The sequence below is a fragment of the Rhodovarius lipocyclicus genome, assembly GCF_009900765.1.
GTDB classification, from domain to species: Bacteria; Pseudomonadota; Alphaproteobacteria; order Acetobacterales; family Acetobacteraceae; genus Rhodovarius; species Rhodovarius lipocyclicus.
Genome location: NZ_JAAABL010000021.1, coordinates 1 through 55343, shown reverse-complemented (window position 1 = coordinate 55343; position 55343 = coordinate 1). Strand labels below are relative to the sequence as shown.

Sequence of the window (55343 nt, the reverse complement as noted above, 5' to 3'; positions counted from 1 at the left end):
CGCCGCCACCCGCGCGCGGCAACTGGCGGCCGTGCGCGGCTATCTGCGCTTCCTGGCGCGGCGGGAGGGGATGGCGGCGCCCACCCTCTCGGGCCTGCGCGGCCCGCGCCTGCCGCGCCCCGTGCCCCGCGCGCTGGAGGCGCAGGAGGCCCGGGCCCTGGCCGCCGAGGTCGGCCTGGTCCATGCCACCCCGAATGCGGAGCGCCCGGATTTCCAGGCCGCGCGGGACGTGGCGCTGTTCACCCTGCTGTATGGCTGCGGCCTGCGCATCAGCGAGGCGCTGGGCCTGGACATCCGCGACGCGCCGCTGCCGGGCGCGGAGCTGCCGCTGCGCATCACCGGCAAGGGCGGCAAGACGCGCATCGTGCCCGTGCTGCCCGCCGTGCGGCAGGCGATGGCGGGCTGGCTGGCCCATCGCCCCGATGCCGCGCCTGACGAGCCGCTGTTCCTGGGCGCGCGCGGCAAGCGGCTGGACCCCGCGATCGCGCAGAAATCCATGCGCAACTACCGCCGGCTGGCCGGGCTGCCGGAACACGCCACACCGCACGCGCTGCGGCACAGCTTCGCCACGCATCTGCTGGGCGGCGGTGGGGACCTGCGCGCGATCCAGGAATTGCTGGGCCATGCCAGCCTGTCCACCACGCAGCGCTACACGGCGGTGGACGCGGCGAAGCTGCTGGAGACGTGGCGCGGGGCGCATCCGCGCGCGGATTAAGGCGTGATCAGGGCCAGCTTCGGGAAGTAGCTGCGATACCGCGCCGCATCGCGCGTCAGCAGCGTATAGCCGGCCACCGCCGCATGCGCGCCGATCAGGAAATCCGGCAGGGGCGAGCGCTTCTCACCGCCCCGGCGCCGGTAGGCCAGGAAGCACTTCCCGGCCAGGAAGGCGGCCTCGTAAGGCAGTGCCTCCCGGTCGAACAGGCTTCTGGGCAGGGCGGCGTCCAGCTCCTCGATGCGGGAATACCGCACCGAGACCTCCGCGTAGATCACCGGGTTGATGACCAGCCGGGCGCCATCGGCCGCCTCCGCCAGCGCGCCGGAGGACCAGGCGAACCAGGCCGGGTCCTCCGTCATCACATCCAGCAGGACATTGCTGTCGACCAGGACGGCCAATCAATCCTCGCGGGTCAGCGCCATGATGGCGTCAGTGCTCATCGCCACGTCGCCACGGCCGCGCAGATGCGCGACCAGCCGCGCGCCCCGGCCCTCGGCCTTGCGGGCGCGGACGGGGCGCAGGCGCACCGCCTTGCCGTCGAATTCGAATTCGACCTCGGTATCGGGCAGCAGCCCGGCCTGTTCGCGGATGGCGGCCGGGATGGTGACCTGGCCCTTGGAGGTGATGCGCATCGGAACCTCTTACTCTTACGGGTAAGAGTAAGAATTCCAGCCGCCCAACACAAGCGCCGATGCCCGCTTGCGCGCCGCCCGCTTCCGCCCCCACCATGCGCCATCACGCCCGGACACAGGGCGACACGTCCAAGGAACCACACCATGACCCTGCCCATCGCGGGGCGCCGCGCCCTGCTGGCCGCGCCATTCCTCGCCCCCTTCGCCTCGGCCCGCGCCCAGACCGCCGAATGGCCCACCCGCAGCATCACCATCGTCGAGGGCTATCCGCCCGGCGGCGTCACCGACACCTCCTCCCGCCTCGTCGCCGAGCGCATGACGCGCGAGCTGGGCCAGGCGGTGCTGGTGGAAAACCGGCCGGGGGCGGCCACCTCGGTCGCCACCACCTCCGTCGTGCGGGCGCGGCCGGATGGCTACACGCTGGGCATGGGCACCACCACCCTGGCCATCAACCCCGCCTTCCAGCCCACCCTGACCCCGCGTGAGCCGCAGCGCGAGCTGGTGCCGGTGGGCATGGTGTTCCGCACGCCCTTCATCCTGCACGTCCATCCCTCCGTGCCCGCCACCAACCTGGCGGAGCTGATCGCCTACGCGAAGTCCAAGCCCGGCGAGATCACCTGGGCCAGCAGCGGCACCGGCGCCGTGAACCACCTGGCGATCGAACTGTTCAAGCGCCAGGCCGGCATCGACGTGCTGCACGTGCCCTATCGCGGCGGCGTGCCCGGCGCGCTGGACCTGGCCCAGGGGCGGGTGCAGGCCATGTTCTCCGCCGTGCTGGAAGCCGTGCCGCACCTGAGCACAGGGGCCACGCGCGGCATCGCCGTCACCCTGGGCCAGCGGCTGCCGAACTTCCCTAACCTGCCGCCGATCTCGGACACGCTGCCGGGCTATGAAGTGACCTTCTGGCAAGGGCTGTTCGCGCCCGCCGGCACGCCGGAACCCATCCTGGCCAAGGCCGGCCGCGCCCTGGGCGCCGCGACCAGCGACCCGGACCTGCGCGCGCGCCTGGCCGAACAAGGGGTGGAACTGGTGACCGGCGACGCGAACCAACTGCGCACCACCCTGGCCAGCGAGACACAGCGGTGGGGGGATCTGATCCGGCAGGCGAATATCAAGCCGGAGTGAGGATACGGGGGCGTTGCCCCCGGGCCCCCAGCCAGGGGCGCTGCCCCTGGCGACCCCGCAAAGGGTTGTAGCAACCCTTTGAACCCATGCGTTTGGCGCCTTACCTTGGCAGGTAAGGCGCCATTTTCATTATTAAAATCAATAAGAAACACCTTGGCACTGTATGGCGCCAAACTGATGGGGTGCAGGGGCCTTTCGGCTCCTGCCGGGGGTCCAGGGGGCGGCGCCCCCTGGGCTACGCCCTCAATACCCCGCGCTGAAATCCACCAGGTTGATCAGTTCCCGCCCATCCTTCAGGCGCTTCAGGTTTTCCACCACCTGCGGTGCGGCGCTGCGCGGGATGGTGATGCTGCTGGCATGCGGCCAGACCAGCACCTTCGGGTGGCCCCAATAGGGGTGGTCGGCCGGCAGGGGTTCCGGCTCGAACACATCCAGCGCGGCGGCGGCCACATGGCCGCTGTCGAGGGCCGCCAGCAGGTCGGCATCCACCACATGCCCGCCGCGGGCGGAGTTGATCACATAGGCCCCGCGCGGCAGCAGGCCGAGCGTGTCCTTGTTGATCACCCCGCGCGTGTCCGGCGTCAGCGGCAGCAGGCAGCACAGAATGTCGGTCTGGCGCAGCATGTCGCGCAGCCCGGCGTCGCCGTGGAAGCACCGGATGCCCTCGACCTGGCGCGGGTTGCGCGTCCAGCCCAGCACCGGGAAGCCCAGGTGGCGGCATAGCTGGGCGGCGTGCGCCCCCAGCTGCCCCAGGCCCAGGAAGCCCACGCGGCGCTCGGCGGTGAAGGGGGCGGGCAGCTCGTTCCAGATGCGGGCTTCCTGCTGGGCGCGGTATTCCAGGTCCTGCCGATGGAAGCGCAGCACGTTCAGCAGCACCCACTCGCCCATGGCGGTGGTCAGCATCTCGTCCTTCAGGCGGGCCACCGGCACGCCCGGCGGCGGGCCCGGGGCGCGCAGCAGGTGGTCCACGCCAGCGCCCATGGAGACGATGAGCTTCAGGTTCGGATAGCGGCGCAGCTCGGCCATGTCATGCGCGGTCCAGCACACGGCGGCCTCGATGTCCTCCGGCTTGCCGGCATCGGGGAACATGCGGATGTCGAGCGTGGGGTCCAGCGCCAGCAGCGCGTCGCGCCAGGCTTCCATGGCGTTCAGTTTGGTGGAGAGGAGGATCGCCATGGCTCAGTTGCTCTCGTTCTCGATGCGGTAGGGATGGGCGGTGTAGGTGCCCAGCACGCGCAGCTCATGGCTGAAGAAGCGCAGCTCCTCCAGCGCGCGGGCCATGGCGGGTTCCTCCGGGTGGCCGTCGGCGTCGCACAGGAACTGCACGGCGGTGAAGCGCCCGCCCAGCATGTAGGATTCGAGCTTGGTCAGGTTCACGCCATTGGTGGCGAAGCCGCCCAGCGCCTTGTACAGCGCGGCCGGAATGCTGCGCACCTGGAAGACGAAGGTGGTCACGCAGCGCGGCGTGCCCACGGCCGGCAGCCGCGCGTCGCGGGACATGACGTAGAAGCGGGTGGTGTTGTCCGCCGCGTCCTCGACATTGCGGCGCAGGATCTCCAACCCATAGGTTTCGGCGGCAAGGGAGCTGGCGATCGCCGCGTCCTCCAGCCCGCCGGCCTCGGCCAGCAGCTTGGCGGCGCCGGCGGTGTCGGCCTCGATCACGGCCTCCAGCTTCAGCTCCTTCAGCACCTTCAGCACCTGGCCCAGCGCCATGGGGTGCGAATGCGCGCGCTTCAGCCCGGCGATGGTGGCACCCTTGTTGGCCAGCAGGCAGTGTTCCACGCGCTCGAAATGCTCGCCCACAACGAACAGGCCGCTGTCGGGCAGCATGCGGTGGATGTCGGGCACGCGGCCGGCCAGGTTGTTCTCACAGGGCAGCATGGCCAGCTCGGCCGCGCCGTCGCGCACCGCCTCGATGGCGGCCTCGAAGCTGGCGCAGGGCATGGTGGTCCAGCCGGGATAGGCGTGGCGGCAGGCCAGGTCGGAATAGGCGCCGGGGACGCCCTGGAAGGCGATGATGGGCATGGTTCAGGCTTTCAGCAGCTCTCGGGCGTGTTCCAGATCCTCGGGCGTGTCCACGCCGAAGGGGCCGTGCGGCACGCGGGCCACGGCGATGCGCATGCCAGCTTCCAGGGCGCGGAGCTGTTCCAGCTTCTCGCGCTTCTCCAGCGGGCTTTCCGGCAGGGTGACGAAGCGTTCCAGCGCCGCCCGGCGATAGGCATAGACACCGATATGGTGCCACAGCGGCCCCTCGCCCCACGGCACGGCCGCGCGGCTGAAATAGGGGGCTGGCGCCACATCCTGGCCCGGCGCGAAGGCGCAGGCGCATTTGACGTAGCTGTCCTTCGCCGCTTCCCGCGCATCGGCGATGGGGGCGACCAGGCTGCCGATCTCCACCCCCGGGTCCGCCAACGGGCGCAGCACGGCCGAGAGCAGCTCCGGCGCCAGCGTCGGCGCGTCGCCCTGCAAATTCACCACCACGTCGTGCCGGCCCTCGGGGTCCAGCACATCCACCGCGCGCTTCACGCGATCCGTGCCGGAGGGCAGATCCTCAGCCACCAGCACGGCGGTGCCGCCGGCCGCCCGCACGGCGGCGACGATCTCGGGCTCACCGGCCGCGACGGCCACGGGGCCGATCCCGGCCTCCAGCGCGCGGCGCAGAACATGCACGATCATGGGCTGGCCATGGATGTCGGCCAGAGGCTTGCCGGGCAGCCGGCTGCTGCCCATGCGTGCCGGTATGACAATGATCGGGTTCACGAAACAGCACCTTTGCGGTTCATCGGGGGAGATTGAAGGCTTCCGAGCAGGCCTATATGGTGCGGCGCGTCTTAGGAAGCCCTCCGCCCCTTGCCAAGCTGGGCTGTGGTGCAGCAATAAGACAAGGATCGCGCGGGCGTTTTCGCGCGGTGGCATGCATGCAGGAAGGTTACGGGTCCCGATGGCGAATCTGGAGCTGAACAAGATCTTCGCCGCGCCGCTGGTGGCCGGTGTGGTTTTCATGGGCGCGGGCTTCCTGGGTGAACTTCTGGTGCACCCGCACAAGCTGGAACACGCGGCCATCACCATTCAGGGCGCGCCCGCCGCCGGTGGCGCCCCCGCCGCCCCGGCCGAGGTGCCGGCCGAACCGCCGATCGTACCGCTGCTGGCCGCGGCGAACGCCGACAACGGCCGCACCATCGCCACCCGCCAGTGCGGCTCCTGCCACACCTTCACCGAAGGCGGCCGCAACGCGGTGGGCCCGAACCTGTACGGTGTGGTCGGCCGCGACCACGCGGCGCATGAAGGCTTCAGCTACTCCAACGCGATGCGCGCCAAGGCGGGCCACCCGTGGGATTATGAGGCGCTGAACAACTTCCTGGCGCATCCGGGCACCACCGTCCCCGGCACGCGCATGGCCTTCGCCGGCATCCGCAACATCGAGCAGCGCGCGGACGTCATCGCCTATCTGCGCAGCCTGGCGGCCAACCCGGTCCCGCTGCCCTGAGCATGACCGTCGCGCCCGGGATCGTCGCGGCGGCCACCGAGGCCGCCGATCTGGCCGGGCGCGTCATCCTGCCCTATTTTCGCCGCCCGCTGGCGGTGGAGGGCAAGGCCGACGAATCGCCCGTCACCGCCGCCGATCGCGGCGCCGAGGTGGCGTTGCGCGAATTCCTCGGCCAGCGCTTCCCTGACCACGGCATCTGGGGCGAGGAATTCGGCCCCGACCGCGCCGACGCCGAATGGGTGTGGCTGCTGGACCCCATCGACGGCACCCGCGCCTTCATCACCGGCCGGCCGCTGTTCACCACCCTGATTTCGCTGCTGCACCGGGGCAAGCCCGTGCTGGGCATCATCGACCAGCCCGCCACGCGTGAGCGCTGGCTGGGCGTGGCCGGGCAGGCCACGGTCTTCACCGGCCCCTTCGGCGGCACCGCCGGCTGCCGCCCCTGCGCCACCCTGGCCGAGGCGGAGCTGAGCTGCACAGCCCCCGACATCTTCACCGCCCACGACCTGCCGCGCTTCGAAACCCTGCGCGCCGCCTGCAAGCGCGCGACCTGGGGCGGGGATGCCTATGGCTACGGCCTGCTGGCGCTGGGCGCGATCGACGTGGTGGCGGAATCGACCCTGAAACCCTGGGATTGGGCCGCCCTGGCACCCGTGATCCAGGGCGCGGGCGGCAGCCTGACGGATTGGCACGGCCGCGCACTGACGCTGGATTCGGCCGGGGATGTGCTGGCGCTGGGGGACCCGGGCCTGATGGCGGAAGCGCTGGCGATACTTGGGGGGTGAAAAGCCAAGGGGCTCCGCCCCCTGGACCCCCGGTCAGGGGCGCTGCCCCCGACACCCCCGCAAAGGGTTGTAGCAACCCTTTGAACCCATGAATTGGCGCCTTACCTTGGCAGGTAGGGCGCCATTTTCATTATAAAATTCAATGGGAAACACCTTGGCAGAATCAGCGCCAAACTGATGGGGTGCAGGGGCCTTTCGGCTCCTGCCGGGGAGCCCGAGGGGCAGCGCCCCTCGGTCTTTGTGCCCTTTGGGGGCAGCGCCCCTCGGCCTTCTACTCCGCCGCGATCTTCTCCGCCTGCAACTCCACCTGCACCGTGTCATACGCCCGCAGATCCGCGTACAGCCGCGGCAGGTCGGCCTCGAACAACCCGCGTGTCACACCCGCCGCCACGCGGGGCGCTGCGATGGACATGGCGTTGATGCTGCTGCCGGCGGGCCCGAAGCTCATGGTCGTGCCGATGCCGAACAGATGGATGTCGCGGATCCAGGGGGTTTCGCCCGGGGCTTTCTCGATGAAGCTGCTGTCCTGCGCCAGGTAGGGGAATTGGCCCAGCCGTTCGTTGGCTTCCTCGGCCGGCGGGGTGTAGCGGTCGTTCCAGGCGGCGATGTTGTGGGCGCAGGCGGCCAGTTCCGGGCACATGGCCGGGTCCATCCGCACGCCGGTGCCAGTGATCAGGAAGTCGGCGGTGAAGTCCCCACGCGGGGTGCCGATGATGACGCGATCATCCTCCACCCGCACGCTGTCCCAGCTGCGGCCGATATGCATCAGGAAGTTCGGGTGCGGCAGCACGCGGTTGTAGTGCTCCTGCGCGAAGCCTTCCCGCAGGCCCAGGATGTAGCTCATGAAGCGCCAGCGCCACTCATCGGGCATCTCGCCCATATGGCGCAGGAAGCCCGCGAAGGTCAGCCAGCGATAGGGCTGCACCACCATGGGCTCCGCGCGGCGGCAGAACAGGTGCACCTCGGCGGCGCCGTTCTCCAGCGCGACGGCCGCGTTGTCGAAGGCGGAGGCCCCGGCGCCCAGCACGGCGACGACCTTGCCGCGCAGGGCACGGAAGTCGATCTCCTGGTTGGTGTGGGCTCGGTAGCGGGGCGGCAGGGCGGCGATATGGGGCGGCATCCACCAGCCGCCCACGCCCTCCTGGCCGGTGGCCAGCACGATCTTGCGGGCGGTCATGGGGCCGGCGCTGGTCTGCACATGCAGGGCCGGCAGGCCGTCATCGGTGGTGGTGGGGGTGATCAGCCCGGCCTCGACGCCGTTGCGCACCGGGATGGCCGTGACGCGGCGGAACCACAGCAGATAGTCGTTCCAGTTCTCCTTCGGGATCCAGGTCATCGCCTCCCAGCTCGGCACGCCATAGCGGGCCTCATGCCAGGCCTGATAGGTCAGGGAGGGGGTCTTCAGGTCCGGGCCGGTCTGGTCCTTCAGGCTGCGCAGGGACCGCATGCGGGCATAGGTGACCCAGGGGCCCTCCCGGCCTTCCGCCGCACGGTCGATGCACAGGATGTTGTCCACGCGGTCGCGCTTCAGCGCGTGGGCCACGGCCAGGCCGCACTGCCCGGCGCCGATCACCAGCGCGTCCAGCACCGGGGCGCCGCCGGCGGTTTTCGGTTGCAGCCAGGGGGCGCGGGGGTGGGCCGTCAGCTCCAGGTCGCGGCGGACATCGGCTTCGAGTTCGGTCAGGTTGCGCGGTGCGGGCATGGGCGGAAGTTACGCCCCCGCCCGCCCCCGCCACAACCGGCCGGGGCGGCTCAGCCGCCCATTTACCCCCCGGGCACGCGGGCGGAGCGCCGCACGATCAGGCGCCCGCGCAACTGCACTGCCTCATCCGGCAGCGACGGGTCGCGGATGCGTGCCATCAGGATATCGAGGCCCCGGTGCACCATGGCCTGCAGCGGCTGGGCGATGGTCGTCAGCCCATAGGGCGGGTGGGAGGCGGCGGAGATATTGTCGAAGCTGACCACCGAGATGTCCTCCGGCACGCGGATGCCGGCGATGCGCAGCGCGTCCATCGCGCCCATGGCCATCACGTCGCTGATGCCGAAGATGGCATCCGGCCGGCGGCTGGGGGGCAGCTTCGCGATCTCCTGCCCGCAGGCGAAGCCGCCATCGTAATTGCCGCCGCCTTCCATGCGCATCAGCGGCTCCAGCCCCAGCTGGTGCAGTTGCTCGACGAAGCCGCGCACGCGCTCCAGGCCCGTGGAGCTGCGGGCCGGGGCCTGCACCATGGCGATGCGGCGGTGGCCGCCGTCGAACAGGAACTGCGCCAGCTCGCGCCCGCCCTCGGCATTGTCGCAGGCGACCGCGGAGGCATGCAGGCGCGGGATGCGGTTGACCATCACCACCGGCACGCCGTTGGCGGCGCAGATGTTGACGGCGTTGGACGACAGCTCGGCCGAGGTGATGATGCAGCCATCGACCTGGTATTGCAGCAGGGCCTCGGCGGTGCGGTCCTCGATGGGCCCGCCGCCGGCGTGCACGATCAGCAGGCGCATGCCGCGGGCGGCCGCCTGGGCCACCGCTTCCTCCAGCAGTTCCGAATAGAACGGGTTCTGCACGGAGCCCAGCACGATGCCGAGCAGGCCGCTGCGCCCGCTGGACAGGGTGCGGGCGAAGGCATTGGGCGTGTAGCCCGCCTTGGTGGCCAGCGCCGCGATGCGGTTGCGCGTCTCCTCGGAGATGCGGGGGTCGTTCTTGAGCGCGCGGGAGACGGTCGAGGCCGACACGCCCGCGAGCTGCGAGAGGGTGACGATGGTGGCCCGGCCCTTGGAGGCGCCTTGCGGCCTGGACCGGGGCGCCGGTGCGCGGACGGGGGATGATGGCATGCATCGGGCATAGCGGGCTTTGCATGGACTGAAAAGCGGGAAAGCAAGAAGCGTGCACGGATCGCGCAAAGACTGCGCAAATCAATGCCTGATTTTGCACACCCGCCTCGCTGCACTGCGGCAGAAAACATGCCTTTTCCACCATGCGAACGCTGGCATGAATCCCCTGGACAGGACCCTCTCCCCTGCCTAGTCTGCGCCCCAAGCGGGCATGCATACGCCGCGCAACACGGAGGAAAACGGGCCAACCCCGCATGCCCCCGCTTGTGCCTGGCGTATGCAACCCTCCCCGCTGTCCGATCCGGCAGGTTTTCCTGCCTCAACAAGCACAGACGTGGCGTTTTCCGCGCAAACGTTGACATGAACGGAGGAACCCATGCCGCAGGGCAAGCCCCGCCAGATCAAGATGGTGGGATTCATGCAGGCGCAGAACTGCTCGATCACCCCGGGTTCCTGGCGCCACCCCGCCAACATGATGGATTTCCTGACGCCGGAGTATTTCCAGCGCATCGGCCGCGTGCTGGAGGAAGGCAAGTTCCACCTGGCCTTCTTCGACGACCGCCTGGCCATGCCCGACATCTTCACCGACGACCATCGGGAAGCGGTGGAGAACGGCATCCGCGTGGTGAAGATGGACCCCATCTCCATCCTCACCGCCATCGGCATGGCCACGAAGCGGCTGGGGCTGGGGGCCACCTACTCCACCACCTATTACGAGCCCTTCCACGTCGCGCGCCTGTTCGCCACGCTGGACCTGATGACCCGGGGCCGCGCCGCCTGGAACGTCGTCACCTCCCTCAACAGCTCCGAGGCCGGGAATTTCGGCCGCACCGAGCACCTGGCCCACGACCAGCGCTATGACCGCGCCGATGAGTTCGTGGAGGTGGTGCTGGGCCATTGGGACAGCTGGGACGACGACGCGCTGATCATGGACAAGGCCACCGGCCGCTTCGCCGATGGCGCGAAGGTGCGCGCGCTGAAGCATGAGGGCCGGTATTTCCGCAGCCGCGGGCCGCTGTCGGTCCCCCGCTCCCCCCAGGGCCAGCCCGTGCTGATCCAGGCCGGGCAGAGCGGGCGCGGGCGCCAGTTCGCAGGCCGCTGGGGGGAGCTGATCTTCGTCGTCTATCCCAACCTCGCCGCCGGCCGGAAGCAGTATGCCGAACTCAAGCAGGCCGTGGCCGAGGCCGGGCGCGACCCCGCCAGCGTCTCCGTCGCGCCCGCCTGCTATGTCTGCGTCGGCGAAACGCGGGAGATCGCGGAGGCCAAGCGCGACTACATCCGCACCCTGGCCAAGCCCATCGACGCGCTGGTGCTGCTGTCGGAGGCGCTGAACTTCGATTTCGGCTCCAAGGACCTCGATTCCGAATTCACCGACGAGGAGTTGCGGCGCATCTCCTGGACCGGTTTCCGCGACCGGGTGGTGATGCTCTCGGGCAAGGCGAACCCGACCGTGCGGGATTTCGTGCATTTCTCCGGGCGCGGCACGATCGGCGAATTCCCCATCTTCTGCGGCACGCCCACGGATGTGGCCGATCAGATGGAGGAATGGTTCACCACGCCGGCCTGCGACGGCTTCGTGCTGGCCGCCACCCACACCCCCGGCGCCTTCGAGGATTTCGTGCGGCTGGTGGTGCCCGAACTGCAGCGGCGCGGCCTGTACCACCAGGATTACGCCGGCGAGACGCTGCGCGAGAATTTGGGCCTGCCCAGGCCCAATGCCGGGGACTGGCGCCGGGTCAAACCCGCTTCCGCCGCCTGAACCCCATCGCCGCGCGGGGCCTGACCGCGCGGCCCATCACAAGAAGCCAACCGGGATAACGTTCATGAACCGTCCGACCCTGACGCGCCGGGCCGCCCTGGCCGCGCTCACCGCCCCCGCCTTGCCCGCAATCGCCTCGGCGCAGGAGAACTGGCCCGCGCGCACCGTGCGCATCGTCGTGCCCTATGCCCCCGGCGGCGGCACCGACGTGACCTGCCGCGCCCTGGCGGAGGCGCTGACCGGCCGCACCGGCCACAGCTTCGTGGTGGAAAACCGCGCCGGCGCCAATGGCGTGGTGGGCACGGAGGCCGTGGCCCGCAGCCAGCCCGATGGCTACACCTTCGGCGCGCAGACCAGCACCCACATCATGGCGCGGCAGTTGGTGAACCTGCCCTATGACCCGGTGACGGATTTCCAGCTGGTCTCGCTGCTGGCGCGCTATCCGCTGGTGATGATGTCCAGCATGCGCGCGCCGTTCAGCGACATCCGCGGCATGCTGGAACACGCCCGCGCCACCCAGGGCGGCATGGCCCAGGGCACTTCCGATGCCCAGTCCTCCTTCGCGGCGCGCCAGTTCGCCAAGCGCGCGAACATCGAGCTGAATGAGGTGCCCTATCGCGGCAGCGGCGCCTATCTGGCGGACCTGACGGCGGGGCACCTGCCCATGGCCTGGGGCAGCCCGGCCACCGCCCGCGCCCTGGTGCAGTCGGGCCAGGTGCGCGTCATCGGCGTCTCCTCGCCCGAGCGGTCGCCCTTCCTGCCCGATGTGCCGACGCTGAAGGAAGCGGGGGTGAGCGGCGCCGACTTCATCGGCTGGTTCGGCCTGCTGGCCCCCGTCCGCACCCCCACCGACATCACCAGCAAGCTGAACCAGGCGCTGAACGAGATCATCGCCACCCCCGCCATGCAGGAACGCTACGCGACGCTGGGCAATGAGGCCGCGCCGATGAACCTGGAGCAGCTGGCCACCCTGATGCGGGAAGACGACGCACGCTGGATCGCCGCCGCCCGCGAAGGCCTGATCACCCGCCAGTAAGGAAAAGACCGTGAAGGAATATCGCCTCCTCTCGACCAGCGGCATCCTCGGCTATGGCTATGCCGAGGAATCGCTGCGCATCGGCATGGCGCGGGAGCCGCATGTGATCGGCGCCGATGCCGGCAGCACCGACCCCGGCCCCTTCTACCTGGGCAATGGCACCAGCTTCACCTCACGCCTCGCGGTGAAGCGCGACCTGCGGCTGATGCTGATCGCGGCGCGGGCCGCGAAAATTCCCTGCATCATCGGCACCTCCGGCGGCGCGGGCGGTGAGCCGCACCTGGCCTGGCAGGCCGAGATCGTGCGCGAGATCGCGCGGGAGGAGAAACTCTCCTTCAAGATGGCGCTGATCCATGCCGAGCCCGACCGTGAGGATCTGGTGGCGCGCGCCGAGGCCGGGCTGACCAAGCCGCTCGCCAACATGCCGGAGCTGGACGCCGACCGCATCCGCCGCGCCAAGCGCATCGTGGCGATGATGGGCCCCGAGCCCTTCATCAAGGCGCTGGACGAGGGTGCGGAAGTGATCCTGGCCGGGCGCAGCAGCGACCCCGCGCAATGGGCGGCGGCGGCCATCCGCGCCGGCATGCAGCCCGCCCCCAGCTGGTACGCCGGCAAGATGCTGGAATGCGGCGCCGAGCCCACCACACCCAAGGAGCCCGACTGCCTGCTGGTCACCATCCGCGACGACTACCTGATCTGCGAGCCGCCCAACCCGATCCGCCGCTGCACCCCGCTGTCGGTGGCGAACTTCGCCCTGCACGAGAATTCCAGCCCCATCCACCATGTGGAGCCGGGCGGGCTGCTCGATACCTCCAATGTGCGCTTCGACATCGAGACCGAGCGCGCCGTGCGCGTCAGTGGCATGAGCTGGACGCCCCGCCCCTACACCGTGAAGCTGGAGGGCGTGGAACTCGCGGGCTATCGCGCCATCACCATCTGCGGCACCCGCGACCCGGTGCTGATCAGCCAGATAGACGACTACCTGGACACCCACCGCGCCAAGGTGCTGGCCAAGGCCGCGGCCTTCGGCGTCTCGCCCGACAGCTACACCATGGTTGTCCGCACCTATGGCAAGGACGGCGTGATGGCGGGCTGGGAACCCATCAAGCAGATCACGAGCCACGAGCTGGGCTTCGTGATCGAGGTGGTGGCCCAGGACCAGGACACCGCCAACGCCGTGATCGCCATGGCCCGCACCAGCATGCTGCACGCCGATTTCCCGGAGCGTTTGTGCAAGGAGGGCAACATGGCCTTCCCCTTCTCGCCGTCCGACATCGAACTCGGCCCCATGTACCAGTTCAGCGTCTTCCACACCCTGGCGCCGAAGGACCCGTGCGAGCTGTTCCCCATCGAATACGAAACCGTCAGGAACTGAGATGCCCAAGATCCGAGACATCGCGCAGATCTGCAAAAGCAAGAACGCCGGGCCCTTCCTGGTGACCATCGACATCCTGTTCGAGGATCCGGCCCGCTACCGCGCCGTGAAGGCGACGGGCGTGATCAACGAGGCCCTGTTCGCCCGCCTGTACGGGGTGAAGGAAAGCGACGTGCTACTGACGCCCTATGACAGCGCCAATGCCTTCAAGGCGACGCTGCCCAGGCTGGTGCCGGCGGGCGGCATCGGGGACACCGATGTGTATGGCGCCCAGCAGCACGCGCCGCTGCTGGATGTGGAAGTGCCGATCAACCTGTGAGAGGGCGGGGGGCACGCCGCCCCCGGCCCCCATGGCCATCACGCCGGGCGCACGCCCCAGAACTTCGTGAAGCCCGGCTGCACGTCCCGCAGGCCGCGCCAGGCCGAGGCCTGCTTGAACTGGCCGAGCGGGTAGTAGGTGCATTCCTCCATGCAGGCCAGCTGGATGTCGCGGCAGATCGCCTGGCGGGTCGCCAAGTCCGGCGCGTCCATCCAGGCGGTGTAGAGCTCCTCCAGCCGCGGATTGTTGTTCCAGCCCGGATAGCCGGCCTCGCCACGGCCGCGGATGCTGATATGCACGGCGGGGCTGACCCAGTCGGTGCCGGTCCAGGTGGTGATGAAGGCGCTCCAGCCGCCGCGATCCACCGGGCCGCGATTGGTGCGCCGCTGCAGCATGCTGCCCCAATCGGTCACCAGGTAGTCCACGTTCATGCCGATGCGCTTCAGCGAATCGGCCACCACGTCGCCCTGCAGCTTCATGGTCAGATAGTCGGAGGCGACCATCATCACCACGCGCTCGCCCTTATAGCCGGCGGCGATCAGCTCCCGCTTCAGCGCCTCGTAGTCGCGCGGGCCCTTCAGGGGTTCCAGGCCCACCTCGCTGGCCATGGGCGTGTTGGGGCAGAAGAAGCCCAGCGGCGTGTGGTACAGGCTGCGGTCGTCGCCCACGATGGCCTGCATGCAGGCGGTCTGGTCGATCGCCTTCATCACCACCTTGCGGATGGCGGGGTTGTCGAAGGGCGGCTGCAGGAAGTTCGGGCGCAGCATGCCCAGCGTGCCCGTCTCATCCTGCACGCGCATGGTGATGCCGCGCGCGCGCCGCACCATCGGCGCCAGATCGTGGGAGACATATTCCCACCAATCCTGCTCATTGTTCAGCAGCGCGCCGGCGGCGGTGGAGGAATCGGGGATGGTGGACCACACCACGCGGTCGAAATGCACCACCTTCGGCCCGGCGGTGCCGATCGCGGGCCCATCGGCGCGCGGCACATAGCGGTCGAACTTCTGATAGACGTTGCGCGCGCCCTGCAGACGCTCACTGGCGACATAGCGGAAGGGGCCGCTGCCGATGATCTCCGTCACCTGGGTGTTGGGGTCGGCGTTGGCCAGGCGCTCCGGCATGATGGCGGGCATCATCGCCACGAACTTGCCCAGCGCGTCCGGCAGCAGGGGGAAGGGGCGCTTCATCGTGAAGCGGATGGTGCGGTCGTCCACGGCGGTGAGTTCATCGGTGCTGCGCATCAGCGCGCCGCCGAAGGCATCGCGCACGGCCCAGCGCTTCAGGCTGGCCACGCAATCCTTCGCGCGCACCGGCTCGCCATCATGGAACCACAGGTTTTCCCGCAGCTTCAGGTCCCACTGCTTGCCGTCGCTGCTGGTGGTGAAACCCTCCAGCATCTGGGGCTTGGCATTGTAGTTCTCATCCAGGCCGAACAGCGTGTCATAGACCATGTAGGCATGGTTGCGGCTGATGTTGGCGGTGGAGAAATGCGGGTCCAGGAAGGTCAGGTCGATCTGCGCGATGAAGCGCAAGGTGCGGCTGCCCTGGGCCAAAGCCGGGGCGGAGGCCGCCCCCAACGTGGCCGCGCCGGCCGCCTTGAACATAGTGCGACGATCCATCGGCGCTACTCCTTCTTCAGTGAATACGGCGAAGGATGACACGCGCGTTAGCCAGGTGGCGATGCGGTATTTGCGCGGGATCGACGAAAGCGGGGCGGGAAATGCCCGCGTTGTAGGCGGGGGGGAGGGCCGAGGGGCGCTGCCTTCCAAGGGCGTAAGAAGGCCGAGGGGCTCTGCCCCTCGGGCTCCCCGCAAAGGGTTGTAGCAACCCTTTGAACCCATTGATTGGCGCCTTACCTTGGGAGGCGGGGCGCCATTTTCATGATTAAAATCAATAAGAAATACGCTTACAGGACCGGCACCAAACTCTTGGGGTCCAGGGGGCGGCGCCCCCTGGCCTGCTTGCTCAGCCCTGGCGTTCCACCATCAGCTGCTTGATCTTGCCGATCGCCTCGGCCGGGTTCAGCCCCTTCGGGCAGGTCCGGGTGCAGTTCATGATGGTGTGGCAGCGGTACAGGCGGAAGGGGTCTTCCAGGTCGTCCAGCCGCTGGCCGGTGTGCTCGTCGCGGCTGTCCGCGATCCAGCGATAGGCGGCCAGCAGCACGGCCGGGCCCAGGTAGCGGTCGCCGTTCCACCAGTAGCTGGGGCAGCTGGTCGAGCAGCAGAAGCACAGGATGCACTCCCACATGCCGTCCAGCTTGGCGCGCTCTTCCTTGGACTGGCGGCGCTCCTCATCCGGCGGCGCGGGGGTGTCGGCCTTCAGCCAGGGCTCGATGGAGCGGTACTGGGCGTAGACCTGGTTCAGGTCGGGCACGAGATCCTTCACCACCGGCATGTGCGGCAGCGGGTTGATCTTCACCTCGCCCTTCACGTCCTCGATCGGCTTGAGGCACGCGAGCGTGTTCAGGCCGTCGATGTTCATGGCGCAGGACCCGCAGATGCCCTCGCGGCAGGAACGCCGGAAGGTCAGGGTCGTGTCCACCTCGTTCTTGATCTTGATCAGCGCGTCCAGAACCATCGGGCCGCACTTGTCGAGATCGATCTCGTAGGTGTCCATGTGCGGGTTTTCGCCCGTGTCCGGATCCCAGCGATAGATCTTGAACGCCTTGACGTTCTTGGCACCCGGCTCGGCCTTGTGGGTCTTGCCCTGGCCGATCGTGCTGTTCTTGGGAAGGGTAAACGTGGCCATGGTTCAGTACACCCGCGGCTTGGGAGGGAACACCTGCACTTCATTGGTCAGGGTGCGCATCTTCACGTCCCGGTAGTCGAGCGTGACCTCGCGCTTGTCGTTCACCCAGGCCAGCGTGTGCTTCATCCAGTTCACGTCGTCGCGCTCGGGGTAATCCTCCTGCGCGTGGGCGCCTCGGGATTCCTTGCGGGCCTCGCCGCCGACGATGGTGGTCAGCGCGTTGCCGAGCAGGTTGTCCAGCTCCAGCGCCTCCACCAGGTCGCTGTTCCAGATCAGGCTGCGGTCGGCGATGCGGATGTCGTCGTAGCCCGCAGCCACCTTCGCCATCTTCTCGCAGCCTTCCTTCAGCAGTTCGGAGGTGCGGAACACGGCGGCATGCGTCTGCATCGTGCGCTGCATGGACAGGCGCAGCTCGGCGACGGAGGTGCTGCCCTTGGCATGGCGCACCCGATCCAGGCGGTCCAGCGCGTTCTCGCCGGCCTTGGGCGGCAGCGGCGCCTGGGTGGCGCCGGGCTTGATGGTGTCCTTGGCGCGCAGCGCGGCCGCGCGGCCGAACACCACGAGGTCGAGCAGCGAGTTGGTGCCCAGGCGGTTCGCGCCGTGCACCGAGACGCAGGCGGCTTCGCCCACGGCCATCAGGCCGGGCACCGTCGCGTCCTGGTTCTGCGCGGTGGGGCGCAGCACCTCGGTGAACAGGTTCGTGGGGATGCCGCCCATGTTGTAGTGCACGGTCGGCAGCATCGGGATGGGCTCCTTGGTCACATCCACGCCCGCGAAGATCTTCGCGGTCTCGGAGATGCCCGGCAGGCGCTCATGCAGCAGCTCGGCGCCCAGATGCTCCAGATGCAGGTGGATGTGGTCCTTGTGGGGGCCCACGCCGCGGCCTTCGCGGATTTCCATGGACATGGCGCGCGACACGACGTCGCGGCTGGCCAGGTCCTTGGCGGTGGGGGCGTAGCGCTCCATGAAGCGCTCGCCCTCGGAGTTGGTCAGGTAGCCGCCCTCGCCGCGCGCACCCTCGGTCACCAGGCAGCCGGAGCCGTAGATGCCGGTGGGGTGGAACTGCACGAACTCGTTGTCCTGCAGGGGCAGGCCGGCGCGCAGCACCATGCCGCCGCCATCGCCGGTGCAGGTGTGGGCGGAGGTGCAGGAGAAATAGGCGCGGCCATAACCGCCCGTCGCCAGCACCACGGACTGGGCGCGGAAGCGATGGATGGTGCCGTCTTCCAGGTTCCAGGCCATCACACCGCGGCAGGCGCCTTCATCGTCCATGATGAGGTCAAGCGCGATGTATTCGACGAAGAACTCGCAATTGGCCTTCAGCGCCTGCTGATACAGCGTGTGCAGGATGGCGTGGCCCGTGCGGTCGGCGGCGGCGCAGGCGCGCATTGCCGGGGTCTTGCCGTAATCCTGCATGTGGCCGCCGAAGGGGCGCTGGTAGATGCGGCCGTCATCGGTGCGGCTGAACGGCACGCCGTAGTGCTCAAGCTCGATGATCGCCGGCACCGCCTCGCGGCACATGTATTCGATGGCGTCCTGGTCGCCCAGCCAGTCCGACCCCTTCACGGTGTCGTACATGTGCCAGCGCCAATTGTCCTCGCCCATGTTGCCGAGCGAGGCGCCAACGCCGCCCTGCGCCGCCACGGTGTGGCTGCGGGTCGGGAAGACCTTGGTGATGCAGGCCGTTTTGAGCCCCGCCGCGCCCATGCCGAAGGTGGCGCGCAAACCGGCACCGCCGGCGCCCACCACCACGACGTCATAGGTATGATCGACGATGCGGTAGGCGGATTGAGAAGGCTTGCTGATGGCGTTCATGGCTCTCAGGCTCTCAAACGTTCCAAGGGCCGGAGGATACCGGCGACAAGGCGGAAATAGGGGCGAAGGCCTTCAGGTAAAGGCCACACGCAGAACGGAAAAACCGGCGATCACGGCCAGCAGCACGCAAACCGCCTTGATGGCCAGCACCACGGTCATGCGCCGGATATCGGGGCGGACGTAATCCTCGACCACCACCTGCAGGCCAGAGGCCATGTGGTGGAACAGGAAGCCGATCAGCACCAGGAACAGCACCGCGTTCACCGGGGAGCCGACGAAGGCCTTCGTCTCGGCGTAGGAAGCGCCGGCCAGCGCGAAGCAGGCATAGACGAACCACAGGAACAGCGGCAGCAGCGCGACCGAGGTCACGCGCTGCATCCACCAGTGATGCGTGCCGGTCTTGGCGGAACCCAGGCCACGGACGCGGCCGAGCGGGGTGCGGAGGGAGTTGATCTCGATCTTGGACATGCCACTCACCACGCGATGATGCCGATGATCCAGGTGAGCACCGTCAGCACGGCGGTCCCCACCAGCACGGCTTTGCCCGTGCGGTACACGCTGGGCATGTCGAAGCCGCGGCCCGCATCCCACATCATGTGCCGGATGCCGGCCAGCGTGTGGTACCAGGCCACCGCCGTCAGCCCGAACAGGAACAGGATGCCGATGAAGGAGGACAGGAACCACTGAACCTTGGCGAAGGCCGAGGGCCCTGCCGCCAGCGCCGCCAGCCACCACACCAGAACCAGCGCGCCCACCGCCCAGGCCATACCCGTGATGCGGTGCATGATCGACAGCGCGCTGGTGACCTGCATCATGTCATAGGCTTGCAGGTGGGGGGACATGGGGCGCTTGATGATGGTGCCGTCCGTGCGGTGGCCGATATAGGTGGCCTCCCGCGGGTCAAGCGCTTCCGACATGTTCGTTCCTCGACTTTCGTCTGGGCTTCGCCGGCGCCGGGAATGCGGCGCCCTTCGACCCCGCTTTATGAAGATGGCACCCGCATGCGTCAACGCGCGGCGGGGTCAATATTCCACCTGGGCGGCCGGCGGGGCGGCAATCGCTCAGCGCTGGGGCAGTTCCACCCCGTTCGCGCCCGGCAGATGTCGTTCGCGCAGGCAGTTCCGGAAGGCCCGGTCCTCGGCCAGATACATCTCGTTCTGGATCATCAGGTCGTTGGCGCCGGGCGCCCAGCGCCGCTGCACATTGCGCACTTCCTCGCTGCGGCGGGCCTCCTGCCGGCAGACGGCCTGTTCCGGCAGGTCGGGCGGGCGGCGCGGGCCGAGAAGGCTGGAACAACCCGCCAGCAGCAGCAGCGCCAGGGGCGCACCCAGGGGGGAGAGACGGGTGATGGTCATGCGTGCAGCCAATCCTCGATAAGCCGGCGGGCGATCGAATCCACCCGCGGCAGGCCGAAGCCCAGCTCCTTGTGCCGCAACAACTCGCCGCGGGAAAACCACCGGGCATCCTGCAATTCGGTTTCGTCCACGCGGATGGCCTCCGTCAGCCCCTCCGCATGGAAGCCCAGCATGATGGAGGACGGGAAGGGCCAGGGCTGGCTGGAATGATACACCACGCGGCCCACGGCCACGCCCGCTTCCTCCATCACCTCCCGCCGCACGGCTTCCTCCAGGCTCTCGCCCGGTTCCACGAAGCCCGCCAGCGTCGAATACATCGGGGTGGGGAAGCGGATGTTGTGGCCCAGCAGGCACGAGTCGCCGCGCACCACCAGCATGATCACGGCCGGGTCGGTGCGGGGGAAATGGCTGGTCTGGCAGTTCACGCACTTCATGACGTGGCCCGCGCTGTGCGGCTCGCAGCGGAAACCGCAAATGCCGCAGAAGCGGTGCTTCACCCGCCAGTGCATCAGGCCGCGCGCATGGGCCAGCACGCTGGCCTCGCCGGCCGGCAGCAGCCCGGCCACCTGGCGCAGATCGCTGAAACTGCCCGCGCCCTCGGGCACCGGCGGCTCGTCCTCATGGCTGACATCCACGGCGAAGACCGGCTTCTGCTCCCACAGGCCCAGGAAGGCCCAGGGGGAAGCATCCTCACCGCCCGTGCCCCGCCCCGCGCCCAGCAGCGGGTGGGCGGCGGCGCCGGCCAGCAGCACCGCCTCCGGCGCCCCGTCCTCCAGCCCGCGCAGCAGCGAGCGCGAGCGCCAGACCGGCGCGAACAGGGTTTCCGGGTCTCGGAGCGCGTGAGCGATCCATTCCGCGTCCTCGCGCTTCTCGGCGGCGCGGTCGAGCGGGCTGCCTGTATAGGCGTTCGGGCGGCTGGCGGGGAATGAGAGCATGCCGCCACGCTGCCACATCGCGCGCGGGCCGGCGAGTGGGGGGTTACGGTTCCGGCGTCAGCCCCCACACCAGCGCCATGGCGATCGCGGCCATCACGACCGAAACCAGCAGCACGCGCCATACCCAGCCTGCCCGCAGGCCCTGCCGGGCATCGGTGGCGGTGGCGCGATGGACGCCGGGCGGCGCCGCGCCCGAGGGATGTTCGTCAGGGGTGCTCATACGGGGATAACGCCTCGGACGCCGTCAGGTTTGCATGACCTGGACAGTATTCGGGGCGCTCCCATTCCCAAGCGGCTTTTCAGCGCGCCGACAGGCCCGGCCAGTTCGCCTCGCCGCGCTGGATGCGGGCCGCGCGGTCTTCCTCCCACCGCGCCTGCACGGCGTGGCTGTAGTTCAGGAACAGCCGCCCCTCGACGATGCGGAAGGCCGTGGGATCGACCGTGGCCGTATAGCCCTCGGACACCGCATAGGCGCAGAAGCCGCCGAAGGCCGGGGCGTAGCGTTCCGGGTCGGCCAGGAACATCCGGCGATGCTCGGCGTTGGCGAAGCGCCAGGTGGCGCCGTTCCACTGCGTGCGGATATCGTATCGGCCGCGCCGGGCGCGGCCTTCGGTGAAATAGGCCACGGGGTCGTACCCCTGGATGGCCAGGCCACGGGTCAGGTTCTGCCGCTGCCCTTCGGCGCGCGCCAGGTCCGGAAACAGCAGGGAAAGCGCCGCCAGGGCGCGACGGGAGAGGTGTTGGGTCATGCCTCCCTTTTCGCCGCATGGGCGCCATCGGTTCCGCTGCCCTTGCCCTGAAGCGCGCGGCACGCGATATGGGGGGCGGAAGGTCGGCGGCGGACGGGCTCCTCGCCAACCCGGTCAGGTCCGGAAGGAAGCAGCCGTAACGGGTTCTCGCCCGGGTCGCTCAGCCGGCCTTCCACCGGAACATGCGGGCGAGGGTCGATGACGAGCGACATGTTCGGCGCCGATGCGCCGGAGCCAACGGCGGACACCATCCCCGAACCGCCCGCGCCCGAAGGCCCCGGGCTGTTCGGCATGGATGACCCGCCGCCCCCAGCCGCCGCGCCCCCGCCGCCAGCCCCCACACCCGTGCCCGCCGCCGCACCCGCCGCCGCCCCTGGGCCGGCCGCCGACGCCCAGCCCTATCGCGTGCTGGCGCGCAAATACCGCCCGCGCGATTTCTCGGAGCTGGTGGGCCAGGACGCGCTGGTGCGCACCCTGCGCAACGCCTTCGCCACCGGCCGCGTGGCGCATGCCTTCATGCTCACGGGCGTGCGGGGCGTGGGCAAGACCACCACCGCCCGCATCATCGCCCGCGCCCTGAACTGCATCGGCGTGGACGGCAAAGGCGGCCCCACCCCGGAACCCTGCGGTGTCTGCGCCAACTGCACCGCCATCCTGGCCGACCGCCACCCGGACGTGATGGAGTTGGACGCCGCCAGCAACAACGGCGTGGACGACGTGCGCGAGCTGCGGGAGGCCGTGCGCTATCGCCCCGCTCAGGCGCGCTTCAAGATCTATATCCTCGACGAAGTGCACATGCTGTCCAACGCGGCGTTCAACGCGCTGCTGAAGACACTGGAAGAACCGCCGCCGGCGGTGAAGTTCATCTTCGCCACCACCGAGCTGCGCAAGGTGCCCGCGACCATCCTGTCGCGCTGCCAGACCTTCCACCTGCCGCGCGTGCCGCAGGCCACGCTGCGCGCGCATTACGCCAATATCTGCGGCAAGGAAGGCGTCGCGGCGGAGGAGGAAGCCCTCTCGATCATCGCCCGCGCCGCCGATGGCTCGGTGCGCGACGGGCTTTCCCTGCTCGACCAGGCGATCGCGCTCTCGGCCGGCGCCGTGACCGGCGAGACGGTGCGGGAAATGCTGGGCCTCGCGGACCGCACCCTGGTGCTGGACGCGCTGGAGGCCGCGCTGACCGGCGACATGCCCGCGCTGATCGGCCACCTGGACCGCGCGCACGAACGCGGCGCCGAACCCGGCGTCGTGCTGGCCGACATGCTGGAGCTGACGCACACGCTGACGCGCCTGCACACCGTGCCCGGCCTGGCGCAGGACTTGTCGCTGCCCGAACACGAACGCTCTCGCGGGGCCGATCTGGCGGCGAAGCTGACCCTGCCGGTGCTGGGCCGTGCCTGGCAGATACTGCTGAAGGGCGTCTCCGAGATCGCCGAGGCGCCGGACCGGCGCGCCGCGCTTGAGATGGTGCTGATCCGCCTGGCGCATGTGGCCGACATGCCCACCCCGGGCGACCTGGTGCGCCGCCTGACCGAGGGCGGCATGCCGCCCGTGGCGGCCCGGCCCGGCCCCTCCGGCAGCGGCGGCGGGCCCACCCTGAGGGCGCTGACCGGCGGCGGCGCGGCCCTGGCCATGCCGGAGCCCGAACCCGAGCCCGGCCCCAGCTTCGCCCCCCAGCCTACCACCTGGCAGGAGGTGGTGGCGCTGGCCGCCGAGCCCGACCCCACCCTGCACGCCCAGCTGCGCTTCGAGGTGCACCCCGTCTCCCTGGCCCCGGGCCGGCTGGAGATCCACCCCCGCCCCACCGCCCCGCGCGACCTAGCCGGCAGGCTGTCCCTGCTGCTGGAAAAAGCCACGGGCACGCGCTGGGTCGTCGGCATCTCACGCGAGGCAGGTGCCGCCACCCTGGGCGAACAGGGCAAGGCCGCCGAGGCCGACCGCTTCGCCACCGCCCGCGCCCACCCCTTCGTGCAGGCCATCCTGGAAGCCTTTCCGGGCGCCGAGGTGCAGAACGTGCGCGACATCCACGCCGATGCCTATGGCCTGACGGCGCCCGCGCTGCTTGCCGCCAGCGCCATGCCCGACGACCTGCGCGATTTCGCCCCGCCGGACGCCATGCCGGCCTATGACGACGATGAAGCCCCTTCGGACGAGGACTGATCGATGAAAAACCTGACCAACATGCTGAAGCAGGCCCAGCAGATGCAATCCAAGATGGCCGAGATGCAGGCCAAGCTGGAAGCCACCGAGGTGGAAGGCCAGGCCGGCGCGGGCATGGTGAAGGTGAAGCTCTCCGGCAAGGGCGACCTGAAGCGCATCAGCATCGACCCCAGCCTGATGGCCGCCGACGAACGCGAAGTGCTGGAAGACCTGATCATCGCCGCCCACGCCGACGCGAAACAGAAAGTGGAAGGGATGATGGCGGAGGAAATGCAGAAGGCGACCTCCGGCCTGAATATCCCGGGCGGGCTGCCAGGCGGGTTCAAGCTGCCGTTCTGAAAAGGCCAAGGGGCTCCGCCCCCTGGACCCCCGCCAAGGGTTGTAGCAACCCTTGGAACCCATGGATTGGCGCCTTACCTTGACAGGCGGGGCGCCATTTTCATTATTAAAATCAATAAGAAACACCTTCCCAGCACCAGCGCCAAACTGATGGGGTCCAGGGGCCTTTCGGCTCCCTGGGGTGCGGGGCTTCGCCCCGCGGTATGGGCGGGGTGCCCGAGGGGCGGCGCCCCTGCTGGGGGTCCAGGGGGCAACGCCCCCTGCTCAGCCCCTTGCCCACAAAAAAGGGCCCTTCCGGGCCCTTTCTCGCTTACTTGCCCGAGGGCGCGTAGTAGGCCGGCGGGGCCGGCTGGGGTGCGGGCTGCGGCGTGGTCAGCACGCCGGCGGCGGTGCCCACCAGGCCGCCGGTGATGGCGCCGATGGCGGCACCGCGGCCGCCGCCGGCGATGGCGCCCAGCGCCGCGCCGGAGCCGGCGCCGATCAGCGCACCGCCCGCCGCACGCTGCGTCGGGTCATAGGGGTTGGTGCAGGCAGTGGCGCCCAGGGCGCCGACCAGAACCAGCGGCAAGGCGAGCTTGCGGAACATGGCGTCTCCATTGCGGCCAGTGGGCCGCCGTTGCGTCAACATCAGAACACCACAGCCGCCCCTCGGGTTGCAAGGAGATCGCCGCCCCCACATTCGCGTGAGCGCGGCGGGCCGTGGCAGGCCAGGAACCTGACAGGATTGAGTTAGTCAGCCATTGCGGCAGCTCAATGGCGGCAAAGCGGCGGGGGCTTACTGGCCCCCCTACTGGCCCCCATCCCGCTTCTGCCGGGCACGGGCGTGCCGCAACAGGAACTCGCGCCCGATCTTCACGCGCGGCACGCCATCATATTCCACGATGTCGGCGGTGGCGTAGGTCTCGTTCCAGCTTTCGGGGATGAAGCTGCCGGTGCCCACCATGTCCACGGGGGCCTTGGCCTCCGCCATCACGCGGCACTTGCCCACCCCGAAGCCGGAGGACGCGACGATCTTCACCGCCGGGAAGCCGGCCTCGTCCAGCGCCTCACGCATGCGCCAGATGGCGGCGGCGGACACGCCGGTGCCCACCAGGTGCCGCAGCTCCGTCTCGCTGCGATAGCGGCGGACGGCGGCGGGCGCGTGGCGTTCCAGCACGGCGTAGCTCTCGGCGGGGTCCAGCCCCTCCAGGAAGCGGCCGCCATGGGTGTCGAGCCGCACGGACATGCGCCCGGCCTTCGCGATCTCCGGGAAGCGCCGGCACACGGCCAGCCCATCGGTGATCTCACGGCCGAAGTAATCGACCAGCACCGTCAGGTTCTCGTCGGGATAGGTCTCATAGAACATCTCGGCGGCGCGGACGGTGCTGCCGGCATAGCCGATCAGGGCATGCGGCATGGTGCCGAAGCCGCGCGGCTGGCCGAACCAGTGCGCGGTGAAGTCGTTGGCGTTGCCGATGAAGCCCTTCGCGCCCTCTCGCTGGGCGGCGCGGCTGCCGACGGATGCGGCATAGCCCATCATGTCCTGCATCTCGGCCCCGGCGCAGTGCCGGGCCTCCATGGCCAGGAAGGTCGCGGTCGGCAGTTCGGCGGCCATCTGATAGGCGTTGTGCGCCGCCACGCAGGGCGCGCCCAGCTTCTGCAGATACAGCGTCTCCAGGTCCGACAACTGCGCGAAGGAGCCGCTGAGATACAGGATCGGGTCGCCCGCCCCCACCCAGCTGCCTTCCTCGTGCAGCACCTCGATGCCGAAGCTGGTGCCGCGCCGGGCGGCCACGCTGCGCAGCCAGTCCACCGCCATGCGCGGGGCGGAGATGACGGGCCGGCGCAGGAACACCGCATAGGTCACCTGCGCATCGCCGAATTTCTCGACGATGGCGCGGGTGCGGTTGAAATAGGCGTCCGTGCGCGCCGAAATCGACGCGTCGGACTCGGCTATGACCGGCCGCCCGTCCCCGCCATCGCTCATTCGGCGGCGCGGGCCGGGGCGATCGGCGGGTGGCGGCGGGCCTTCAGACCCTCCGCCAGGCGGAAGGCCAGTTCCAGCGACTGCCCGGCATTCAGCCGCGGATCGCAGGAGGTGGCGTAGTTCTCGCCCAGGTCGGCGGCGGTCAGGCGGTTGGCGCCGCCGGTGCATTCCGTCACGTCCTGGCCGGTCATTTCCACATGCACGCCGCCGGCGATGGTGCCGGCCTCGTCATGCGCGTCGAAGAAGCCCTTCACCTCATCGACGATGGCGTCGAAGCTGCGGGTCTTGTAGCCGGCTTGGGTGGTGGTGTTGCCGTGCATGGGGTCGCACAGCCACACCACGTTGCGGCCGGCGTCGCGCACGGCGCGCAGCAGCGGCGGCAGCTTCTCGGCCACCTTGGCGGCACCCATGCGGGTGATCAGGGTCAGGCGGCCCATCTCGTTCGCGGGGTTCAGCTTCTCGGTCAGCGCGATCAGGTCCGCGGCCTCCATGCTGGGGCCCACCTTCATGCCGATCGGGTTGGCCACGCCGCGCAGGAACTCCACATGCGCGCCGTCCAGCTGGCGGGTGCGGTCCCCGATCCACAGGAAGTGCGCGCTGCACGCATAGTGCTTGTTGTGCGTGGAGCTCATGCGCGTCAGCGCTTCCTCATACGGAAGCAGCAGGCTCTCATGGCTGGTGTAGAAGGCGGTCTCGCGGATCTGGGGCGCGTTCTCGCTGTTCATGCCGCAGGCGGCCATGAAGCTGAGCGTTTCCTCGATCCGGTGCGCCAGGCCCTGGTATTGCGACCAGGCCTGGCTCTGGCCCACGAAATCCAGGTTCCAGCGGTGCACCTGGTGCAGGTCCGCGAAGCCGCCGGTCGCGAAGGCGCGCAGCAGGTTCAGCGTGCCGGCCGACTGCATGTACGCGAATTCCATCCGCGACGGGTCGGGGATGCGCGCCTCGGCGGTGAACTCGGGGCCGTTGATGATGTCGCCGCGATAGGAGGGCAGGGTGATGCCGTCCACCGTCTCGGTATCGGAGGAGCGCGGCTTGGCGAACTGGCCGGCCATGCGGCCGAGCTTCACCACCGGCACCGTGGCACCGAAGGTCAGGATCACCGCCATCTGCAGCAGCACGCGGAAGGTGTCGCGGATCGGGTCCGCGCGGAAATCGCCGAAGCTCTCGGCGCAGTCGCCACCCTGGAGGACGAAGGCCTTGCCCTGCCCGGCCTCGGCCAGCGAGGTCTTCAGGCGCTCGCACTCACCGGCGAACACCAGCGGCGGGAAGGAGGCGAGCTTCTTCTCCATGGCCGTGAGTGCGCCCATGTCCGGGTAATCCGGCACTTGCCGGATGGGCATGTCCCGCCAGCTCTGCGGGCTCCATGCGCGTGCCATTGTTTCGCTCCTCCTGCTCGCCCATGGGATGGGCGGGTGGGGGCGCACCATATGGCGGAAATATGGCGCGCGCTACTGTCCGGGGCTTCAGCCGCCCGCAACCCGGGTCCGCGTGCGAAGCGTGACAAACTCCTCCGCCGCGGTCGGGTGGATGCCGATGGTGCGGTCGAAATCCTGCTTGGTGGCGCCCATCACCATGGCGATGCCGACGCCCTGCATGATCTCGGCCGAATCCTCGCCCAGCATGTGCGCGCCCAGGATCTTCTGCGTCTTCTGGTCCACCACCAGCTTCATCAGGGTCTTGCGGCCCTCGCGCTTGCTGATGGTGTGGCGCATGGGGGTGAAGCGCGTGACGTAGATGTCGGCCGGGCCACGGGCCGCCGCCTCCGCCTCCGTCAGCCCCACCGTGCCGATGGGGGGCGAGGTGAAGACGGCGGTCGGCACGTTCTCGTAACTCGCGCTGCGCGGGTTGTGGCCGAACAGCGTGTCCGCCAGGGCATGGCCCACGGCGGTGGCCATGGGGGTCAGGTTCAGCCGGTCGATCACGTCGCCGATGGCGTAGATGTGCGGCACGTTGGTCGCGTGGCTGGCATCCACCACCACGGCGCCGCGCGCGTCGGTGATGACACCGGCGGCCTCCAGCCCCAGCCCCTTCGTGTTGGCCACGCGGCCGGTGCAGAAGAACGCCGCATCCACCGTCAGCGTGGCGTCGCCGGGCAAATGCACCACTGTGGCGTCGCCCTCCTTCGACAGGGCGGTGGGCACCACGCCGGGGTGCAGGCGGATGCCCTGGGCGGTCAGCGCCTCCGGCAATACCTCCCGGATATCCTGGTCGAAGCCGGTCAGCGGCAGGGCGGCGCGGTAGAACACATCCACCTGCGCCCCCAGCCCTTGTAGCAGGCAGGCGAATTCCAAGGCGATATAGCCCGAGCCGAACACCGCCACGCGCTTCGGCAGCGCCTTCAGCGTGAACAGCCCGTCGCTGATCAGCCCGTGCTCGGCGCCGGGGATGGGCAGGCGGCTGGCCTGGCCGCCAGTGGCGATCACGATACGGTCGGCGGTCACGGTCTCGCCGCCCACATCCAGCGTGTGGGCGTCGATGAAGGTGGCGCGCGCGTCGAAGCTGGTGACACCCGCGCCCCCCAGCAGCCGGCCATAGATGGCCGACAGCCGCGCCACCTCCGCATCGCGCGCGGCGGCCAGCGTGGCCCAGTCATGGCCGTGATTCTCGATGTTCCAGCCGAAGGCGGCGGCGTCTTGCGCCCACATGCCGTATTCGGCGGCGTTCACCATGATCTTCTTCGGCACGCAGCCGACATTCACGCAGGTGCCGCCCCAGAAGCGCTCCTCGGCCACGCCCACCCGGGCGCCGTGCCCCGCCGCGATGCGGGCCAGCCGCACCCCGCCGGAACCACCGCCAATGACGAACAGATCGAAGTCGCGGGCCATGGGAACACTCCTGTGAGGGTTCCGATGTAGCGCGCGGCGCCGATGGCGCAAGGCTGGCGCGCCCTCAGGCGGCGAAGAGGAAATCCCCCGCCACCAGGTTGGTCACGCCATACACATCCATCCGCTCCGCCCCCAGGAAGATGGCGCTGTTGCCGCCGATCACCTGGATGGTCAGCCCCGCCAGGTCCAGCGCCCCCATCTCCGAGACATCGATGCGGTCACCCTCGGCGCGGTTGAAGTCGAACAGCTCATCATGGCCCGGGCCGAACACGAAGCGGTCCGCGCCCTCGCCGCCCACCAGCTTGTCGTTGCCGGCACCGCCCACCAGCACGTCATTGCCGGCGCCGCCGCGCAGGGTGTCGTCCCCCGCATCGCCGCGCAGCGCGTCGCCGCCCGCCTGGCCCCACAGCGTGTCGTTGCCCTGCCCGCCATTCAGCACGCTGGCCAGGGTGTCGTTGGCCACCAGCACGTCGTCGCCCGCGCTGCCGGTCAAGCTGGCGGCGGTGCCGGTCAGATAGGCGGCCTCGATATTCGCCCCCAGCGTCCAGCCGCTGACGGTCACGAACACGATGTCCGTGCCTTCGCCCGGGTTCTCGGTCACGGTGTCGCCGGTGCTGCCGACCACATAGATGTCGTCGCCCAGCCCGCCCAGCATGGCGTTGTCCCCGCCGCCGCCGCGGAGGATGTCGTCGCCCGCGCCGCCGGTCAGCGTGTCGTTGCCCGCGCCGCCCCACAGGATGTCGTCGCCCACGCCGCCATCCAGCACGCTGGCCAGGGTGGGATGGGCGACCAGCACATTGTCGGTCCAGCCGCCGGTCAGGCGCGTGGCGCCGATGGCCAGGTACAGGATCTCCAGATACGGCGCCGCCACCCAGTCGTTGAAGGTGACGAAGACGGTGTCGATGCCGCCATCCGCGGCCTCGTTCACCGTATCCGTGTCTTCCAGGATGTAGGTGTCGTCGCCCTCCCCGCCCGCGAGGGTGTCGTTGCCCGTGCCGCCGGCCAGCAGGTCGTTGCCGGCGCCGCCCATCAGCGTGTCGTCGCCGGCCCCGCCCAGCAGCGTGTCGTGGCCCCAGCCGCCATACAGGTGGTTGCCGCCGGCGCCGCCCACCAGCACGTCATCCCCGCCGCCGCCCCACAGGTCGGTGATGGTGTGGCCCGTGAAGCCGATGGACTTGCCGCCGATGACGGAGGCCTGGGCCGCCGCGTTGCCGTCCTGCGCGCTGAGGTCGATCGTCACGGCCTGGCTCAGCGCCGCCGCGTTCAGCCCGGTCTCGCCATGGGCGCCGAGGATGGCGCGGCTGGCGTCCAGCCCCGCGAGGCGCGCGAAATCGTCGGTGAAGACCTGCACCTTGGCGGCGCCATCCTGCGCCGCCGCGTCGCCCAGCAATTTCAGGGAGGCCGCGTTGAACACCGCCGCCTCCGCCCCACCGGCCGCCGTCACGGCCAGGTTCCAGGCGCCCACCCCGCTCTCGCCCCAGAAGGCCGGGGAGGCGAAGGTCCAGCCGCCATTCGCCCAGGCGATGGGCTGGGCCGGGTCGGCCACGTCCTCGCTGGCCTGCACATACAGGAAGCCGCTGTTGATCAGCATGGTCACGGCGGTGCCGGTGGGCGAGGTCAGCACCATGCTGATATTCGCGGCCTTGGCCGTGGTCAGGTCCAGCGTGAGCTCCACGAAGTTCAGCCGGAACCCGCTGGAGGCCCCGGCCGGTGCCGTGGCGTTGAAGGTCAGCGCCAGGTTCTGCGCCGTGGGCAGGCCGCCGGTGGTGATGCTGGTACCCGCCGCGGCGCCCGTGGCGGCCAGGCTGGCGGTGACGTAGTTCGCCTCCGTCCGCGCCTGGGTCCAGGTCTCGGCCAGGCGCACGGCCGCCCCCGCGTCGATGATGCCGAAGCCGTAGTCGCGGCTGAAATTCAGCCCGCCGCCATTGGCGTTCGTGGTGTGGGTGGTGACCCAGGGGGTGCGGCTGAAGCTGGCATCCGCGCCGATGCCGGCGTTGTAGTCGGTCTGGCGCGCGGTATAGGCCAGGATCTCCTGCACATCGCGGTAGCCCAGGGTGGGGTTGGCCTCCAGGATCAGCGCCACCACGCCCGAGACGATGGGGGCCGCCGCGGAGGTGCCGTTGAACCCCGTATAGTCGCCATCGCTGTAGCCGTTGACGCTGCCCACCCGGTCGGTGGTGACGACGCTGTTCTTGTTGACGATCTCTCCATCGCCCGGCCCGCCGAAGGCCGAGACCAGCGTGTTGGCGCCCGGGGTGGAGTAGTCGGAGATGATGCCCGTGTTGTTCAGCGCCGACACCACGATGGCGGTGTGGGAGGCCGAGAGCGCGTCGAGATTGGCATCGGCCGGCGCGGGTTCGCCGTTCAGCGTGATGGTGCGCGAATTGCCCGCCGATTTCACGATGACGGAACCGAGCCCGCCGCGCCCCTCGCCGGCCACGCGCAGCGCGGCCGCCAGCGTGGCGGCCTCCGTGCTGAGCATGGGCACGGTGTAGCCCCAGGAATTGTTCAGCACCTGCGCGCCATCGGCCAGGGATTGCAGCAGCGCATCCGCGAAATTGGCCGACCCGTCGCCCAGCACGCGATAGCCGACGAGGCGCGCATCCGGCGCCACGCCGGTGCTACCGATGCCGTTGTTCGCCACGCCCGCGATGACGCCCGCCACCGCCGTGCCGTGATTGTCCCCCGCGCTGTCCCGGCCCGATGCCACGGGCAGGCCATTGGCCAGGTTGGGGTCGCTGGAGACCGTGATGGTGCCCGGGCGCGTCCACATGTTGGCGGCCAGGTCGGGGTGGGTGGCCTCCACGCCGTCATCCAGTACGGCGACCAGCACGTTCTTGCCGGTGTAGCGCGTCCAGGCCTGCTCGGCGCGGATATCCACCCCCGCCACGCCATTGCCCTGGTCGGCACCGCCGACATTCTTCAGGTGCCAGGAATAGCGATAGAGCGGATCGCTGGGCAGGAAGGGGGTCGTGACCATGGAGATGTCCCGGCTTCGGCGGCGCGCCTGGTTGTCGGTGCCGGGCCGGGTCTGATGACCGGCCCGGAGGATGCGGGCCGTATTTTCACGATGGATTACTGTTCATCAAGTGTTAGGTGATAAATTGTAACCTATGGCGGGCATTGTCGCTTTCTATCGCGCCGGGTGCCGCGCATGAAAAAGGGGCGGCGCCGCCAGGCACCGCCCCCCTCCGTTCCGCCGGGAACGCGGCCGTTACAGGCCGCCCAGCGCCATGTATTTGATCTCGAGATAGTCCTCGACGCCATACTTGCTGCCCTCGCGGCCGAGGCCGGATTGCTTCACGCCGCCGAAGGGCGCCTCGGCGGTGGAGATGATGCCCTCATTGATGCCGATGATCCCGGCCTCCAGCCCCTCCGCCACGCGGAAGATGCGGCCGACATCGCGGGCGTAGAAATAGGCGGCCAGGCCGAACTCGCTGTCGTTCGCCATGGCGATGCCTTCCTCATCCGTCTTGAAGCGGATCAGGGGCGCGACGGGGCCGAAGGTCTCCTCGCGGAAGATCAGGGCTTCCTTCGGCACATCGGTCAGGATGGTCGGCTGGAAGAAGTTGCCGCCCTTCTCGTGCCGCTTGCCGCCGGTCAGCACCTTGGCGCCATGGGCGGTGGCGTCGGCGATGTGTTCCTCGACCTTGGCGACCGCATCGGCGTTGATCAGCGGGCCCTGGGTCACGCCCGGCTCCATGCCGTTGCCGACCTTCAGCTGCTCGACGGCCGTCTTCAGCTTGGCGGCGAAGGCGTCGTACACGCCATCCTGCACCAGCAGCCGGTTGGCGCAGACGCAGGTCTGCCCGGTGTTGCGGTACTTGGAGGCCATGGCCCCCTTCACCGCCTCATCCAGATCGGCGTCGTCGAAGACCAGGAAGGGCGCGTTGCCGCCCAGCTCCATGCTGGTCTTCTTGATGGTGTCGGCGCATTGGCGCAGCAGGATGCGCCCGACCTCCGTGCTGCCGGTAAACGACAGCTTGCGCACCAGCGGGTTGGCGGTCAGCTCGCCGCCCGTCTCGCCGGAGGGGCCGGTGATGACGTTGCACACGCCCTTGGGCATGCCCGCGCGCTCGGCCAGTTCGGCCAGGGCCAGGGCGCTGAAGGGCGTCTGGCTGGCCGGGCGGATCACGCCGGTGCAGCCCACGGCCCAGGCCGGGCCCGCCTTGCGGGTGATCATGGCCGAGGGGAAGTTCCAGGGCGTGATGGCGGCGAACACCCCGATCGGCTCCTTGGAGACCAGGATGCGGCGCCCCTGCGCGTTCTGCGGGATGATGTCGCCGTAGACGCGCTTGCCTTCCTCGGCGAACCATTCGAGGAAGCTGGCGGAATAGACCACCTCGCCCTTCGCCTCCGCGAGCGGCTTGCCCTGTTCGGCGGTCATGATGGCGGCCAGGTCGTCGGCATTAGCGTGCATCAGCGCCGCCAGGCGCATCAGGATGGCGGCGCGCTCCTTCGCCAGCAGCTTGCGCCAGGCGGGGAAGGCGGCGTGGGCGGCCTCGATGGCGGCGCGGGTCTCGGCGGCGGACAGGGCGGGCACCTGGCCCACCACCTCGCCCGTGGCCGGGTTGCGCACGGTGATGGTCTTGCCGCTGGCGGCCTGCACCCAGGCGCCGTCGATGTAATTGGCCTGGCGGAACAGCTTGGGGTCGTTCAGCGGCAGCTTGGCCGTGGTGTCGAGCATGGTGGTTCTCCGTTTCCCCGGTTGTTGCCCGGGACGATAGGCCGAACGGGACGGCCTGTCATGATGAAGGGAGGGTGGGGCGGGGATGACGGCCGCGCAACCCCGCCCACACAGGCGTGTTGCCTGCGCGCCTCAGGCGCGGCGCAGCGCCTGAACCAGCACCTCCCGCACCTCCGCCGGCGCCAGCTCCTCCACCGCGTCGCGCAGGCGCCGCAACCGGCGGCGGGTGTCGTACAGCTGGTCCAGCAGGTGCAGCACCACCGGCAGCGCTTCCTCCTGCAAGGCCAGGTCGCGGCGCAGGTTCTGGATCAGGCGCAGGCGCTCCACGTCGATGTCGCGGAACAGCCAGGCGCCGGGCGCGCCCTCCGGCCGCACCAGGTCCTGGGCGATCCATTGCTCCACCTGCGCGGCGTCGAGGCCGGTCACGGTGACGGTCAGGGTTTCCAGCGTGATCATGCCGCGTCCTCCATCCCGGCGCGGGGGTTGTGGGCAGGGGCGTCCTGGCGCTCGCGCAGGAACTTCTCCAGGCCCGGGTCAGGCCCGCCCAGCACCAGCTTCAGCACCACATAGGCATCGCCGACCGGCACATCGCCATGGGCCGGCACGCCCCGCCCGCGCAGCCGCAGCCGGGTGCCGGTGTCGGACCCGGCGGGGATGCTCATCGCCACCGGCCCGCCGATGGTGGGCACGGTGATCCTGCCGCCCAGCACCGCCTCCGTGACCGTCACCGGCAGGTCGCAGACGATGTCGTTGCCCTCGCGCCGGAAGAAGGGGTGGGGGGCCACCTCCACCTCGATCAGCGCGTCGCCGGGCGGGTCGCCCGCGCCGCCCTTGCCGCGCAGGCGCAGCACCTGCCCGGATACGAGCCCCGCGGGGATGCGCACATCCAGCGTCCCGCCCTCCGGCAGGGACAGCCGCTGGGAACCGCCGCGCACCGCATCCAGGAAGGGCACGGTCAGGTGATACTGGTGGTCCGCCCCGGCGCGCGCCCGGCGGGCCTGCGCCTGGGCATTCGCCTGGGCCCGGGCGCGGAACATCTCGGACAGGATATCGCCCAGATCGTCCTCATCCGCACCGAAGCCGGTGCTGTAGCGCGCGCCGGCCGGCCCATCGGCGTGCTGGCGGTACCGGCTGCCGGGCGGGGGCTGCGGCGGCCCCGTCTCCTGGCCCGAGGCATCGATCTCACCGCGGTCGAAGCGCGCGCGCTTTTCCTTGTCGGCCAGCAGGTCATGGGCGGCGTTGATGGCCTTGAACCGTTCCTCGGCGTTCTTGTCGCCAGGGTTCAGGTCGGGGTGGCTGGTCTTGGCCAGTTTCAGGAAGGCGGAGCGGATCTGCTTGTCCGTCGCCGTGCGGGGCACGCCCAGAACCTTGTAGGGATCTTCGGCCATGAAACCTCCTCCGGCACAGTGCCGGGTCTATCAAAGCGCGGTCGGGGCCGCCGCGCCATCCTTGGCGGCGCTCGCCAGCACCGCCAGCACCGCTTCCGCCGTGGTGCCGATATGGGCGGCCAGTTCCGCCGGCGCATCGGGGGCGCGAGCCAGGACCTTTTCCATCAGCACATGATGGGCATCCACCGAACGCGTAAGCAACCCCGCCCCGGTCAGCACGCGGCGATAGCGCGTGGTCTGGCCATACAGCGCCTCGCAGAAGCCCTTCAGCGCATTCAGCGGGCAGGCGGCGATCAGCGCGCGGTGGAAGCGGTGGTGCCGGGCCTCATAGGCATCGAGCCAGGCTTCCGTGGCCTCCCGCCGCTCCAACTGCCGCTTCAGCAGGTGGAAGCTGGCGACGATCTCGTCCTCCCACGCCGCGTCGCCCAGGGCCATGGCCTGGCGCAGCGCCTCGGCCTCCGTGATCTGGCGGCTGCGGGTGATGTCCAGCAGGTGCTCGCGCGTGATGGGCGGCACGGAGAAACCGCGCTGGCCCTCCGACAGCACCAGCCCCTCGGCGGCCAGGCGGGACAGGGCCTCCCGCAGCGGCGTGGCGCCGATGCCGAACCGCTCGGACAGGGCGCGCAGGCGCAGCTTTTCCTCTGGCGCCAGCGCGCCGCCCAGGATCGCGCCGCGCAGGCGGTTCAGGGCGGTTTCGGTGAGCGTGTTCGAGGGCAGCGTGTTCGGTGAATCATCGAGCATCTTCGAAAAATATATTTCCTCTTGCAATCTCGATCAAGCGCGGCATGCTCCCCGCCAGGAGGAAATACAGTGCCCACCAACGCCACCCATGCGCCCGGCCTCAGAAGCTGGGTTCAGGGCGCGAATGCGCCCGGTTGTGATTTTCCCATCCAGAACCTGCCGCATGGGGTGTTTTCCCCGCCCGGCGGCGCCCCGCGCGGCGGTGTCGCGATCGGCGACCAGGTGCTGGATGTCGCGGCCGCCCTCGCCGCCGGCAAGCTGAAGGGCGCCGCCGCCGAAGCCGCCGCCGAACCCAGCCTGAACCGCCTGATGGCCATGGGCCGGGATGCCGCGGCCGAGCTGCGCGCCGCCCTCTCCGCCCTGCTGGCCGAGGGTGCGGAGCCCCTACCCCAGCTGCTGCACGCCCAATCCGCCGTGACCATGCACCTGCCCACCGAGGTGCGGAACTTCTCCGACTTCATGGCCAGCCGCCCCCATTGCGCGCGGCTGGGCGTGAAGCGCGACCCGGCCAACCCGCTGCCGCCCGCCTTCCACCATTTGCCCGTGGCCTATCACTCGCGCGCCAGCTCGGTGCGGCCTTCCGGCGCGCCGCTGCGCCGCCCCTGGGGCCAGTATCCCAAGGACGGCGCCGTGGTCTTCGCCCCCACCGAGGCGATGGATTTCGAGCTGGAACTGGCGATCTGGATCGCGGGCGAGAACGCGCTGGGCGAACCCACCCCCATCAGCCTGGCGGACCGCCGCCTGTTCGGCTTCGGCCTGCTGAACGACTGGTCCGTGCGCGACGTGCAGCGTTACGAGATGCCGCCCCTTGGCCCCTTCCTGGGCAAGAGCGTGATGACCGCCGTCTCCCCCTGGGTCGTCACCGCCGAGGCGCTGGAACCCTTCCTGCTGCCCCAGCCCGCGCGGCAGGCCGGGGACCCGCCCTGCCCGCCCCACCTGGCCACCACCCGGCCGGACGCGCTGAACCTGCAACTGCGCGCCGCGATCCTGACGCCCAGGCTGCGCGCGGCCGGCGCCGCCCCGCATACCGTGACCGACACGCCCTTCGCCGGCATGTCCTGGACGGCGGCGCAGATGGTGGCGCACCACACCTCCAACGGCTGCAACCTGCTGCCCGGGGACCTGCTGGGCTCCGGCACCGTCTCCGGCCCCGAGGACGGGCAGGAGGCCTGCATCGCCGAGCTGCTGCTGCGCGGCCCCATCGCCTTCCCGAACGGCGAGACCCGCCGCTTCCTGGAGGATGGCGACGAGGTGATCTTCACCGGCACCGCCAGCGCCCCCGGCTTCACGACCATCGGCTTCGGCGAATGCCGGGGCGAGGTCCTCCCCGCCCATGCATCCGTGACCTGAGGCCCGCCATGCGCCGCATCATCGACATTTCCTGCGCCCTGAAATCCGGCATCAAGTCGGACCCGCCGGGCAGCGAACCCAAGATCCAGTATTTCGACCACCACATGACCGCGCCCAAGATGGCCGACTACATGGGCGTGCCCGTCTCCGCCCTGCCGGAGGGCGAATACGCCGCCGTCGAGCGCATCGACCTGTCCACCCACAACGGCACGCATATGGACGCGCCGTATCACTACTTCTCCCGCCAGGATGAGGCGCTGGTGCCCGGCGGCCGCCCGTCCCTGCGCATCGACGAGGTGCCGCTGGAATGGTGCTTCAACCCTGGGGTGAAGCTGGATTTCCGCCACAAGCCCGACGGCCACGTGGTGCAGCCGCAGGAGGTGGAGGAGGAGCTGGCCCGGATCGGCCACAGCCTGAAGCCGTTGGACATCGTGGTGGTGAACACCCGCGCCGGCAGCCGCTATGGCGAGGACGACTACATCGACGCCGGCTGCGGCATGGGCAAGGCCGCCACGCTGTGGCTGCTGGAACGCGGCGTGCGCCTGGTAGGCACGGATGGCTGGAGCTGGGATGCCCCCTTCTCCGCCACCAAGCGCCGCATCGAGGCGGGCGGCGACCCCGCGCTGATCTGGGAAGGCCACCGCGCGGGGCGGGAGATCGGCTACTCCCACATCGAGAAGCTGTCGAACCTGGAGGCCCTGCCCAGCACCGGCTTCACGGTCGCGGCCTTCCCGGTGAAGATCCATCGCGCCTCGGCCGGCTGGGTCCGCGCCGTGGCGATCATCGAGGAGTGACGCCGATGCGCCGGTTGATCCTCGCGGCGCTGCTGGCGGCATCCCCCGCCACAGCGCAGGAATGGCGCCCCGAAAGCCCGATCACGCTGATCAGCCCCTACTCCCCGGGCAACACGGACGTGATGATGCGCATGCTGGGCGATTACTGGTCCCGCCAGACCGGGGCCAGCGTGGTGGTGACGAACCGCGACGGCGGCTCCGGCGTGGTGGGCATGCGCGCCCTGGCCAGCGCCCCCGCCGATGGCCGCACCCTGGCGCTGACGCCCATGACCGCCATCACCGTGCAGCCGCACATGGTGCGCAACTTGGGCATCGGCCCCGCGAATTTCGCCCCCGTCTGCGGCACGCATGAGAACGTGATCGGCGTGGTGGTGCGCGACGACAGCCCCTTCCGCTCCATCGCGGATATCGTGGCGGCCGGGCGGCAGCGGAACCTGACCTTCGGCAGCGCCGGGCCGAACAGCCTGCCCTTCCTGGGGGTGTGGCGCATCCAGAAGGCGACGGGGGTGGAGTTCACCCACCTGCCCTTCCGCGGCGACCCGCCGCACCTGAACGAGACCCTGGCCGGGCGGCTGGATTTCTCGACCACCGTCGTGTCCTCCGCCAGCGAGTTCATCCTGTCGGGCCGGATGCGGCTGCTGGGCGTGTTCAGCGAGAACCGCCACCCGGACTTCCCCGACGTGCCGACCATGCGCCAGCAGGGCATCGACGCGCTGCAATTCAGCCAGGTGGGAATCTACGCCCCCGCTGGCACGCCGGAGCCAGTGCTGAACCGGCTGGAACAGCTGTGCCGGGAAGGCATGGAGCAGGAGCCCGTGCGGCGGGTGGCGCAGACCGCGCGGATGGTCGTGCGCTATGTGCCGCGCCGGGAATTCGCGGCCTTCGTGCAGTCGGAATACGAGGCCTACCGGGATATCCTGCGGCAGCTGGGGGTGCAGCCGGAGTAAAGGCGGGGCTACTGGCGCATGGCCTCCGCCACCGCCTGCGCCAGCGCCTCCACCAGGGCTTTCTTGCCGCGCTCCTGGCGCTCCAGCAGTCCGATCCGGCGGGTCAGCTGCGGCTCTCCGAAGGGCAGGCAGGCGAGGGGCAGCTCCGCCCGCAATTCCTCGGACAGCGAGAGGATGGAGATGCCCAGCCCCTTCTGGACCATCCGGATGATCGTCTCCGGGCTGCCCAGCACCATTTCCTCCCGCACATCAATGCGCAGGCGCCTCAATTCGCGCTCGATCGGGCGGCCCGACCAGGCCCGGCTGTCCAGCCGGATGAAGGGCTGCTCCGCCAGCAGCTTGCGGATGTCCTGCCGGGCCAGGGCGGGCGGGACGATCACCCAGAAGCGGTTCTCATACAGCGGCGACCAGAACTGGTTCGCCGGGTGCGGCCGCGCGGGTTCCAACGTCATGGCGACATCCAGCTCGCCGGACGCGACCTGGTGCGCCAGCTCACCGGACAGCCCGTAGGAGACATGGATGCGGATGCGCGGATGGGCGCGGTTCAGCACCACCAGCGCATCGGGCAGGATGCCCGACAGCACGCTCGGCATCGCGCCCACCCTGAGGCGCCCGGCCAGGGAGCGCTCGTCGCTCAGCGCCTCGGGGATGCGGTCGTACAGGGCCAGCACCTCCTCCGCCTTCGCCAGCACGATCCGGCCCGCCTCGGTGAACACGGGCAGGCGGCGGGACCGGTCGAAGAGCTGGACGGCGAATTCCTCCTCCAGCGTCTTCACCTGCAGGCTGACGGCGGATTGGGTCAGCCCCACCGCCTCACCCGCGCGGCCGAAGGAACCGTGGCGGGCGATGGCCCGCAGGGTGCGGAGGGCTCGGAGCGACATGGCGCCAATGTATGATTGTGCCTCATCGAACATAAGAGATTTTAGAATTTTCCCTGCTGGATTGATGGACCTACCATCGGCTCATCATGAATATGAACGCACCCATGGCCGCCCAGGCGGCGCGGACATCCTTTCCCGCGCTGCTGGCCGTGCAGCTCGGCGTGGCGATCGTCACCCTCGACATCTCCCTGACCAGCACGGCGCTGCCGGCCATCGCGGCCGGCATCGGCGCCAGCGCGACCAGCACGATCTGGATCGTCAACAGCTACTACCTGGCGGTGGTCGCGGCGCTGCTGCCGCTGGCGGCGCTGGGTGAGATCCATGGCCACCGGCGCATCTTCTTCATCGGGCTGGTGGTGTTCGCGCTCGGCTCACTGGGCTGCGGGCTGGCGGGGTCCCTGCCGGTGCTGGCCGGGGCGCGGGCGGTGGTGGGGGTGGGTGCCGCGGCGGTCTCGGCCACCACACCGGCGCTGATCCGCTCCCTGTATCCGCCCTCCCGGCTCGGGCGCGGGCTGGGCTTCTATGCGCTGGTGGTGGGCGTGGCCTTCTCGGTCGGCCCCACGGCGGCCTCCGCGATCCTGTCGGTGCTCAGCTGGCCCTGGCTGTTCCTGATGGGCGTGCCGCTGGCGCTGGTCTCCATCGCGCTGGCCCGGCGCGACCTGCCGGCGACGGAGCGCAACATTCGGCCCTTCGACGGCCTGTCGGCGGCGCTGTGCGCGGGCATGTTCGCCGCCCTGCTGTTCGGCATCGCGGGCATCGCGCACCGGTCGGGGTGGCTGCCGGTGGGCCTGGCGCTGCTGGCGGCGGCCGTCTGCGGCTGGGGCCTGCTGCGGCGGGAGGCCGGGCACCCCGCGCCGATCCTGGCCATCGACCTGTTCCGCATCCCGGTCTTCGCGCTGTCCTCGGCCACGTCGATCTGCGCCTTCACCATCCAGGGGCTGGCCTTCGTGGTGCTGCCCTTCCTGCTGCAATTCCGGCTGGGCTACAGCCAGGTGGAGGCGGGCTTCCTCATCACCCCCTGGCCCGCGACGCTGGTGGTGCTGACCATGGTGGCGGGGCCGTTGAGCGACCGCATCCCGCCCGGAATCCTGGGCGGCGGGGGGCTGGGCGTGGTGACCCTGGGCCTCGCTTCCCTGGCGCTGCTGCCCGCTGAGCCCACTGTCATCGACATCGCCTGGCGGCTGATGCTGTGCGGCGTGGGGTTCAGCTTTTTCCAGTCGCCCAACATGCGCGCGATCATGAGCAGCGCGCCCCGCGACCGAAGCGGCGGCGCCAGCGGCATCCTGGCGGCGTCGCGGCTGATCGGGCAGTCGCTGGGGGCGGCGGTGGTGGCGATTTGCCTGTCCCTGTCGCCGGAGCGCGGCATCGATGCCGCGATCTGGATCGGGGCCGGGATGGGCGCGCTCGGCAGCGCGATCAGCCTGTCACGGCTGCTGCCGGGCATCGCGGGGGCCAGGAAGGCCCCCTGACTTCATCGGGTCAGCGAGGGCACCACGCTCATCGCCGGCTGGTTCCGCAGCCATTCCGGCAGGGCCTGCAGCACCTGCGCCGGGGCCACGCCGGCCGAGGTGCCAGGGTCGCTCGGCGTGGCGGGCGCTTCGGGCTCGGCCGCCGCCGGGGCGGGGGCGGGCGCGGCCACGGCGGGCAGGCCGCCGGGTTCCGTGGCGGGGGCCGGGGTTTCGGCGGCCGGGGCGGGCGTGGGGGCGGGGGCAGGCGCGGGCACCGGGTCGGTCCGGCGGCGCGGGCCATCCACGCGGGCGGCGGTGGGGGCCGGGGTTTCCGCCGGCACGGTATAGTCGGCGACGATGCGGGCCTGCGCGCCCTCGATCACCAGCACATGCGCGCCGACCGGCAGGGGCACCAGGTCGCGCTGGGTCACGCTGACCAGATCGCCATTGGTCTTGCGCACCACATACTCGATGCCATCGTTGCTGTTGGCGGCCCGCTCGGCGGCGGAACCGATCAGCCCGCCCACCAGGGCGCCGCCCACGGCACCCAGCGCGTTCGTCACGCGATTGCCGCCCACGGCGGCACCCAGCACGCCGCCCGCGGCGCCGCCCGCGGCGGCACCGGTCGTGCCCTCGGCGCTGATCTCGATTCTTCGGAAACCGACGATCACGCCCTGGTTGACGCGGTTGGCCTGCTGAACGGCCCGGACGGCGTATTCATTCGCGGAATAGGTGGTCCCACATCCCACCAGGCCCAACGGCATCACCAGGGCCAGCGCCAAGCATGCGTGCTTCATGCCCCCCACATAGCGCGGCCCGCCGCATCATCCTATATGCGGCATATGCGTACACCCTTCCGCAAGATGCATGGCGCCGGGAATGATTTCGTCATCCTGGACGCGCGCGAGACCCCGCTGCCGATCACCGAGGCCGGCGCGCGCTGGCTCGCGGACCGCAACCGGGGGGTGGGGGCGGACCAGATCATCCGGCTGGAGAAGGCCCCACAGGGCGATGTGTTCATGCGCATCCTGAACCCCGATGGCAGCGAGGCCGGGGCCTGCGGCAACGCCACCCGTTGCGTGGCGCGCATCCTGTTCGAGGAAACCGGCCGCGACACCGGCGTGATCCAGACCATCTCCGGCCTGCTGCCCGCCCGCGTCAGCGCCCCGGGGCTGATCGAGATCGACATGGGCCCCGCCCGCCTGGGCTGGCGCGAAGTGCCCCTGGCGCGGGAGATGGATACCCTGCACCTGGACCTGTCCGAGGGCCCGGTCAGCGACCCGGCCGCGTGCTCCATGGGCAATCCCCACGCCACATTCTTTGTGGATGACCCCTGGGCGCTGCCGCTGGAGCGGATCGGTCCGGTTCTGGAACATGCCGCGATCTTCCCCGACCGGGCCAATGTGGGCTTCGCGCAGGTCGTCTCGCCGGAGCACATCGTGCTGCGGGTGTGGGAACGGGGCGCGGGGCTGACGCTGGCCTGCGGCTCGGGCGCCTGCGCCACGCTGGTGAACGCGCATCGGCGCGGGCTGACGGGCCGCCGCGCCGCCGTGGAACTGCCGGGCGGCACCCTGACCATCACCTGGCGCGAGGACGGCCATGTGCTGATGGAAGGCCCCACCGCCGTCTCCTTCACCGGCGAGTTGGATGCCGCCCTCCTCGATGCCTGAGACACTGGCCCTCGGCTGCCGCCTGAATGGCGCGGAGGCCGAGACCATGGCCGCGCTGGCCGCCGCCGGGGGGCTGCATGACGCGCTGATCGTGAACACCTGCGCCGTCACCGCCGAGGCCGAGGCCCAGGCGCGCCAGGCCATCCGCCGCGCGGCGCGGGAGGCTCCGGGCCGGCCCATCATCGTCACCGGCTGCGCCGCCACCCTGGCGCCCGCCGCCTGGGCCGCCCTGCCGGGCGTGGCGCGGGTGCTGGGGAACAGCGAAAAGCTGTCGCCCGCCGCCTGGGGCGCGCCCGACATGCCGGTGGCGCCCGCCGCCACCACCCGCCGCGCCCGCGCCTTTCTGGAGGTGCAGCAGGGCTGCGACCATGAATGCACCTTCTGCGTCATCCGCATCGCGCGCGGGCCGTCGCGCGGGATGGGCCTGGAGGCGGTGCTGGGCGCCGCCCGCCAGGCCGTGGCGCGCGGCCAGCCGGAAGTCGTGCTGACCGGCGTGGACCTGGCCAGCTGGGCCGAGGACGGGCGCGACCTGTCGCATCTGGCCCGCGCGGTGCTGGCCATTCCGGGGTTGGGGCGGCTGCGCCTGTCCTCGCTGGACCCGGCGGCGATCCCGGAAGGGCTGTGGGCGCTGTGGCGGGATGAGGCGCGGCTGGCGCCCTTCCTGCACCTGTCGGCCCAGCATGCCGACGGGCTGATGCTGAAGCGCATGCGCCGCCGCCATGGCGCGGGCGATGCCGAGGCACTGGCCGATCGCGCGCGCTCCATCCGCCCCGACATGGCGCTGAGCGCCGACCTGATCGCGGGCTTCCCCACCGAGGACGACGCGGCCCACGCCGCCAACCTGGCGCTGGTGGCGGCGCTACGGCCCTCGGCGCTGCATGTGTTCCCCTATTCCGCCCGGCCGGGCACGGCCGCGGCGCGCATGCCCGCCCTGCCGGTGGCCGTGGCGCGCGCCCGCGCCGCCGAGCTGCGCGCGGCCGGCGCCGCCAGCGCCCAGGCCTTCGCCGAAACCCGGCTGGGCGCCGTGGAGCAGGCCATCTTCGAAACCGCCACCGAGGCCACCACCGCCCATGGCCTGCGCCTGCGCCTGACGCGCGGCACGGCCCCGCGCGGTGCCCTGCGCCCGGTGCGCGTCACGGCCCGAGAGGGCGCCACCCTGCTGGCCGAGGAGATTCCCCATGGCGCTGCGTGACCTCTGGAGCCGCATCGCCGGCAAGGCGGAACCCACACCGGAGGTGCCGCCCCCCGCGCCCGAGCCGGTGCCCGAGCCCATGCCGGAACCGGAGCCCGAACCGGCACCCGAACCGGGGGCCCCGCGCGGCTTCTTCTCGCGCCTCAAGGCCGGGCTGACGCGCACCACGCGCCAGCTGACCGACAACATCGCCAGCGTCTTCACCAAGCGGAAGCTGGATGACGCGGCGCTGGAGGAGCTGGAAGAAACCCTGATCGTCGCCGATATCGGCGTCTCGGCCTCTCAGCGCATCGTGCAGAACTTTCGCCGCAACCGCTTCGGCAAGGAAGTGACCGCCGAGGAGGTGAAGGCCGCCCTGGCCGAGGAAATCACCGCTATCCTGGCCCCGGTGGCGCAGCCGCTGGTGCTCGACCCCGCGCGCAAACCCCATGTGGTGCTGGTGGTCGGCGTGAACGGGGTGGGCAAGACCACCACCATCGCCAAGCTGGGCCAGCAATGGCGCGCCGAGGGCAAATCCGTGATGTTCGCCGCCGGCGACACCTTCCGCGCCGCCGCCGTCGAGCAATTGCAGATCTGGGGCGAACGCACCGGCTGCCCCGTCGTCGCCCCCGCCAAGCAAGGCGCCGACGCCGCGGGCCTGGCCTTCGACGCGCTGACCCGCGCGCGCGACGAAGCCATGGACGTGCTGCTGATCGACACCGCCGGGCGGCTGCACAACAAATCCGCGCTGATGGAGGAACTGGCCAAGGTGGTGCGCGTGATCCGGCGCATCGACGAGACCGCGCCGCATTCCGTGCTGCTGGTGCTGGACGCCACCACCGGCCAGAACGCCGTGCAGCAGGCGAAGGTGTTCAAGGAACTGGTGGCCGTGACCGGCATCGCGGTGACCAAGCTGGATGGCTCGGCCAAAGGCGGCGTGGTGGTGGCGCTGGCCCAGGAATTCGCCATCCCGCTGCATATGGTGGGGGTGGGGGAGAAAGCCGAGGACCTGCGGCCCTTCGAGGCCAAGGACTTCGCGCGGTCGCTGATGGGGTTGGATTGAACTTCCACAGGACCGAGGGGTTCCACCCCTCGGCTCCCCGCCGGGGGGCGCCATTTTCATTATAAGATTCAAAGAGAACACCGTTGGCAGGACCGGCGCCAAACTGATGGGGTGCAGGGGCCTTTCGGCTCCTGCCGGGGGAGTTTGAGGGGGCAGCGCCCCCTCATCCTTCCATCAGGTCCACCAGCGCCTCCACCACCGCTTCCGGCGCTTCCTGCGGGATATTGTGCCCCACCCCGGGCAGCAGCCGGCGTTCATACCGGCCGGTGAAACGGTGCGCCGCGCCATCCCCCGCGCCGGGCGGGTTCACGCCGTCATCCTCGCCCCACAGGTTGATGCTGGGCACGGCGATGCGGGGCTGGGCCTCCAGCGCGGCTTCCATGGCGTCCAGCGCCGGGTCGCCCGCCGCGTAGCCGAAGCGGTGGCGGTAGGATTGGACGACCACCGGCACGAAATCCGGGTTCTCGAAGCTGCGGGCGCTGCGGGCGTAGTCCTCGGCCGAGAAGTGCCAGCTGGGCGACCACAGCTTCCACAGCAGCCGGCACAGCGCGAAGCGGTCGGCCAGCAGCCCGGCCTCTCCGCGCGGGGTGTGGAGGTAATATTGGTACCACAGGCGGTGCTCGGCCTCGGGCGCCGCGGGCGCGACGGAGCCCGGGATGTCCTGAAGATTGTAGCCATTGCCGGTGACCAGGCAGCGCACGCGGCCGGGGTGCAGGGCGGCGGCGATGCAGGCGGCGCGGCCGCCCCAGTCATAGCCGGCCAGCGCCGCGGCCTCGATGCCCAGCGCGTCCATCAGCGCCAGCAGGTCGAAGGCCAATGCCGCCTGCTGGCCGGAGCGCGGCGTGGATTCCGACAGGAAGCGCGTGGGCCCGTAGCCGCGCAGATAGGGCACGATCACGCGATAGCCGCGCGCCGCCAGCGCCGGCGCCACCGCGTCATAGCAGCGCGGGTCATAGGGAAAGCCGTGCAGCAGGATCACGGGCTCGCCCCCGGCGGGGCCGTGCTCCTCATAGGCTTGGCGCAGCACGCCGCTGTCGATGGTCTTCATGGCGTCATCGCCTCCCGCATCACCCAGACGGCGCCCAGGGACACCAGCAGCCCGGCCCCGAACACCGCCGCATGGCTTTCATGCGTCATGGCGAAGATCGCCGCCAGCAGAAAGGCGCCCGCCGCCTGGCCCAGCGCATAGCCCGCGGTGCCGCGCGCCCACAGGGCCGGGGCATCGGCGCCATGGCGCTCACGCAGCAGCACCAGCAGCACGGCGGTGACGCCGATGCCGGCGAAGCCGGCCAGCGCCGCCCCGGGCCAGACGAGCCAGGGCCACGGCAAGGTCAGCCCGGCCATGCCCAGCACCTGCGCCAGCAGCCACAGCATGGCGGCCCGCGCGCCGCCCATGGCCTGCGCCACCCGCCCGCCGAGCAAGGCGCCGCCAAGGCCTCCCAGCCCGAACAGCGCCCAGGCCAGGGAGCCCGCCGATAGCCCCAGCCCATGCCCGCGCGCCACCAGATCCGACAGGTACACCATGGGCGGCACCATCCCGGCGCCCGAGAGCAGATAGGCCGTCAGCAGCGGCGACCACCCGGCCCCGGCGCGCAGCGGCGGCAGCACCGCGCGCGGCCAGCGCGGCCGGGCCACCAGCCACAGCGCGCCCGCGATGGCGGCCAGGGCGGCCCAGGCCGGGCCCGGCCCGCGCAGCAGCAGCCAGGGCATCAGCAGCGCGCCCACCCAGATGCCGCTGGCCACGCCGCCGATCACCATGCCGGCGACCATGCCCCGGCGCTCGGGCGGCAGTTCGGCCTGGGTGGCGGGGGCGGCCAGCGCCATGACCCAGCCGCCCGCCACGCCCACCGCACCCCGCCAGGGCAGCAGCCACCACAGCCCGCCATTCCAGGCACAGGCCGCGAAGGCCAGCACCACCAGCCCGATCGCGAGGTCGAGCACGCGGGCGGTGCCGATGGCGCGCGCCAGGCGCTGGCCCATCAGCACGCCGGGCAGATAGCCCGCCAGGGTGGTGGCCCCCAGCAGCCCCGCGCCCCCGCCATCCACCCAACCCGCCGAAACCATGGCCGGGAACAGCGGCACGAAGGCGAAGCGCGCCAGCCCGATGCCGATGAAGGTGGCGGCGGCGCCCGCCCAGGCGACGCCCGGGCCCCTACCCAAGCATCTTGGCCTTTTCCAACAGCGCCTCCGCCTGCCGGATGCTGGCGATGTCCAGCAGCCGCCCATCCAGCGCCACGGCACCGCGACCGGTGCGGGTGGCTTCCTCCATCGCCTGCAGGATGCGGCGGGCCTGATGGATCTCCGCCTCGCTGGGGGTGAACACGCTGTTGATGATGGCGATCTGGCTGGGGTGGATGGCCATCATGCCCTCCGCCCCCAGGGCACGGGCGCGGCGGGCGGCGGCTTCCAGCCCCTCCGGGTCCTTGAAATTGCCGAAGGGCCCGGCGATCGGCCGCCGCCCCGCCGCCCGCGCCGCCGTGATCACGCGCGACATCGGGAACTGCCACGCATCCAGCACGCCCGCCGCCGAGGCATATTCCTCCACCGGCCCGCCGATATTGGTGGTGCGCATGCGCAAGGACGCCGCGAGGTCCGCCACGCCCATCTGCAATGCCTCGATGCGCGGCGATGCCTCGGCGATGCGTTCCACATTCGCCAGGCCCAGCGCCGTCTCGATGATCAGGGAAAAGCCGATGCGCTTCTTGCGGCCCATCGCGGCCTCGACCTGGGTGGTCAGCATGTCCAGCGCATAGACATCGCGCGCATCGCCCACCTTGGGGATGATGAACAGGTCCAGCCGCTCGCCCGCCTGCTCGATCAGGTCGATCACGTCGCGGTACATGTAGTGCGTGTCCAGGCCGTTGATCCGCACGGCCATGATCTTGTCGCCCCAATCCACATTCGTCATCGCGTCGATGGCGTTGCGGCGGGCGGCCTCCTTCTCGTCCGGCGCCACCGCGTCCTCCAGGTCCAGGAAGACCAGGTCGGCGGCGGAGGCGGCGGCCTTCTCGAAGATCGCGGGGCGGGAGGCAGGGACGGCCAGCTCGCTGCGATGCAGGCGCGGCGTGGCTTCGGTGACGGTGCGGAAACTCATGGACTATCCCGTTTCTTGCGGCGCGCGGGCGCCGGCCTTGGTTCTGGCCGCATGATGCGCGGAGCGGGCGCTTCTGTCGCCAGGGGGTGATGCGTTTCCACCAGCCGCCGCAGATGTTCGTCCAGCACCTTGGTGTAGATCTGCGTGGTCACGATGTCCGCATGGCCCAGCAGCGTCTGCAGGCTGCGCAGATCCGCCCCGCGGCCCAGCAGATGGGTGGCGAAGGAATGCCGCAGCACATGCGGCGAAACCCGCTCCGGGTCCACGCCCGCGGCCAGCGCCGCTTCCTTCAGCAGCAGCCCCAGCCCCTGGCGGGTGAAATGCCCGGCCTTGCCGCGCGACGGAAACAGATACCGCGCCGCCTGCACATGGCCCCGCCCGCGCCGCTCGGCCTCGCCCGCCGTCTCGGCCACCGCCTCCCGCGCTCGGCGGGAGATGGGGACCAGCCGCTCCTTCCCCCCCTTGCCGCGCACCGTGATCAACGGCGCGTTCTGCCGCAGGGCACCCGCCGGCAGCGTCACCAGCTCCGACGCGCGCAGCCCCGAGGCATAGAGCAGTTCCAGCGCCGCGACGGCCAGGGGGGCGCGGGTGGGCGGCAGGCGCTCGGCACCCTGGATCAGCGCCTCCACCTCCGCCTCGGTCAGCGCCTTGGGCAGGCTGGGCGGCAGGCGGGGGCTGTCGATCAGCTCCGTCGGGTCATCGGCGCGATAACCCTCCCGCGCCAGGAAGCGGAAGAACTGACGGATGGCCGACAACTTGCGCGCCTGGCTGCGGGCCGCGAGGCCGGAGGCCGCCAGATGATGCAGGTAATCACGCACATCATCGGCCGTGGCCTCGGCCCCGTGCTGGGTCAGGAAATCCGAGAGGTCGGCCCGGTAAGCCAGCAAGGTGTTGCGGGCGGCATTGCGCTCGGCAGCCAGCATTTCGAGGAAAATGTCGAGCCAGTGGGCGGTCATTGGTGTGGCTCCGAGAGGGGCTTTGCCCCCCTCGGGCTCCCCCCACCAGGAGCCGAAAGGCCCCTGGACCCCAGCAGTTTGGTGCCACCTTTTGGAAAGGTATAACCCATTATATTATAATAATATTTTTGTGCCTCACCTGCCAAGGTAAGGCGCCAATTCATGGGTTCCAAGGGCCTTTCGGCCTTTGGCGGGGTGTCCGAGGGGCAGAGCCCCTCGGCCTTACTTCCCCTCACGCCCGCCCATCCTTCGCCGCGAACACGAACGCCCCCAGCGCCACCACGGCCAATGCCAGCAGCAGCGGCATCACCGGCCCGTATCCGCCCGAGGCCTGCCAGATCCCCGCGATCACCGCCGGCGCCATGGCGCGTGGCAGCACGGTGCTGGCGGTCAGCGCGCCGGAGATGGCGCCGTAGCCTTCCCGCCCCAGCAATTCGGCCGGGGCGGCGGCGCGCACGATGGTCAGCAGCCCGTCGGCCATGGCCCAGAACAGCACGAAGCCCATCAGCACCAGCATTTCCCCGGGCGAGAGCCACAGCCAGCCCAGCGCCACCGGCAGGCACAGGCAGGCGAAGATGCCCACGCGCAGCACCTGCACGCGGTTGCCCAGAAAGAAGAGCACGGCGCGGGCGGCCACCTGCAAGGGGCCCTGGAAGGCCACGACGGTCACGGCGGTGGCGGTATCCAGGCCTTTTTCCCGCAGCATCAGCACCAGATGCGCGCCCAGCCCGGTGCCGATGAAGGAATGCGCGCACAGGCACAGCGCCAGGCCGATGAAGGCCGGCCGGCGGATGACGGGGCCGAGGGGGATGGGGGCCGGGCGTTCCTTGGCGGGCGGGCGCGCATCCCGCAGGCACAGCAGCGCGAGCGGCACCGGCAGGGCCTGCAGGGCGGCCAGGGCCAGCAGCGCCCCGCGCCAGCCCAGATGCGCCTCCAGCCAGGCGATCAGCGGCAGGAAGACGGTGCCGGTGAAGCCGGTGATGAAGGTGAGGGTGGTGATGGAGCGCACCGGCTCCCGCGCCTGGGTCACCATCACGGCCATGGCGGCACCCCACAGGGCGAAGGCGTGGGCCAGGCCCATCACCAGCCACAGCGCGAAGAAGGCGGGCAGCCAGGTGATCTGGCTCCAGACCGCGAGCAGTGCCGCGCCGGCCAGCCCGCCCCAGGCCAGCGGCAGGCGCCCGCCGGCGCGGTCCACGATGCGGCCCACCGGCACGGCCGCGAGGCCCGAGACCAGCAGCCCCAGCGTGAAGGCAATGTTCATGGTGGCGCGCGACCAGCCCAGATCGGCCTCCATGGGGGCCACCATCAGCTGGAAGGGAATGAACATGGTGCCCCAGCCGGTGAACTGGGTCGCGGCGATGATCAGGATCAGCCGCGCGTCATTACCCAACAAACTGCTCCGCGATGATGCGCTCGGACAGGCTGGTGTCCGGGTCGAACAGCAGGGTCAGGCTGATGGTGGTGTCCTGGCGCACCTCCACCCGGCGCACATCGCGCACCTCCGTGTAGTCGGCGGTGGCGGAGACGGGGCGCTTGATGGGGTCCAGCACCTCGATCACCACCCGCGCCTCGGCCGGCAGCAGGGCGCCGCGCCAGCGCCTGGGGCGGAAGGCGGAAATCGGCGTCAGCGGCAGCAGATTGGCCGAAAGCGGCACGATGGGGCCGTGGGCGGACAGGTTGTAGGCCGTGCTGCCCGCGGGGGTGGCCACCAGCACGCCGTCGCAGGCCAGTTCCGGCAGGCGTTCCTTGCCATCGACCAGGATGCGCAGCTTGGCGGTCTGGCGGGTTTCGCGCAGCAGAGAGACCTCGTTGATCGCCAGCGCCGCGTGGGTGGCGGTGGCGGTGTGGGCGCGCATGCGCAGCGGGAACAGGCTGGCCGACTGGGCGGCGGCCACGCGCTCGATCAGGTCTTCCTCGCGGTAGGCGTTCATCATGAAGCCCACGGTGCCGAGGTTCATGCCGAACACCGGCAGGTTGCGGCCGAGGAAGCGGTGCTGGGTTTCCAGCATGAAGCCGTCGCCGCCCAGGGCGACGAGATGCGTCGCCTGCTCCGGCGGGATGTCGCCATAGAGCTGGGCCAAACGATTGCGCGCCGCCTGGGCCACATCCGTGCCGGCTGCCAGGATGGCGATGCGGGGGGTGGTCACAGCCGGACGCGCCGCGCCGCGCGGTGCTCCAAAATAGGCATGTCCCGCCTGACGCGCGCGGTCACGGCGGGGTCGATGCGGGCGGTGGCCCAGCCGCGGCCGTCGCTGGCCTTGGCGACGACATGGCCCCAGGGGTCGGCGATCAGCGAATGGCCATAGACGAAGCGCTGCGCGCCGCGTTCCTCATAGCTGCCCCAGGAGGCGGCGGCGGCGATCCAGCACTGCGTCTCGATCGCGCGGGCGCGCAGCAGTGCCTCCCAATGGTCCTTGCCGGTTTGCAGGGTGAAGTTGCTGGGCACGAAGATCACTTCCGCCCCGCGTTCGCGCAGCGCCGCGTACAGCTCCCCGAAGCGCATGTCGTAGCAGATGGTCAGGCCGAGCGTGACGCCGCCGACCTGGCAGGTGACGATGGCATCCCCCGCGCCATACAGCGCGCTTTCCTTGTAGCCGGTGCCGTCGGGGCCCGTGATGTCGAACAGGTGGATCTTGCGGTAGCGCGCGATCTCGGTGCCCGTGGCGTCGAACACCAGCGTGGTGTTGAACAGCTTTTCCGGCCCACGCTCGATGATGCTGCCGCCATGCACGGCGATGCCGGCGCCGCGCGCGACGTCGCGCAGCATCTCATAGGCCGGGCCGCCGGTGCCGCCGGGTTCGGGCAGGAGTTCCGCCGCTGCCTCCCGCGACTCGCGGCCGCCGCCCAGGTTGGTCCAGGTCTCCGGCAGGGAGACGATGTCGGGCCGGTCGGCGGCGATGGCGGCCTCGATCAGGCGGCGCGCCTGGTCGAGGTTGGCGGCCTTGTCGCTGCCTTGGTTCATCTGGATCACGCTGACGCGCATGTCGCTGCTCCCGCCCCCGGTTTGGGCACAGGGCGCATCAAGCGCGAATGCGCGGGGTGGGGCAAGCGGGGCAAGGGCAGATCCCGGCCGGGCGAAATCGCCTGGCCGGGCGAAGATGCCCGTGGAGGGAAAACTCAGCTGCGCTCCACACCCGCCGCCCGCACGATCGGCCCCCACTTCGCTTCCTCGGCCCGCATGAAGGCCTGGTAGTCGTCCGGCCCGGCGGGCCAGGGGTCGGCGCCGAATTCGCGGATGCGCTGGATTACCGCCGGGTCCGCCAGGGCGCGCAGCACCGCCTGGCCCAGCCGGTCCACGATGGGGCGCGGCGTGGCGGCGGGCGCCGCCAGCCCATACCAGGAGGACACGTCGAAATCCGGCACCCCCGCCTCCTGCATCGTGGGCACGTCGGGCATCTGGCTCCAGCGCTGGGCGGGGCTGACGGCGAGCGCCCGCAGCATGCCGGCGCGCACCTGCTCGGCGCTGGCGGGCGCGTTGTCGATGGCGAACAGCACCTCTCCGGTCAGCACCGCCTGCATACTGGGGGCGGTGCCGCGATAGGGCACATGCGTCACCTCGATGCCCATCTTCTGCCCGAACAGCACCCCCGACAGGTGAGAGGACGTGCCGACACCGGCCGAGCTGAACGTCGCCTCCCGCGGGTGGGCGCGGGCATAGGCCACCAGGTCCTGCACGGTGCGGAAGCCGCGCTGGGGCCGCACGATCATCCAGTTCGCCAGGGTGGCGATACGCGCCACCCCCTGCAGGTCCCGGTTCGGTTCGAACCCGGCACGGCGATGCAGGTGCGGGCCGATTCCGTTGCTGGCGATGTGGTTGACGAGGAAATTATAGCCGTCCGGCGGGGCGGCGGCGCAGATCTCGGCGGCCAGCATGCCGCCCGCGCCGGGGCGGTTGTCCAACCAGAAGCCGTGGCTCAGGCTCTCCCTCAGGCTGGGTTCCAGGCAGCGCATGAAGATGTCGCTGGCCCCGCCCGGCGCACCGCCCACCAGCACGCGCCAGGATTTGTCGGGCCAGTTGCTTTGCGCAGTTGCGGCATAAGGCGTGCAAAACAGCGCAGGCGCGGCCAGCGCCGCGCGGCGTGACATGTTCATTGGGTATCCTCCCTGACCCCAGCTTGCCCAACGCGGCGGCAGCATTGCAAGGTTTCGCGTCAGTCAGTGCAATCGTTTGACCGAAACTGGCGCCCCGGGGGGCTCATCGCCGCGCCGGCCGGTGCCATACCCGACGCCGCCGATCTGTGGAGTATCCAATGGCGCATGTGCTGGTGGTGGGCGCTGGACCCGCCGGAATGATCACCGCCTGTTGCCTGGCCGATGCCGGCATCAAGGTCACGATCCTGGAGCAATCGCCCGACCTGCCGGACGATCTGCGCGCCAGCACCTTCCACCCCCCCACACTGGACCTGCTGGAGCGCTTCGGCGTGACGGACAAGCTGATCGGCATGGGCCTGGTGTGCCCGCAATGGCAGGTGCGCGACCGGGAGAAGGGGGTGATCGCCACCTTCGACCTGGGTGTGCTGAAGAACGACACCAACCACCCCTATCGCCTGCAATGCGAGCAATGGCGCCTGACGCGCCTGCTGCGCGACCGCCTGGCCACCAACCCCGACGTCACCTTCCGCTACGACGCGAAGGTGGAAGGCGTGAGCCAGGACGCGGACAGCGTGACCGTCACCATCGCCGGCGGCGAGACCTTCACCGGCGACTGGCTGGTGGGCAGCGACGGCGCCCGCAGCGCCGTCCGCCGGGCGCTGGGCGTTGCCTTCGACGGCATCACCATCCCCGAGGTGTTCCTGACGCTGTCCACCACCTTCAAGTTCCATGAGGCGATCCCCGACCTCGCCAACATTTCCTACATCAGCGACCCCAACGAATGGTTCGTGCTGCTGCGCAACCTGTCCCTGTGGCGCCTGCTGCTGCCGACGGATGCGAATGAGCCGGAGGATGTCATGCTCTCCGAGAAGCGGGTGCAGGAGCGCATGCAGGGCGTGCTGCCCACCGGCGTGCCGTTCGAGATCCGCCACCGCACGGCCTACCGCGTGCATGAGCGCGTGGCCGACCACTACATCAAGGGCCGCGTGGCGCTGGTGGGCGACGCCGCCCATGTGAACAACCCGCTCGGCGGCATGGGCATGAATGGCGGCGCGCACGATGCCTTCAACCTGGGCGACAAGCTGATCGCCATCATCCGCGGCGCGGACCCCGCGCTGCTGGGCCGGTATGAGCGCCAGCGCCGCAAGGTGGCGCTGGAGGTCGTGCAGCAGCAGGCCCTGCGCAACCGCCAGACCATGAACATGCGCGACCCCGCGGCGCGTGAGGCCCATTTCAACGACCTGCGCGCCACGGTCGCCGACCCCGCGAAGCACCGCGCCTTCCTGCTGCGCGGCAGCCTGATCCAATCCCTGCGCGACCTGGAGGCAGTGGCATGAGCGAGCACCCCGAAGTCGCCATCTACAAGGCCCAGGGCATGGGCGCTTCCTCGGGCTTCGGCGCCAAGGTGGCGCTGGTGATCGTGGATTTCGTGGTGGGCTTCACCGACCCCGCGCATTTCGGCGGCGGCAATATCGGTGACGCCATCACCGCCACCGTGCCCCTGCTGGCCCACGCCCGCGCCAAGGGCTGGCCCATCGCCCACACCCGCGTGGTCTATGCCGATGACGGCTCCGACGCCGGGGTGTTCACCCTGAAATCCCCGGGTCTGCTGAAGCTGACCGAGACCTCGCCCCTGTCGCAGATCGTGCCGGAGCTGACACCCAACCCCGGTGAGCTGGTGGTGCGCAAACGCGGCGCCAGCGCCTTCTTCGACACGCCGCTGCAAGGCTTCCTGCGCTTCCATGGCGCGGACACGCTGGTGATCACGGGCTGCACGACCTCCGGCTGCGTGCGGGCGACCGTGCTGGATTCGATGCAGAACGACTTCCGCACCATCGTGGCGACAGATTGCGTGGGCGACCGCGCGCTGGCCCCGCATGAAGCCAACCTGTTCGACATGGGGCAGAAATACGCGGACCTGATGACCAGCGCGCAGATCATGGCGCAGGCGGGCTGAGGGGGGCGCACTCAGGGGCTTTGCCCCTGTTCAGACCGGACACATCCCTGACTGATGTTCGGAGAGATGGTTGACGGTTTTTGGGTGAGAGTTTCGCGGGAGCGGAGCGATGCCCTGGAAGCCTGTATCGATCATGGACAGTCGCCGAGA

At 70.2% G+C, this 55343-nt stretch carries 54 protein-coding genes and 1 other RNA gene (1 of these 55 running past the window's edge); 20 read left to right on the top strand and 35 right to left on the bottom strand.

Translation table 11 applies throughout. The features are described 5' to 3' along the window. On the top strand, positions 1 to 715 hold the 3' portion of the coding sequence (locus GT007_RS14225) for a tyrosine recombinase XerC (RefSeq protein ID WP_160122290.1). Its footprint begins 206 nt before the window's first position; the window shows 715 of its 921 coding nt (coding positions 207–921); its start codon lies off the left edge, out of view; the stop codon is at positions 713 to 715. Here GT007_RS14225 and GT007_RS14220 read toward each other — a convergent pair. Together GT007_RS14220 and GT007_RS14215 are read right to left on the bottom strand one after the other, a co-directional pair. Further along, entirely contained in the window at positions 712 to 1113 is a 402-nt protein-coding gene (locus GT007_RS14220; RefSeq protein WP_160122289.1) for a type II toxin-antitoxin system VapC family toxin, read from the bottom strand. The two genes, GT007_RS14225 and GT007_RS14220, sit on opposite strands and share 4 nt — an antisense overlap. Next, on the bottom strand, positions 1114 to 1347 hold the full coding sequence (locus tag GT007_RS14215; RefSeq protein WP_160122288.1) for an AbrB/MazE/SpoVT family DNA-binding domain-containing protein: 234 nt from the start codon (positions 1345 to 1347) through the stop codon (positions 1114 to 1116). A gap of 144 nt (positions 1348 to 1491) precedes the next feature. On the opposite strand from GT007_RS14215, the gene GT007_RS14210 reads away from it, so the two are divergent. After that, the gene (locus tag GT007_RS14210; protein WP_160122287.1) at positions 1492 to 2472 is read left to right on the top strand and encodes a Bug family tripartite tricarboxylate transporter substrate binding protein; all 981 of its coding nucleotides are present in this window, start codon (positions 1492 to 1494) and stop codon (positions 2470 to 2472) included. Positions 2473 to 2715: 243 nt separating this feature from the next. Here GT007_RS14210 and GT007_RS14205 read toward each other — a convergent pair whose 3' ends face one another. From GT007_RS14205 to GT007_RS14195, 3 genes are read right to left on the bottom strand one after another with little or no spacing between them, the layout of a single operon-like run. Further along, positions 2716 to 3648 carry a 2-hydroxyacid dehydrogenase gene (locus GT007_RS14205; protein ID WP_160122286.1) on the bottom strand — a complete coding sequence of 311 codons (933 nt, stop codon included), beginning with the start codon at positions 3646 to 3648 and terminating at the stop codon, positions 2716 to 2718. A gap of 3 nt (positions 3649 to 3651) precedes the next feature. Further along, a complete protein-coding gene (locus tag GT007_RS14200) occupies positions 3652 to 4497 on the bottom strand; it encodes a prephenate dehydratase (protein ID WP_160122285.1) in 846 nt (281 codons plus the stop codon). A gap of 3 nt (positions 4498 to 4500) precedes the next feature. Then, on the bottom strand, positions 4501 to 5232 hold the full coding sequence (locus tag GT007_RS14195) for a 3-deoxy-manno-octulosonate cytidylyltransferase (protein WP_160122284.1): 732 nt from the start codon (positions 5230 to 5232) through the stop codon (positions 4501 to 4503). 181 nt (positions 5233 to 5413) lie between these two features. Here GT007_RS14195 and GT007_RS14190 point away from each other — a divergent pair, with 181 nt between their 5' ends. Together GT007_RS14190 and GT007_RS14185 are read left to right on the top strand one after the other, a co-directional pair. Then, entirely contained in the window at positions 5414 to 5959 is a 546-nt protein-coding gene (locus GT007_RS14190) for a c-type cytochrome (protein ID WP_160122283.1), read from the top strand. A 2-nt stretch (positions 5960 to 5961) separates the two neighbouring features. Then, on the top strand, positions 5962 to 6744 hold the full coding sequence (locus GT007_RS14185) for an inositol monophosphatase family protein (RefSeq protein WP_160122282.1): 783 nt from the start codon (positions 5962 to 5964) through the stop codon (positions 6742 to 6744). A 271-nt stretch (positions 6745 to 7015) separates the two neighbouring features. On the opposite strand, the gene GT007_RS14180 is transcribed toward GT007_RS14185, so the two are convergent. Beyond that, positions 7016 to 8446: an NAD(P)-binding domain-containing protein gene (locus tag GT007_RS14180; protein WP_160122281.1), complete on the bottom strand. Its 1431-nt coding sequence runs from the start codon at positions 8444 to 8446 to the stop codon at positions 7016 to 7018. A gap of 62 nt (positions 8447 to 8508) precedes the next feature. Beyond that, positions 8509 to 9570 carry a LacI family DNA-binding transcriptional regulator gene (locus GT007_RS14175; protein ID WP_160122280.1) on the bottom strand — a complete coding sequence of 354 codons (1062 nt, stop codon included), beginning with the start codon at positions 9568 to 9570 and terminating at the stop codon, positions 8509 to 8511. A gap of 376 nt (positions 9571 to 9946) precedes the next feature. On the opposite strand from GT007_RS14175, the gene GT007_RS14170 reads away from it, so the two are divergent. The 4 genes from GT007_RS14170 (at position 9947) to GT007_RS14155 (ending at position 14059) form a co-directional block, all read left to right on the top strand. Then, complete coding sequence (locus GT007_RS14170; protein WP_160122279.1) at positions 9947 to 11329, top strand: LLM class flavin-dependent oxidoreductase; 1383 nt, start codon at positions 9947 to 9949, stop codon at positions 11327 to 11329. A gap of 64 nt (positions 11330 to 11393) precedes the next feature. Next, on the top strand, positions 11394 to 12365 hold the full coding sequence (locus GT007_RS14165) for a Bug family tripartite tricarboxylate transporter substrate binding protein (protein WP_160122278.1): 972 nt from the start codon (positions 11394 to 11396) through the stop codon (positions 12363 to 12365). Between the two features lie 10 nt (positions 12366 to 12375). Next, complete coding sequence (locus GT007_RS14160) at positions 12376 to 13740, top strand: acyclic terpene utilization AtuA family protein (protein ID WP_236571670.1); 1365 nt, start codon at positions 12376 to 12378, stop codon at positions 13738 to 13740. Between the two features lies 1 nt (position 13741). After that, entirely contained in the window at positions 13742 to 14059 is a 318-nt protein-coding gene (locus tag GT007_RS14155) for a DUF4387 domain-containing protein (protein WP_160122277.1), read from the top strand. A gap of 38 nt (positions 14060 to 14097) precedes the next feature. On the opposite strand, the gene GT007_RS14150 is transcribed toward GT007_RS14155, so the two are convergent. The 9 genes from GT007_RS14150 to GT007_RS14110 form a co-directional block, all read right to left on the bottom strand. Next, positions 14098 to 15678 (bottom strand): ABC transporter substrate-binding protein, encoded by a 1581-nt coding sequence (locus GT007_RS14150; RefSeq protein WP_160122276.1) that lies wholly within the window; start codon positions 15676 to 15678, stop codon positions 14098 to 14100. A gap of 346 nt (positions 15679 to 16024) precedes the next feature. Beyond that, positions 16025 to 16807, bottom strand: a complete 783-nt coding sequence (locus GT007_RS14145; protein ID WP_160122275.1) for a succinate dehydrogenase iron-sulfur subunit — start codon at positions 16805 to 16807, stop codon at positions 16025 to 16027. A gap of 3 nt (positions 16808 to 16810) precedes the next feature. Continuing rightward, positions 16811 to 18622, bottom strand: coding sequence for a succinate dehydrogenase flavoprotein subunit (sdhA, locus tag GT007_RS14140; RefSeq protein ID WP_160122274.1), 1812 nt, complete (start codon positions 18620 to 18622; stop codon positions 16811 to 16813). 72 nt (positions 18623 to 18694) lie between these two features. After that, positions 18695 to 19090 (bottom strand): succinate dehydrogenase, hydrophobic membrane anchor protein, encoded by a 396-nt coding sequence (gene sdhD / locus GT007_RS14135; RefSeq protein WP_160122273.1) that lies wholly within the window; start codon positions 19088 to 19090, stop codon positions 18695 to 18697. A gap of 5 nt (positions 19091 to 19095) precedes the next feature. Further along, positions 19096 to 19539: a succinate dehydrogenase, cytochrome b556 subunit gene (gene sdhC, locus GT007_RS14130; RefSeq protein ID WP_160122272.1), complete on the bottom strand. Its 444-nt coding sequence runs from the start codon at positions 19537 to 19539 to the stop codon at positions 19096 to 19098. 144 nt (positions 19540 to 19683) lie between these two features. Further along, positions 19684 to 19977 (bottom strand): hypothetical protein, encoded by a 294-nt coding sequence (locus GT007_RS14125; protein WP_160122271.1) that lies wholly within the window; start codon positions 19975 to 19977, stop codon positions 19684 to 19686. Continuing rightward, positions 19974 to 20912: an NAD(+) diphosphatase gene (gene nudC, locus GT007_RS14120; RefSeq protein WP_160122270.1), complete on the bottom strand. Its 939-nt coding sequence runs from the start codon at positions 20910 to 20912 to the stop codon at positions 19974 to 19976. Before nudC ends, GT007_RS14125 begins: the two co-directional genes overlap by 4 nt. 43 nt (positions 20913 to 20955) lie before the next feature. Further along, positions 20956 to 21132, bottom strand: coding sequence for a hypothetical protein (locus GT007_RS14115; protein WP_160122269.1), 177 nt, complete (start codon positions 21130 to 21132; stop codon positions 20956 to 20958). 79 nt (positions 21133 to 21211) lie between these two features. Continuing rightward, positions 21212 to 21661, bottom strand: coding sequence for a YHS domain-containing (seleno)protein (locus GT007_RS14110; RefSeq protein ID WP_160122268.1), 450 nt, complete (start codon positions 21659 to 21661; stop codon positions 21212 to 21214). Positions 21662 to 21741: 80 nt separating this feature from the next. Here GT007_RS14110 and ffs point away from each other — a divergent pair. The 3 genes from ffs to GT007_RS14095 all read left to right on the top strand — a co-directional run bounded on the left by ffs (position 21742) and on the right by GT007_RS14095 (position 24160). Next, positions 21742 to 21835: signal recognition particle sRNA small type (ffs, locus tag GT007_RS14105), an RNA gene on the top strand. 24 nt (positions 21836 to 21859) lie between these two features. Next, positions 21860 to 23821 (top strand): DNA polymerase III subunit gamma/tau, encoded by a 1962-nt coding sequence (locus GT007_RS14100; protein ID WP_236571669.1) that lies wholly within the window; start codon positions 21860 to 21862, stop codon positions 23819 to 23821. Positions 23822 to 23824: 3 nt separating this feature from the next. Next, complete coding sequence (locus GT007_RS14095) at positions 23825 to 24160, top strand: YbaB/EbfC family nucleoid-associated protein (protein WP_160122267.1); 336 nt, start codon at positions 23825 to 23827, stop codon at positions 24158 to 24160. A gap of 310 nt (positions 24161 to 24470) precedes the next feature. Here the strand turns inward: GT007_RS14095 and GT007_RS14090 are convergent, their stop codons facing one another. The 9 genes from GT007_RS14090 to GT007_RS14050 all read right to left on the bottom strand — a co-directional run bounded on the left by GT007_RS14090 (position 24471) and on the right by GT007_RS14050 (position 35767). After that, positions 24471 to 24746 carry a YMGG-like glycine zipper-containing protein gene (locus GT007_RS14090; RefSeq protein ID WP_160122266.1) on the bottom strand — a complete coding sequence of 92 codons (276 nt, stop codon included), beginning with the start codon at positions 24744 to 24746 and terminating at the stop codon, positions 24471 to 24473. Between the two features lie 201 nt (positions 24747 to 24947). Further along, a complete protein-coding gene (locus tag GT007_RS14085; RefSeq protein WP_160122265.1) occupies positions 24948 to 26126 on the bottom strand; it encodes a nicotinate phosphoribosyltransferase in 1179 nt (392 codons plus the stop codon). Next, on the bottom strand, positions 26123 to 27502 hold the full coding sequence (locus tag GT007_RS14080; protein ID WP_160122264.1) for a class II 3-deoxy-7-phosphoheptulonate synthase: 1380 nt from the start codon (positions 27500 to 27502) through the stop codon (positions 26123 to 26125). Before GT007_RS14080 ends, GT007_RS14085 begins: the two co-directional genes overlap by 4 nt. Before the next feature lie 87 nt (positions 27503 to 27589). After that, on the bottom strand, positions 27590 to 28951 hold the full coding sequence (gene gorA, locus GT007_RS14075) for a glutathione-disulfide reductase (protein ID WP_160122263.1): 1362 nt from the start codon (positions 28949 to 28951) through the stop codon (positions 27590 to 27592). Positions 28952 to 29015: 64 nt separating this feature from the next. Next, positions 29016 to 31931: a S8 family serine peptidase gene (locus tag GT007_RS14070; RefSeq protein WP_160122262.1), complete on the bottom strand. Its 2916-nt coding sequence runs from the start codon at positions 31929 to 31931 to the stop codon at positions 29016 to 29018. A 234-nt stretch (positions 31932 to 32165) separates the two neighbouring features. Continuing rightward, positions 32166 to 33638, bottom strand: a complete 1473-nt coding sequence (locus GT007_RS14065; protein WP_160122261.1) for an NAD-dependent succinate-semialdehyde dehydrogenase — start codon at positions 33636 to 33638, stop codon at positions 32166 to 32168. A 132-nt stretch (positions 33639 to 33770) separates the two neighbouring features. Continuing rightward, positions 33771 to 34094: a chaperone modulator CbpM gene (locus GT007_RS14060; RefSeq protein WP_160122260.1), complete on the bottom strand. Its 324-nt coding sequence runs from the start codon at positions 34092 to 34094 to the stop codon at positions 33771 to 33773. Then, a complete protein-coding gene (locus GT007_RS14055; RefSeq protein WP_160122259.1) occupies positions 34091 to 35026 on the bottom strand; it encodes a DnaJ C-terminal domain-containing protein in 936 nt (311 codons plus the stop codon). Before GT007_RS14055 ends, GT007_RS14060 begins: the two co-directional genes overlap by 4 nt. Positions 35027 to 35056: 30 nt before the next feature. Beyond that, on the bottom strand, positions 35057 to 35767 hold the full coding sequence (locus GT007_RS14050; protein WP_160122258.1) for a GntR family transcriptional regulator: 711 nt from the start codon (positions 35765 to 35767) through the stop codon (positions 35057 to 35059). Between the two features lie 69 nt (positions 35768 to 35836). On the opposite strand from GT007_RS14050, the gene fahA reads away from it, so the two are divergent. Genes fahA through GT007_RS14035 form a run of 3 tightly spaced genes read left to right on the top strand, consistent with a single transcriptional unit; the run spans position 35837 to position 38858 of the window. Further along, a complete protein-coding gene (gene fahA / locus GT007_RS14045; RefSeq protein ID WP_160122257.1) occupies positions 35837 to 37117 on the top strand; it encodes a fumarylacetoacetase in 1281 nt (426 codons plus the stop codon). Positions 37118 to 37125: 8 nt separating this feature from the next. Then, on the top strand, positions 37126 to 37911 hold the full coding sequence (locus GT007_RS14040) for a cyclase family protein (protein ID WP_160122256.1): 786 nt from the start codon (positions 37126 to 37128) through the stop codon (positions 37909 to 37911). Positions 37912 to 37916: 5 nt separating this feature from the next. Next, on the top strand, positions 37917 to 38858 hold the full coding sequence (locus GT007_RS14035) for a tripartite tricarboxylate transporter substrate binding protein (protein WP_160122255.1): 942 nt from the start codon (positions 37917 to 37919) through the stop codon (positions 38856 to 38858). 8 nt (positions 38859 to 38866) lie between these two features. Here the strand turns inward: GT007_RS14035 and GT007_RS14030 are convergent, their stop codons facing one another. Beyond that, complete coding sequence (locus tag GT007_RS14030; protein WP_160122254.1) at positions 38867 to 39739, bottom strand: LysR family transcriptional regulator; 873 nt, start codon at positions 39737 to 39739, stop codon at positions 38867 to 38869. A 92-nt stretch (positions 39740 to 39831) separates the two neighbouring features. Between GT007_RS14030 and GT007_RS14025 the strand changes: the two genes are divergently transcribed. Next, positions 39832 to 41208, top strand: coding sequence for an MFS transporter (locus tag GT007_RS14025; RefSeq protein ID WP_236571668.1), 1377 nt, complete (start codon positions 39832 to 39834; stop codon positions 41206 to 41208). 2 nt (positions 41209 to 41210) lie between these two features. On the opposite strand, the gene GT007_RS14020 is transcribed toward GT007_RS14025, so the two are convergent. Next, positions 41211 to 41984 carry a hypothetical protein gene (locus tag GT007_RS14020; RefSeq protein WP_160122253.1) on the bottom strand — a complete coding sequence of 258 codons (774 nt, stop codon included), beginning with the start codon at positions 41982 to 41984 and terminating at the stop codon, positions 41211 to 41213. A gap of 45 nt (positions 41985 to 42029) precedes the next feature. Between GT007_RS14020 and dapF the strand changes: the two genes are divergently transcribed. From dapF to ftsY, 3 genes are all read left to right on the top strand, one after another. Then, the gene (gene dapF / locus GT007_RS14015; protein ID WP_201451919.1) at positions 42030 to 42857 is read left to right on the top strand and encodes a diaminopimelate epimerase; all 828 of its coding nucleotides are present in this window, start codon (positions 42030 to 42032) and stop codon (positions 42855 to 42857) included. Then, entirely contained in the window at positions 42850 to 44049 is a 1200-nt protein-coding gene (locus GT007_RS14010; RefSeq protein ID WP_236571667.1) for a radical SAM protein, read from the top strand. Before dapF ends, GT007_RS14010 begins: the two co-directional genes overlap by 8 nt. A gap of 79 nt (positions 44050 to 44128) precedes the next feature. Beyond that, on the top strand, positions 44129 to 45091 hold the full coding sequence (gene ftsY, locus GT007_RS14005) for a signal recognition particle-docking protein FtsY (RefSeq protein ID WP_160122299.1): 963 nt from the start codon (positions 44129 to 44131) through the stop codon (positions 45089 to 45091). Between the two features lie 163 nt (positions 45092 to 45254). Here ftsY and GT007_RS14000 read toward each other — a convergent pair whose 3' ends face one another. The 8 genes from GT007_RS14000 to GT007_RS13965 all read right to left on the bottom strand — a co-directional run bounded on the left by GT007_RS14000 (position 45255) and on the right by GT007_RS13965 (position 53230). Next, on the bottom strand, positions 45255 to 46139 hold the full coding sequence (locus GT007_RS14000) for an alpha/beta fold hydrolase (RefSeq protein ID WP_160122250.1): 885 nt from the start codon (positions 46137 to 46139) through the stop codon (positions 45255 to 45257). Beyond that, positions 46136 to 47251 (bottom strand): YbfB/YjiJ family MFS transporter, encoded by a 1116-nt coding sequence (locus tag GT007_RS13995; RefSeq protein ID WP_160122249.1) that lies wholly within the window; start codon positions 47249 to 47251, stop codon positions 46136 to 46138. Before GT007_RS13995 ends, GT007_RS14000 begins: the two co-directional genes overlap by 4 nt. Beyond that, positions 47244 to 48185, bottom strand: a complete 942-nt coding sequence (locus GT007_RS13990; RefSeq protein WP_160122248.1) for an HpcH/HpaI aldolase/citrate lyase family protein — start codon at positions 48183 to 48185, stop codon at positions 47244 to 47246. Before GT007_RS13990 ends, GT007_RS13995 begins: the two co-directional genes overlap by 8 nt. Then, positions 48182 to 49141, bottom strand: a complete 960-nt coding sequence (locus GT007_RS13985) for a tyrosine recombinase (protein WP_160122247.1) — start codon at positions 49139 to 49141, stop codon at positions 48182 to 48184. Before GT007_RS13985 ends, GT007_RS13990 begins: the two co-directional genes overlap by 4 nt. Positions 49142 to 49373: 232 nt before the next feature. Next, entirely contained in the window at positions 49374 to 50534 is a 1161-nt protein-coding gene (locus GT007_RS13980; RefSeq protein ID WP_160122246.1) for an MFS transporter, read from the bottom strand. Then, positions 50527 to 51291 (bottom strand): NAD kinase, encoded by a 765-nt coding sequence (locus tag GT007_RS13975; protein WP_160122245.1) that lies wholly within the window; start codon positions 51289 to 51291, stop codon positions 50527 to 50529. The genes GT007_RS13980 and GT007_RS13975 overlap by 8 nt, the downstream gene beginning before the upstream one ends. Then, entirely contained in the window at positions 51288 to 52127 is an 840-nt protein-coding gene (locus GT007_RS13970) for a carbon-nitrogen hydrolase family protein (RefSeq protein WP_160122244.1), read from the bottom strand. Before GT007_RS13970 ends, GT007_RS13975 begins: the two co-directional genes overlap by 4 nt. Before the next feature lie 134 nt (positions 52128 to 52261). Next, a complete protein-coding gene (locus tag GT007_RS13965) occupies positions 52262 to 53230 on the bottom strand; it encodes a Bug family tripartite tricarboxylate transporter substrate binding protein (RefSeq protein WP_160122243.1) in 969 nt (322 codons plus the stop codon). A gap of 164 nt (positions 53231 to 53394) precedes the next feature. On the opposite strand from GT007_RS13965, the gene GT007_RS13960 reads away from it, so the two are divergent. Beyond that, a complete protein-coding gene (locus GT007_RS13960; protein ID WP_160122242.1) occupies positions 53395 to 54573 on the top strand; it encodes an FAD-dependent oxidoreductase in 1179 nt (392 codons plus the stop codon). Next, on the top strand, positions 54570 to 55193 hold the full coding sequence (locus tag GT007_RS13955) for an isochorismatase family protein (RefSeq protein ID WP_160122241.1): 624 nt from the start codon (positions 54570 to 54572) through the stop codon (positions 55191 to 55193). Before GT007_RS13960 ends, GT007_RS13955 begins: the two co-directional genes overlap by 4 nt. The last annotated feature ends 150 nt before the right edge of the window (positions 55194 to 55343 follow it).

Bases quoted from the DNA above. Each gene is read 5' to 3' on its own strand.
- GT007_RS14215 (WP_160122288.1), bottom strand. From the start codon at position 1,347: ATGCGCATCACCTCCAAGGGCCAGGTCACCATCCCGGCCGCCATCCGC.
- GT007_RS14210 (WP_160122287.1), top strand. From the start codon at position 1,492: ATGACCCTGCCCATCGCGGGGCGCCGCGCCCTGCTGGCCGCGCCATTC.
- GT007_RS14205 (WP_160122286.1), bottom strand. From the start codon at position 3,648: ATGGCGATCCTCCTCTCCACCAAACTGAACGCCATGGAAGCCTGGCGC.
- GT007_RS14200 (WP_160122285.1), bottom strand. From the start codon at position 4,497: ATGCCCATCATCGCCTTCCAGGGCGTCCCCGGCGCCTATTCCGACCTG.
- GT007_RS14190 (WP_160122283.1), top strand. From the start codon at position 5,414: ATGGCGAATCTGGAGCTGAACAAGATCTTCGCCGCGCCGCTGGTGGCC.
- GT007_RS14185 (WP_160122282.1), top strand. From the start codon at position 5,962: ATGACCGTCGCGCCCGGGATCGTCGCGGCGGCCACCGAGGCCGCCGAT.
- GT007_RS14180 (WP_160122281.1), bottom strand. From the start codon at position 8,446: ATGCCCGCACCGCGCAACCTGACCGAACTCGAAGCCGATGTCCGCCGC.
- GT007_RS14175 (WP_160122280.1), bottom strand. From the start codon at position 9,570: ATGCCATCATCCCCCGTCCGCGCACCGGCGCCCCGGTCCAGGCCGCAA.
- GT007_RS14170 (WP_160122279.1), top strand. From the start codon at position 9,947: ATGCCGCAGGGCAAGCCCCGCCAGATCAAGATGGTGGGATTCATGCAG.
- GT007_RS14165 (WP_160122278.1), top strand. From the start codon at position 11,394: ATGAACCGTCCGACCCTGACGCGCCGGGCCGCCCTGGCCGCGCTCACC.
- GT007_RS14155 (WP_160122277.1), top strand. From the start codon at position 13,742: ATGCCCAAGATCCGAGACATCGCGCAGATCTGCAAAAGCAAGAACGCC.
- GT007_RS14150 (WP_160122276.1), bottom strand. From the start codon at position 15,678: ATGGATCGTCGCACTATGTTCAAGGCGGCCGGCGCGGCCACGTTGGGG.
- GT007_RS14145 (WP_160122275.1), bottom strand. From the start codon at position 16,807: ATGGCCACGTTTACCCTTCCCAAGAACAGCACGATCGGCCAGGGCAAG.
- sdhA (WP_160122274.1), bottom strand. From the start codon at position 18,622: ATGAACGCCATCAGCAAGCCTTCTCAATCCGCCTACCGCATCGTCGAT.
- sdhD (WP_160122273.1), bottom strand. From the start codon at position 19,090: ATGTCCAAGATCGAGATCAACTCCCTCCGCACCCCGCTCGGCCGCGTC.
- sdhC (WP_160122272.1), bottom strand. From the start codon at position 19,539: ATGTCGGAAGCGCTTGACCCGCGGGAGGCCACCTATATCGGCCACCGC.
- GT007_RS14125 (WP_160122271.1), bottom strand. From the start codon at position 19,977: ATGACCATCACCCGTCTCTCCCCCCTGGGTGCGCCCCTGGCGCTGCTG.
- nudC (WP_160122270.1), bottom strand. From the start codon at position 20,912: ATGCTCTCATTCCCCGCCAGCCGCCCGAACGCCTATACAGGCAGCCCG.
- GT007_RS14115 (WP_160122269.1), bottom strand. From the start codon at position 21,132: ATGAGCACCCCTGACGAACATCCCTCGGGCGCGGCGCCGCCCGGCGTC.
- GT007_RS14110 (WP_160122268.1), bottom strand. From the start codon at position 21,661: ATGACCCAACACCTCTCCCGTCGCGCCCTGGCGGCGCTTTCCCTGCTG.
- GT007_RS14100 (WP_236571669.1), top strand. From the start codon at position 21,860: ATGACGAGCGACATGTTCGGCGCCGATGCGCCGGAGCCAACGGCGGAC.
- GT007_RS14095 (WP_160122267.1), top strand. From the start codon at position 23,825: ATGAAAAACCTGACCAACATGCTGAAGCAGGCCCAGCAGATGCAATCC.
- GT007_RS14090 (WP_160122266.1), bottom strand. From the start codon at position 24,746: ATGTTCCGCAAGCTCGCCTTGCCGCTGGTTCTGGTCGGCGCCCTGGGC.
- GT007_RS14085 (WP_160122265.1), bottom strand. From the start codon at position 26,126: ATGAGCGATGGCGGGGACGGGCGGCCGGTCATAGCCGAGTCCGACGCG.
- GT007_RS14080 (WP_160122264.1), bottom strand. From the start codon at position 27,502: ATGGCACGCGCATGGAGCCCGCAGAGCTGGCGGGACATGCCCATCCGG.
- gorA (WP_160122263.1), bottom strand. From the start codon at position 28,951: ATGGCCCGCGACTTCGATCTGTTCGTCATTGGCGGTGGTTCCGGCGGG.
- GT007_RS14070 (WP_160122262.1), bottom strand. From the start codon at position 31,931: ATGGTCACGACCCCCTTCCTGCCCAGCGATCCGCTCTATCGCTATTCC.
- GT007_RS14065 (WP_160122261.1), bottom strand. From the start codon at position 33,638: ATGCTCGACACCACGGCCAAGCTGCCGCTGAACGACCCCAAGCTGTTC.
- GT007_RS14060 (WP_160122260.1), bottom strand. From the start codon at position 34,094: ATGATCACGCTGGAAACCCTGACCGTCACCGTGACCGGCCTCGACGCC.
- GT007_RS14055 (WP_160122259.1), bottom strand. From the start codon at position 35,026: ATGGCCGAAGATCCCTACAAGGTTCTGGGCGTGCCCCGCACGGCGACG.
- GT007_RS14050 (WP_160122258.1), bottom strand. From the start codon at position 35,767: ATGCTCGATGATTCACCGAACACGCTGCCCTCGAACACGCTCACCGAA.
- GT007_RS14040 (WP_160122256.1), top strand. From the start codon at position 37,126: ATGCGCCGCATCATCGACATTTCCTGCGCCCTGAAATCCGGCATCAAG.
- GT007_RS14035 (WP_160122255.1), top strand. From the start codon at position 37,917: ATGCGCCGGTTGATCCTCGCGGCGCTGCTGGCGGCATCCCCCGCCACA.
- GT007_RS14030 (WP_160122254.1), bottom strand. From the start codon at position 39,739: ATGTCGCTCCGAGCCCTCCGCACCCTGCGGGCCATCGCCCGCCACGGT.
- GT007_RS14025 (WP_236571668.1), top strand. From the start codon at position 39,832: ATGAACGCACCCATGGCCGCCCAGGCGGCGCGGACATCCTTTCCCGCG.
- GT007_RS14020 (WP_160122253.1), bottom strand. From the start codon at position 41,984: ATGAAGCACGCATGCTTGGCGCTGGCCCTGGTGATGCCGTTGGGCCTG.
- dapF (WP_201451919.1), top strand. From the start codon at position 42,030: ATGCGTACACCCTTCCGCAAGATGCATGGCGCCGGGAATGATTTCGTC.
- GT007_RS14010 (WP_236571667.1), top strand. From the start codon at position 42,850: ATGCCTGAGACACTGGCCCTCGGCTGCCGCCTGAATGGCGCGGAGGCC.
- ftsY (WP_160122299.1), top strand. From the start codon at position 44,129: ATGCCGGAACCGGAGCCCGAACCGGCACCCGAACCGGGGGCCCCGCGC.
- GT007_RS14000 (WP_160122250.1), bottom strand. From the start codon at position 46,139: ATGAAGACCATCGACAGCGGCGTGCTGCGCCAAGCCTATGAGGAGCAC.
- GT007_RS13990 (WP_160122248.1), bottom strand. From the start codon at position 48,185: ATGAGTTTCCGCACCGTCACCGAAGCCACGCCGCGCCTGCATCGCAGC.
- GT007_RS13985 (WP_160122247.1), bottom strand. From the start codon at position 49,141: ATGACCGCCCACTGGCTCGACATTTTCCTCGAAATGCTGGCTGCCGAG.
- GT007_RS13970 (WP_160122244.1), bottom strand. From the start codon at position 52,127: ATGCGCGTCAGCGTGATCCAGATGAACCAAGGCAGCGACAAGGCCGCC.
- GT007_RS13965 (WP_160122243.1), bottom strand. From the start codon at position 53,230: ATGTCACGCCGCGCGGCGCTGGCCGCGCCTGCGCTGTTTTGCACGCCT.
- GT007_RS13960 (WP_160122242.1), top strand. From the start codon at position 53,395: ATGGCGCATGTGCTGGTGGTGGGCGCTGGACCCGCCGGAATGATCACC.
- GT007_RS13955 (WP_160122241.1), top strand. From the start codon at position 54,570: ATGAGCGAGCACCCCGAAGTCGCCATCTACAAGGCCCAGGGCATGGGC.